The organism is Clostridium sp. USBA 49 (assembly GCF_900167505.1).
GTDB lineage: Bacteria > Bacillota > Clostridia > Clostridiales > Clostridiaceae > Clostridium_AT > Clostridium_AT prolinivorans.
Genome location: NZ_FUYD01000002.1, coordinates 346,029 through 387,446, shown reverse-complemented (window position 1 = coordinate 387,446; position 41,418 = coordinate 346,029). Strand labels below are relative to the sequence as shown.

The 41,418-nt window shown below is 24.5% G+C and carries 53 protein-coding genes (1 of these 53 cut by a window edge); 50 read left to right on the top strand and 3 right to left on the bottom strand.

The features are described 5' to 3' along the window. Positions 1–221, bottom strand: a 221-nt coding sequence (locus tag B5D11_RS03870) for a transposase (RefSeq protein ID WP_180376947.1), incomplete at its 3' end; no start/stop codon positions are given. Between the two features lie 177 nt (positions 222–398). Continuing rightward, complete coding sequence (gene ychF / locus B5D11_RS03865) at positions 399–1,493, bottom strand: redox-regulated ATPase YchF (RefSeq protein ID WP_078681731.1); 1,095 nt, start codon at positions 1,491–1,493, stop codon at positions 399–401. A gap of 454 nt (positions 1,494–1,947) precedes the next feature. Here ychF and mraZ point away from each other — a divergent pair, with 454 nt between their 5' ends. From mraZ to uraA, 23 genes are all read left to right on the top strand, one after another. After that, a complete protein-coding gene (gene mraZ, locus B5D11_RS03860) occupies positions 1,948–2,376 on the top strand; it encodes a division/cell wall cluster transcriptional repressor MraZ (RefSeq protein ID WP_078681730.1) in 429 nt (142 codons plus the stop codon). Between the two features lie 22 nt (positions 2,377–2,398). Then, complete coding sequence (gene rsmH / locus B5D11_RS03855) at positions 2,399–3,331, top strand: 16S rRNA (cytosine(1402)-N(4))-methyltransferase RsmH (protein WP_078681748.1); 933 nt, start codon at positions 2,399–2,401, stop codon at positions 3,329–3,331. Between the two features lie 28 nt (positions 3,332–3,359). Then, positions 3,360–3,860, top strand: a complete 501-nt coding sequence (locus B5D11_RS03850) for a septum formation initiator family protein (RefSeq protein ID WP_078681729.1) — start codon at positions 3,360–3,362, stop codon at positions 3,858–3,860. Positions 3,861–3,874: 14 nt separating this feature from the next. Next, complete coding sequence (locus B5D11_RS03845) at positions 3,875–6,058, top strand: stage V sporulation protein D (RefSeq protein WP_078681728.1); 2,184 nt, start codon at positions 3,875–3,877, stop codon at positions 6,056–6,058. Positions 6,059–6,201: 143 nt separating this feature from the next. Next, entirely contained in the window at positions 6,202–7,653 is a 1,452-nt protein-coding gene (locus tag B5D11_RS03840; RefSeq protein ID WP_078681727.1) for a UDP-N-acetylmuramoyl-L-alanyl-D-glutamate--2,6-diaminopimelate ligase, read from the top strand. After that, positions 7,654–9,039 carry a UDP-N-acetylmuramoyl-tripeptide--D-alanyl-D-alanine ligase gene (gene murF / locus B5D11_RS03835; protein WP_078681726.1) on the top strand — a complete coding sequence of 462 codons (1,386 nt, stop codon included), beginning with the start codon at positions 7,654–7,656 and terminating at the stop codon, positions 9,037–9,039. A 15-nt stretch (positions 9,040–9,054) separates the two neighbouring features. Further along, positions 9,055–10,020 (top strand): phospho-N-acetylmuramoyl-pentapeptide-transferase, encoded by a 966-nt coding sequence (gene mraY / locus B5D11_RS03830; protein ID WP_078681725.1) that lies wholly within the window; start codon positions 9,055–9,057, stop codon positions 10,018–10,020. 49 nt (positions 10,021–10,069) lie between these two features. Next, positions 10,070–11,176, top strand: a complete 1,107-nt coding sequence (gene spoVE / locus B5D11_RS03825; protein WP_078681724.1) for a stage V sporulation protein E — start codon at positions 10,070–10,072, stop codon at positions 11,174–11,176. A gap of 173 nt (positions 11,177–11,349) precedes the next feature. Continuing rightward, on the top strand, positions 11,350–12,120 hold the full coding sequence (locus tag B5D11_RS03820) for a cell division protein FtsQ/DivIB (RefSeq protein ID WP_143327672.1): 771 nt from the start codon (positions 11,350–11,352) through the stop codon (positions 12,118–12,120). A 71-nt stretch (positions 12,121–12,191) separates the two neighbouring features. Then, positions 12,192–12,905: a DUF881 domain-containing protein gene (locus B5D11_RS03815; RefSeq protein WP_078681722.1), complete on the top strand. Its 714-nt coding sequence runs from the start codon at positions 12,192–12,194 to the stop codon at positions 12,903–12,905. Positions 12,906–12,919: 14 nt separating this feature from the next. After that, positions 12,920–13,273, top strand: coding sequence for a small basic family protein (locus B5D11_RS03810; RefSeq protein ID WP_078681721.1), 354 nt, complete (start codon positions 12,920–12,922; stop codon positions 13,271–13,273). Continuing rightward, positions 13,270–14,007 carry a DUF881 domain-containing protein gene (locus B5D11_RS03805; RefSeq protein ID WP_078681720.1) on the top strand — a complete coding sequence of 246 codons (738 nt, stop codon included), beginning with the start codon at positions 13,270–13,272 and terminating at the stop codon, positions 14,005–14,007. Before B5D11_RS03810 ends, B5D11_RS03805 begins: the two co-directional genes overlap by 4 nt. 90 nt (positions 14,008–14,097) lie before the next feature. Beyond that, a complete protein-coding gene (locus B5D11_RS03800) occupies positions 14,098–14,751 on the top strand; it encodes a YggS family pyridoxal phosphate-dependent enzyme (protein ID WP_078681719.1) in 654 nt (217 codons plus the stop codon). Positions 14,752–14,776: 25 nt separating this feature from the next. Next, positions 14,777–15,238 carry a cell division protein SepF gene (locus B5D11_RS03795; protein ID WP_078681718.1) on the top strand — a complete coding sequence of 154 codons (462 nt, stop codon included), beginning with the start codon at positions 14,777–14,779 and terminating at the stop codon, positions 15,236–15,238. Between the two features lie 15 nt (positions 15,239–15,253). Continuing rightward, the gene (locus B5D11_RS03790; protein ID WP_078681717.1) at positions 15,254–15,535 is read left to right on the top strand and encodes a YggT family protein; all 282 of its coding nucleotides are present in this window, start codon (positions 15,254–15,256) and stop codon (positions 15,533–15,535) included. Then, entirely contained in the window at positions 15,528–16,298 is a 771-nt protein-coding gene (locus B5D11_RS03785; RefSeq protein ID WP_078681716.1) for a YlmH family RNA-binding protein, read from the top strand. The genes B5D11_RS03790 and B5D11_RS03785 overlap by 8 nt, the downstream gene beginning before the upstream one ends. 13 nt (positions 16,299–16,311) lie before the next feature. Then, complete coding sequence (locus tag B5D11_RS03780; protein ID WP_078681715.1) at positions 16,312–16,923, top strand: DivIVA domain-containing protein; 612 nt, start codon at positions 16,312–16,314, stop codon at positions 16,921–16,923. A 77-nt stretch (positions 16,924–17,000) separates the two neighbouring features. Next, positions 17,001–17,693 (top strand): 5'-methylthioadenosine/adenosylhomocysteine nucleosidase, encoded by a 693-nt coding sequence (locus tag B5D11_RS03775; RefSeq protein WP_078681714.1) that lies wholly within the window; start codon positions 17,001–17,003, stop codon positions 17,691–17,693. A gap of 108 nt (positions 17,694–17,801) precedes the next feature. Beyond that, entirely contained in the window at positions 17,802–18,428 is a 627-nt protein-coding gene (locus tag B5D11_RS03770) for a TraR/DksA C4-type zinc finger protein (protein WP_078681713.1), read from the top strand. A gap of 26 nt (positions 18,429–18,454) precedes the next feature. Continuing rightward, the gene (gene lspA, locus B5D11_RS03765; protein ID WP_078681712.1) at positions 18,455–18,901 is read left to right on the top strand and encodes a signal peptidase II; all 447 of its coding nucleotides are present in this window, start codon (positions 18,455–18,457) and stop codon (positions 18,899–18,901) included. Then, a complete protein-coding gene (locus B5D11_RS03760; RefSeq protein ID WP_078681711.1) occupies positions 18,901–19,815 on the top strand; it encodes an RluA family pseudouridine synthase in 915 nt (304 codons plus the stop codon). The genes lspA and B5D11_RS03760 overlap by 1 nt, the downstream gene beginning before the upstream one ends. A gap of 162 nt (positions 19,816–19,977) precedes the next feature. Further along, on the top strand, positions 19,978–20,514 hold the full coding sequence (gene pyrR, locus B5D11_RS03755; RefSeq protein WP_078681710.1) for a bifunctional pyr operon transcriptional regulator/uracil phosphoribosyltransferase PyrR: 537 nt from the start codon (positions 19,978–19,980) through the stop codon (positions 20,512–20,514). A 51-nt stretch (positions 20,515–20,565) separates the two neighbouring features. Next, positions 20,566–21,840 carry a uracil permease gene (gene uraA / locus B5D11_RS03750; protein ID WP_078681709.1) on the top strand — a complete coding sequence of 425 codons (1,275 nt, stop codon included), beginning with the start codon at positions 20,566–20,568 and terminating at the stop codon, positions 21,838–21,840. A gap of 59 nt (positions 21,841–21,899) precedes the next feature. Here uraA and B5D11_RS03745 read toward each other — a convergent pair whose 3' ends face one another. Beyond that, positions 21,900–23,630, bottom strand: a complete 1,731-nt coding sequence (locus B5D11_RS03745) for an Rqc2 family fibronectin-binding protein (protein WP_078681708.1) — start codon at positions 23,628–23,630, stop codon at positions 21,900–21,902. A gap of 189 nt (positions 23,631–23,819) precedes the next feature. Between B5D11_RS03745 and dapF the strand changes: the two genes are divergently transcribed. From dapF to B5D11_RS03610, 27 genes are all read left to right on the top strand, one after another. Beyond that, positions 23,820–24,641, top strand: coding sequence for a diaminopimelate epimerase (gene dapF, locus B5D11_RS03740; protein WP_078681707.1), 822 nt, complete (start codon positions 23,820–23,822; stop codon positions 24,639–24,641). A gap of 131 nt (positions 24,642–24,772) precedes the next feature. Continuing rightward, positions 24,773–26,311, top strand: coding sequence for a GspE/PulE family protein (locus B5D11_RS03735; protein ID WP_078681706.1), 1,539 nt, complete (start codon positions 24,773–24,775; stop codon positions 26,309–26,311). 16 nt (positions 26,312–26,327) lie between these two features. Beyond that, on the top strand, positions 26,328–27,524 hold the full coding sequence (locus B5D11_RS03730) for a type II secretion system F family protein (protein ID WP_078681705.1): 1,197 nt from the start codon (positions 26,328–26,330) through the stop codon (positions 27,522–27,524). Between the two features lie 33 nt (positions 27,525–27,557). Further along, complete coding sequence (locus tag B5D11_RS03725) at positions 27,558–27,941, top strand: type II secretion system protein (RefSeq protein ID WP_078681704.1); 384 nt, start codon at positions 27,558–27,560, stop codon at positions 27,939–27,941. A gap of 14 nt (positions 27,942–27,955) precedes the next feature. Further along, positions 27,956–28,390, top strand: coding sequence for a type II secretion system protein (locus B5D11_RS03720; protein WP_078681703.1), 435 nt, complete (start codon positions 27,956–27,958; stop codon positions 28,388–28,390). Further along, on the top strand, positions 28,374–28,817 hold the full coding sequence (locus B5D11_RS03715; protein ID WP_078681702.1) for a prepilin-type N-terminal cleavage/methylation domain-containing protein: 444 nt from the start codon (positions 28,374–28,376) through the stop codon (positions 28,815–28,817). The genes B5D11_RS03720 and B5D11_RS03715 overlap by 17 nt, the downstream gene beginning before the upstream one ends. Continuing rightward, positions 28,814–29,251, top strand: coding sequence for a type II secretion system protein (locus tag B5D11_RS03710; RefSeq protein ID WP_078681701.1), 438 nt, complete (start codon positions 28,814–28,816; stop codon positions 29,249–29,251). The genes B5D11_RS03715 and B5D11_RS03710 overlap by 4 nt, the downstream gene beginning before the upstream one ends. Then, positions 29,230–29,682: a hypothetical protein gene (locus B5D11_RS03705; RefSeq protein WP_078681700.1), complete on the top strand. Its 453-nt coding sequence runs from the start codon at positions 29,230–29,232 to the stop codon at positions 29,680–29,682. Before B5D11_RS03710 ends, B5D11_RS03705 begins: the two co-directional genes overlap by 22 nt. Positions 29,683–29,684: 2 nt before the next feature. Next, the gene (locus tag B5D11_RS03700) at positions 29,685–30,413 is read left to right on the top strand and encodes a hypothetical protein (protein ID WP_078681699.1); all 729 of its coding nucleotides are present in this window, start codon (positions 29,685–29,687) and stop codon (positions 30,411–30,413) included. Positions 30,414–30,418: 5 nt separating this feature from the next. Further along, complete coding sequence (locus B5D11_RS03695) at positions 30,419–30,892, top strand: hypothetical protein (protein WP_078681698.1); 474 nt, start codon at positions 30,419–30,421, stop codon at positions 30,890–30,892. Beyond that, the gene (locus B5D11_RS03690) at positions 30,889–31,314 is read left to right on the top strand and encodes a hypothetical protein (protein WP_078681697.1); all 426 of its coding nucleotides are present in this window, start codon (positions 30,889–30,891) and stop codon (positions 31,312–31,314) included. The genes B5D11_RS03695 and B5D11_RS03690 overlap by 4 nt, the downstream gene beginning before the upstream one ends. Positions 31,315–31,504: 190 nt before the next feature. Continuing rightward, positions 31,505–32,062, top strand: coding sequence for an elongation factor P (gene efp / locus B5D11_RS03685; protein WP_078681696.1), 558 nt, complete (start codon positions 31,505–31,507; stop codon positions 32,060–32,062). A gap of 88 nt (positions 32,063–32,150) precedes the next feature. After that, a complete protein-coding gene (locus B5D11_RS03680) occupies positions 32,151–32,561 on the top strand; it encodes a CD1247 N-terminal domain-containing protein (RefSeq protein ID WP_078681695.1) in 411 nt (136 codons plus the stop codon). A gap of 111 nt (positions 32,562–32,672) precedes the next feature. Beyond that, entirely contained in the window at positions 32,673–33,593 is a 921-nt protein-coding gene (gene spoIIIAA, locus B5D11_RS03675; RefSeq protein ID WP_180376946.1) for a stage III sporulation protein AA, read from the top strand. A 1-nt stretch (position 33,594) separates the two neighbouring features. Continuing rightward, entirely contained in the window at positions 33,595–34,113 is a 519-nt protein-coding gene (spoIIIAB, locus tag B5D11_RS03670) for a stage III sporulation protein SpoIIIAB (RefSeq protein ID WP_078681693.1), read from the top strand. Positions 34,114–34,128: 15 nt separating this feature from the next. Continuing rightward, positions 34,129–34,326, top strand: a complete 198-nt coding sequence (spoIIIAC, locus tag B5D11_RS03665; RefSeq protein ID WP_078681692.1) for a stage III sporulation protein AC — start codon at positions 34,129–34,131, stop codon at positions 34,324–34,326. 15 nt (positions 34,327–34,341) lie between these two features. Continuing rightward, a complete protein-coding gene (gene spoIIIAD / locus B5D11_RS03660; RefSeq protein WP_078681691.1) occupies positions 34,342–34,725 on the top strand; it encodes a stage III sporulation protein AD in 384 nt (127 codons plus the stop codon). A gap of 12 nt (positions 34,726–34,737) precedes the next feature. After that, the gene (spoIIIAE, locus tag B5D11_RS03655; RefSeq protein WP_078681690.1) at positions 34,738–35,886 is read left to right on the top strand and encodes a stage III sporulation protein AE; all 1,149 of its coding nucleotides are present in this window, start codon (positions 34,738–34,740) and stop codon (positions 35,884–35,886) included. A 33-nt stretch (positions 35,887–35,919) separates the two neighbouring features. After that, a complete protein-coding gene (gene spoIIIAF / locus B5D11_RS03650) occupies positions 35,920–36,504 on the top strand; it encodes a stage III sporulation protein AF (RefSeq protein ID WP_078681689.1) in 585 nt (194 codons plus the stop codon). Between the two features lie 13 nt (positions 36,505–36,517). Further along, positions 36,518–37,159: a stage III sporulation protein AG gene (spoIIIAG, locus tag B5D11_RS03645; protein ID WP_078681688.1), complete on the top strand. Its 642-nt coding sequence runs from the start codon at positions 36,518–36,520 to the stop codon at positions 37,157–37,159. 59 nt (positions 37,160–37,218) lie between these two features. Beyond that, positions 37,219–37,713 (top strand): SpoIIIAH-like family protein, encoded by a 495-nt coding sequence (locus B5D11_RS03640; RefSeq protein ID WP_078681687.1) that lies wholly within the window; start codon positions 37,219–37,221, stop codon positions 37,711–37,713. Between the two features lie 82 nt (positions 37,714–37,795). Beyond that, complete coding sequence (locus B5D11_RS03635) at positions 37,796–38,188, top strand: Asp23/Gls24 family envelope stress response protein (RefSeq protein WP_078681686.1); 393 nt, start codon at positions 37,796–37,798, stop codon at positions 38,186–38,188. 444 nt (positions 38,189–38,632) lie between these two features. Continuing rightward, positions 38,633–39,046 (top strand): transcription antitermination factor NusB, encoded by a 414-nt coding sequence (gene nusB / locus B5D11_RS03630; RefSeq protein ID WP_078681685.1) that lies wholly within the window; start codon positions 38,633–38,635, stop codon positions 39,044–39,046. A gap of 14 nt (positions 39,047–39,060) precedes the next feature. Next, positions 39,061–39,909: a bifunctional 5,10-methylenetetrahydrofolate dehydrogenase/5,10-methenyltetrahydrofolate cyclohydrolase gene (locus B5D11_RS03625; RefSeq protein ID WP_078681684.1), complete on the top strand. Its 849-nt coding sequence runs from the start codon at positions 39,061–39,063 to the stop codon at positions 39,907–39,909. Further along, positions 39,899–41,107, top strand: coding sequence for an exodeoxyribonuclease VII large subunit (gene xseA / locus B5D11_RS03620; RefSeq protein ID WP_078681683.1), 1,209 nt, complete (start codon positions 39,899–39,901; stop codon positions 41,105–41,107). Before B5D11_RS03625 ends, xseA begins: the two co-directional genes overlap by 11 nt. A gap of 17 nt (positions 41,108–41,124) precedes the next feature. Further along, positions 41,125–41,346, top strand: coding sequence for an exodeoxyribonuclease VII small subunit (locus tag B5D11_RS03615; protein WP_078681682.1), 222 nt, complete (start codon positions 41,125–41,127; stop codon positions 41,344–41,346). 2 nt (positions 41,347–41,348) lie between these two features. Further along, on the top strand, positions 41,349–41,418 hold the 5' portion of the coding sequence (locus tag B5D11_RS03610; RefSeq protein WP_078681681.1) for a polyprenyl synthetase family protein. It continues 800 nt past the right edge of the window; only the first 70 of its 870 coding nucleotides appear in the window; the start codon lies at positions 41,349–41,351; its stop codon lies beyond the right edge, outside the window.

Below are 41,418 nucleotides of genomic sequence, written 5' to 3'. Positions count from 1 at the left end.
GTTTTTATAGTTTTCTTTGAGTATCCATTTCTACTATTTGAGGTTTGTTTTTCAGTAACATCATACTTGTCATATCCAAGCTGTGTATCCATTTCTGCTTCTAATGCTTCTTGCAGTACCTCTTTAAATAATTCTTTCATAGCAGCTAAAACATCATTAGGACTTTTAAAGTTCTGCTCATTAACATAATTTCTTAAAATTTCTTTAGAAATATTCGACATAAAAAACACTCCTTCTTGTAAATATTTGGTATATTATCTATCCAAATTCTTGCCAAGAAAGAGTGCTTTTTATTCAGTTTACACAAAATTTTTTGCAGGCTCTAAAATTAAATTTAATTACTCTTTAACTACGCTCCCTCTCTTTTGTATAACTTAGTTGGTATTTATTATTTTTATTTATACATTAAATCTAAAATTAACTACATCTCCATCTTGCATTATATAATCTTTTCCTTCCAATCTATAATATCCTTTTTCTTTAGCTGCTGCTTCTGAACCACATTCAACTAACTTATCATAAGATATTATTTCTGCTCGAATAAAACCTCTTTCAATATCAGAATGAATTTTACCAGCTGCTTGAGGTGCTTTAGTACCATTTTTTATAGTCCACGCTCTAACTTCTTGTATTCCTGCGGTTAGAAAACTTATAAGCCCTAAAAGCTTATAACTTGATTGTATTAATTTATTAAGTCCTGTATCTGAAAGCCCATATTCTTTTAATAATTCAAGTTTTTCATCTTCTTCAAGAGAAGATAATTCTTCTTCCAATTTAGCACATATAGTAATTACTTCAGAATTTTCATTAAAAGCAAAATCTTTTACAAGTTTAACAAAATTATTATCCTCACCTGAAGTTAAATCTTCTTCAGAAATATTAGCAGCATATAATACAGGTTTAGATGTTAAAAGAAATAAACCTTTTATAATTTCACTTTCTTCTTCAGAACAATCTAAAGTCCTAACAGGTTTCCCAGATTCTAAATGTGCTTTTATTTTTTCCATTAATTCCAATTCTTCTTTAGCTTTTTTATCTCCAGAACGAGCAAGTTTAACAGTCTTTTCAATTCTTCTCTCTAAAACTTCTAAATCAGAAAGAATTAATTCCAAATTTATTGTTTCAATATCTCTAATTGGATCAACAAATCCATCTACATGAACTACATTAGGATCATTAAAACATCTTACTACATGTACTATAGCAGCAACTTCTCTTATATGAGATAAGAATTTATTTCCTAAACCTTCCCCTTTACTTGCTCCTTTTACAAGTCCTGCAATATCATAAAATTCTATTGTTGCATAAACTTTTTTTCTTGAATTATACATTTTTTCTAAAACATCAAGTCTTTTATCTGGCACGTTTACCACACCTACGTTGGGTTCTATAGTACAAAAAGGATAATTTGCAGATTCTGCACCAGCTTTTGTTATTGCATTAAAAAGAGTGCTTTTTCCAACATTAGGTAAACCTACTATTCCAAGTTTCATCTATTTACATTCCTTTCTTAACTTTATTTATAGATAATTTATATTTTAGTTTATATAAATTTTAAATACTACAAATTTTAACATAAATATAAATTAAGTTTACAGCTTATTGTGGTTTAATAAGTTTATTATTTAAGGCTAATAAAAAATAAATAATTTTAAACTCCTATCCGAAATTATGTAAAATGAATTTAATTCTTAATAAATTATACATTAGGCTAACAAGTATTTCAAGAATAATGATATTTAAACTGCAATTTGCAATTTAAAACTTAATAAAAATGTTATAAACTAATTAATTTAGTTTTCTAATATTTTAAATATTAGAATCTTTTTTATATTTATTATATTTAAAATATATATTTTAGGAGGATTTTTATATTTTACATAGAATAAATACATATAGTGGTGCAAAGTGGTATAAAGTGGAGTAAAATTATTTTGAGGTGGAGAAATGTTTATTGGGGAATATCAACATGCCATTGATAATAAAAATAGAATGATTATTCCCTCTAAATTTAGAGAATTTCTTGGTGAGAGGTTTGTACTTACTAAAGGTCTTGATGGATGTCTTTATGTTTATACCTTAGATGAATGGAAAATATTAGAGGATAAATTAAAAAAACTTCCACTTACTAATAAAGAGGCAAGAGCGTTTGTACGGTTTTTCTTTTCAGGAGCGAATGAAATAGATGTTGATAAGCAAGGGAGAGCTTTAATACCTCAAAATCTTTTAGAATATGCAGGGATAAAAAAGGAAATAGTAAGTATAGGTGTTTCTACTAGAATTGAAATTTGGAGCAAAGAAAAATGGGAAGAATATAATAACCAAAATATAAATTATGATGAAATAGCAGAAAAAATGAATGAGCTTTTTATTTAACATATTAAAAGGAGAATTAAATATGAACTTTAAACATGTATCAGTACTTCTTAATGAAACTATAAATGGATTAAATATAAAAGAAGATGGTGTTTATGTAGACTGTACATTAGGAGGTGCAGGACATTCTGAAAAAATTTTAAAAAAGCTTAGTAAAAGTGGTAAACTGATTGGAATAGATCAAGATCAAGATGCATTGAAAGCTGCACAAAAAAGACTTTCTAATTATGATAATGTTGTTTTTGTACATGATAATTTTTTAAATATTAATTCTATATTAAACGAACTTAATATAGATAAAGTAGATGGAATATTGATGGATTTAGGGGTATCTTCTTATCAATTGGATGAAGCTGAAAGAGGATTTAGTTATATGAAAGATTCTTTTTTAGATATGAGAATGAATAGAGAATCTGAACTTTCTGCTTTTGATGTTGTAAATAGTTACAGTGAAGAAAAGCTTTATAAACTTATAAAAGATTATGGTGAAGAGAAATTTGCAAAAAGAATAGCAAAATTTATTGTTGAAAAGAGAAAAGAAAAAGATATAAACACTACATTTGAATTAGTAGATATTATAAAAAATGCTATTCCAGCTAAAGCTAGAAGAGAAGGCCCACATCCAGCTAAAAGAACATTTCAAGCAATAAGAATTGAGGTTAATAAAGAACTTGAAATTTTAGGGAAAGCTATAGAAGATTCTGTAGAAAGATTAAAAGTTGGTGGAAGAATTTCAATTATAACTTTTCATTCATTAGAAGATAGAATTGTAAAAAATAAATATAAAGAGTTAGAAAATCCTTGTATTTGTCCTAAAAATTTTCCTATATGTGTATGTGGGAAATCTCCTAAATTAAAGATAATTACAAGGAAACCAATTGAGCCTTCAGAAGAAGAAATTTTAAATAATCCTAGAAGCAGAAGCGCTAAATTAAGAGTTGCAGAAAAAATTTAAGTTCTAATTTTAATATGGGGTGAATAAAATGATAATAATGGATGATAAAAATTTAATTAATGGTAACACGGCATTAAATCCTAAAAGAAAATCTTATTATCCTTCAAAAGAAGAGGAATATGAAAAACAAAAAAGAGAAAATGATAAAAGACGTAAGGCTTCAATAGAAAAAAGAGCTGAAAAGAAAGCTAAGATAATTAAATACATATTTGCTACTTTTATAATAGGAGTTATACTAATATGCCGTTATTCTACTGTATATAAGTTACAAAAGAATCTTTTAGATGTAAAATATCAAATACATAACTTAAATATGGAAAATGAAAGTTTAAAGGTTCAGCTAATAAAAGCAAGCGATATGGAAAAAGTAGAAGAAATAGCTAAAACAAAGCTTAATATGGTTACTCCCGATAAAAATAATATAATGTATGTAGAAAACACAAAAGATTATTTTGCAAAAGATACTAAAGAAAATGTAAAAAATAAAAATGAGGATTTAATTATAAAGATAAAGAATATGTTGTTTTAGTGGGGGTATATAAATTGGCTAGAGAAAAATATAGGGACAAGGTTATCATAAAAAAAAGGATGCTAATTTCACTTGGCATACTTTTTCTTTTATTTTTTTTGTTATTTATTAGATTGTCCTATATAATGATAGTTCAATCGGAACATCTGACAAAACTAGCTAAAGAACAATGGACGAGTGACGTTAAAATTGACGCCAAAAGGGGAAAAATTCTTGACAGAAACGGAAAAGAGCTTGCTGTAAGTGCTAATGTTTATAGAGTAGATTTAGATATGAATACTTTAAGACAATATTTGGATGAAAGTGGACTTACAAGAGAAGAAATTGCTCCAAAACTTGCTGATGCTTTGAACAAAAATAATGAAGATGTATTAAAAATTTTATATAAAACACTTCCAGGTGGACTGCCTATGGCATCAGCTAATTTAGCAAGACGAATTGAAAAAGAAGAAGCTGATAAAGTGCAAAACTTAAATATTAGAGGAGTACAAGTTTCAGCAGATACAAAAAGATATTATCCATATGGGAATTTTTTATCTCATGTATTAGGCTTTGTAAGAAGTGATGGTGTAGGACTTACAGGAATTGAATTAACTTATAATGATGTATTGGCTGGTATACCAGGAAGAATAATATCAGAAACAGATAATAAAAGTAAAGGACAGCCATATATTATATCTGAATTTACAAAGCCTGTAGATGGTAAAGATTTAGTTTTAACCATAGATCAAACTATACAGTATTTTTGCGAAAAAGCAGCAGAACAGGCATTAATTGATAATAAAGCTAAAGCTGTTACAATTATAGCTATGGATCCTAATAATGGAGAAATACTTGCAATGACAAATAAACCAGATTTTAATCTTAATGATCCTTGGGTAAAAGGTAAAACTCAAGATGAACTTCAAAAAATGTGGAGGAATAGGGCGGTTAGTGATACATTTGAACCAGGTTCAATATTTAAAGTAATAACTGCTTATGGAGCTATGGCAGAAAATTTAGTAAAAGAAGATGACCATTTTGTTTGCAATGGTAGTGCTAAAGTGTTAAATAGAACAATTCACTGTTGGAAAAGAACAGGGCATGGAGATCAAAATTTTGTTGATATATTAAAAAATTCTTGTAATGTAGGGTTTATGGAACTTGGGAAAAGATTAGGTAAAGAAAATTTAAATAAATACATAAATTTATTTGGTTTCGGGCAAAAAACTGGCATTGATCTTCCAGGAGAAGCTAAAGGTATTATAAGGAAAACTTCCAATATAACCGATGTTGATTTAGCAACTATTTCTTTTGGGCAAAGTAATACAGTAACATCTGTTCAATATATAACTGCACTTAATGCAATTGCAAATGGAGGAAAGCTTATAACTCCTCATATTATGAAAGAAGTAGTACATTATGAAAATGATAAAAAAATAATTGACGAAAAATTTAAAAATTATAATGAAAGAAGTATATTAAAAGAAGATGTTACCAATACTTTAAGAGGATATTTAGAAAAAGTTGTATCTGAAGGAGGAGGGAAAAATGCATTTATTCCAGGATATTATATAGCAGGCAAGACTGGGACAGCTCAGAAGGTAAACAGTGAAACTAAAACATATGGAGCTGGAAAGTATATAGCATCTTTTGCGGGGATGGCTCCCGCAAACAAACCTAGAATAACTTTGTTTGTGTCTATTGATGAGCCGGATCCTTCAAATTATTATGCAGGGCAAATAGCAGCTCCAGTTGCAAAACAAGTTTTTAATGATATTTTTAATTATCTTGCAATAGAAGCAGATGCATCAAAAGAAGAAATATCTCAAAGTATGCTTAAAGATATTATTATTCCTGAAATTAGAGGAATGAAAAAAAGTGATGGTATAAAAATTTTAAAAGAACTTAATCTTGATTATGATATAGATGATAAAGGTGATTATATTATAGATATGAATCCTAAACCTGGATATAGTGTTAAAGAAGGTAAGAAAATTGTGCTTTACACAGGAACATCCTCAAACTATAATAAAGTAGTAACTATGCCTAATCTTATTGGTTATAATAAAGAAAAAGCTACTGAAATACTTAATAAATTAGGTATTAAAGCAAAATTTACCGGAGAAGGTTTAGTTACAAACCAAAGTATAAGTGAAGGTGAAAATATAGAAAAAGGTACTACTTTATTGTTAGAATTAAATATTTTACCAGATTAAATATACATAAGATTTTGGCATGCATATATTATTATATTCACTTAAAAAATTTTGAACTTAAAATTTAGTGAGTAATTATAATATTGCATGCCAATATTATGTATTTACTTAGTTAAAATAAATATAATTAGGAGAGTGTTAGTGTGAATTTACGTGAAGTTTTAAAAGGTATAAGTTATGATGTTATTTACGGTAATTTAGATATTGAAATTAACAAAATTGAATATGATTCCAGAAAAGTTAAAAATAATGATATATTTTTTTGCATATCTGGGTTTAAAGTAGATGGACATGATTTTGTCAATAATGCAATTTTAAATGGTGCTTCAGTTATAATTTGTGAGAAAGACTTAAAAAAACTTAGTAATACTTCTGTTACTATTATTAAAGTTTTAGATTCTAGGAAAGCATTAGCTATTGCGGCATCAAATTTTTATGGAGATTCGTGGAAAAAACTAAAATTAATAGGAGTTACAGGAACAAACGGTAAAACAACATCTACATATATGATAAAAAGTATATTAGAACAAGCTGGTTTTAAAGTTGGATTAATAGGTACAATTGCAAATTATATAGGGAATAAAAAAATACAGTCTAATAGAACAACACCAGAATCTTTAGAACTTCATAAATTATTTAAGGAAATGGCAGATGAAGGGGTAACACATTGTGTTATGGAGGTTTCTTCTCATTCTTTAGAATTAAACAGAGTATATGGATTAGAATTTGCAGAAGGCATGTTTACTAATTTAACTAGAGATCATCTTGATTTTCATAAAACTTTTGAAAATTATTATAATGCAAAGCTTTTACTTTTTAAAAATAGTAAAACATCTATTATTAATATGGATGATGAATATGGTAAAAAAATATATAATGATATAAATACAAGTAAAGTTACATATGGAATTGAAAGTTTTACTGATATTAAAGCCCAAAATATTCATATAAATTCAAAAGGAATAGAGTTTGATATGTGCTATAAAGATAAAAATATTCCTATAGAACTTAATATACCTGGTAAATACAATGTGTATAATGCATTAGGCAGTGCATCTGTTTGTTTAAATGAAGGAATATCAATTGAAAAAATAAAAGAAGGATTAAAAAATGTTTTTGTACCTGGAAGATGCGAAATAGTTACTAAAGGATATAATCTTGAATTTGATATTATTATAGATTATGCACATACTCCTGATGGATTAGAAAATATATTAAAGACTGCAAGAGAGTTTACTAAAGGAAGAATTATTACAGTATTTGGTTGTGGTGGAGATAGAGATAAAACAAAAAGACCATTAATGGGTAAAATTGCTGGAAATTTAAGTGATATTACAATAGTAACTTCTGATAATCCTAGAAGTGAAAATCCAAATGCTATAATAGAAGATATATTAAAAGGAATGGAAAGTGAAAATTATGTAGTTATTGAAAATAGAAGAGAAGCTATAGAAAATGCAATTAAAATAGCTAAAAAAGATGATGTTGTTATTATTGCTGGTAAAGGACATGAAAATTATCAAGAATTAAAAGATACAACTATACATTTTGATGAAAAAGAAATCATTGCAGATATAATAAAGGAGCTGTTTTAAATGGAAACTCTAACTTTTAAAGAAATAATTGAAGCTGTAAATGGAGAATTGATTAAAGAAGGGGAAGAAACAATATATAAATCTATTAGTACTGATACAAGAACAATATCTAAAGACAGCATTTTCATAGCTTTAAAAGGATTTAATTTTAATGGAAATAATTATGCGTTAGAAGCAAGCATTAAAGGGGCTAAAATATGTATAATTGACGAAATTGCATTTAATAACATTTCAGATTTTAACAAAGATACTTTTATAATAAAAGTTAATAATACTAAAGAGGCTTTGCTTAATTTAGCTAAATATTATAGAAATAAATTAAAAGTAAAAATAATTGGAATAACTGGTTCTACAGGTAAGACATCTACTAAGGATTTAGTAGCAGCAGCTTTAAGTAAAAGATATAATGTTTTTAAAACAAAAGGAAATTTTAATAATGAAATAGGGTTGCCTTTAATGATTTTTAATATTGATAATACTTATGACATAGCTGTTTTAGAAATGGGAATGAGTAATTTGGGGGAAATTCATAAATTAGCCGATGTAGCAAGACCAGATATAGGTATTATTACTAATATTGGAGTATCTCATATTGAATATTTAAAAACTAGGGAAAATATTTTAAAAGCTAAGCTAGAAATAACTGATTTTTTTACTAAGAATAATACATTAATAGTAAATGGAGATGATGATTTATTAAGTAAATTAAAATCTAATAGGTATAATTTACTTAAAGTTGGTATAGAAAATTATGATTGTTATTTTAGAGCATGTGATACTATAATTGGCGAAGAAAGCATAGAATTTAAAGTAGAAGAAAATAAAAATTTAATTAATAATATATTTAATATATGTATACCTGGGAAACATAATATTTTAAATTCTATGTTAGCTATAGCTTGTGCTAGAAAACTTAATTTAAGTTTTGAAGACATTATTGAAGGATTTAAAAATCTTGAAGTTACTTCTATGAGGCTTGATATAATAAAAGGAAATAAATTTACAATAATAGACGATTCTTACAATGCTAGTCCTGATTCTATGAAAGCTGCATTAGATGTTCTTTCAAATTTAAAAGGAAATAAAAAAATTGCTGTACTTGGTACTATGAAAGAATTAGGAGATAAATCATTTGAATTTCATAAAGAAGTAGGAAAATATGCAAAGCTAAAAAATATAGATTTATTAATTACAATAGGAGAATATCAAAAGGCTTTTGAAGAAGGATTTAATGATATTAATAAATTTAAAGCATGCTCTAATAGTGAAGAAGCTTTTAATTATATTAAAAGTATTATAAATTATAAAGATGTAATACTTATTAAAGCTTCTAGAACAATGAAATTTGAAACTATAGTTAATAAACTTAAGATGATTAATTGCTAAAGAGGGGATAGTGAAATGTATAAACTTGTTTATTCTGTTTTAATTGCTTTTTTTATATCATTAATATTAGGGCCAATTTTTATACCTATTCTGCATAGACTCAAATTTGGACAGAATATAAGAGAAGAAGGTCCTAAGAGTCATAGAAAAAAAGCAGGAACTCCTACAATGGGAGGATTAATATTTATATTTTCTTCATTCATAACTATGGCAATATTGGTAAGGAAACCTAGTGATGAGGCTATGGTTGCACTTTATGCTTTTATAGCTTTTGGAATTATTGGTGCTATTGATGATATACTAAAAATAATACATAAGAAAAATTTAGGACTTAAATCAGGTCAAAAAATGATTTTACTTATAATAGTTTCAGCCATATTTGGATATTATGCTTCTAAAAATTTTATAGATGGAACAGTAATTATAATACCATTTTTCCAAAAGAGTATAGATTTAGGGAAAGGTTATATACCTTTTATAATTTTATATTATGCAGCTACTACTAATGCAGTTAATTTAACAGATGGATTAGATGGTTTAGCTACATCTGTAACTTTACTTGTTATGACTTTTTTTGCCCTTTTAAGTTTTGGGTTAGGACATTATACACTTTCAATTTTTTGTGGAGTTGTAGCTGGATCTTTACTTGGATTTTTAAGGTACAATGCATTCCCAGCTCAAATTTTTATGGGAGACACAGGCTCTTTAGCTTTAGGAGGAGCAATTGCTACAGTAGCTATGATATTAAAATTACCATTATTGGTTATAATAGTAGGTGGGATTTATGTAATAGAAACTTTTTCAGTAATACTTCAAGTAGCTTCTTTTAAACTTACTGGTAAAAGAATATTTAAAATGAGCCCACTTCATCATCACTTTGAACTTTCAGGATGGCATGAGACTAAAATAGTTTCTGTATTTTCAATAATAACTGTTATATTATGCCTTATTGCATTTTTATCTTTGCCAGCAATAAAATAATATTTAAAAATTGTCTTGTGTATCCTAATATAAGGAGGATATGTCCAATATGAAAAAATCTAATGCAAAAATGGACTCTATTGATTTTATATTATTTACATCAATTTCTTTACTTGTAGCTATTGGAATAGTAATGGTATTTAGTGCTAGTTCTTATAGTGCATTCTTTGATCCTAAAATAAAAGATAGTATGTTTTATTTAAAAAGACAAAGTATTTCAGCAATTATAGGTGCTTGTGCTATGTTTATTATGATAAAATATGACTATCATAAATTAAAAAAATACACTTTATTAATTATGATTATTACATTTGTATTATTAGGACTTGTATATATTTTCCCGCCGATAAATGGAGCTAGAAGATGGATACCTCTTCCAGTGCTTAATCTTCAGCCTTCAGAAATAGCAAAATATGTCATAGTTTTATATATGGCTAAAAGCTTGGAGGTAAAAGGAGAAAAAGTTAGAAGCTTTGTTTATGGGATACTTCCATATCTTATAGTTTCTGGAATTTATGCAATTATAATTCTTTTAGAACCTAATTTAAGTATTGCTACTGTTATTATGTTAGTTACTCTTATAATACTTTTTGTTGCTGGTGTAAAATGGATACATTTTTTTGGATTAATAGGGAGTGTTGGTACTTTAGGAGTAGTAGGAATTCTTATGGAAGATTTTAGAAGAGCCAGAGTTTTAAATTTTTTAGATCCTTGGAAAGATCCTAAAGGTACAGGTTATCAACTTATTCAATCGCTTCTTGCTTTAGGTTCAGGTGGAATAACCGGTGTAACATTAGGTAAATCAAGACAAAAAGCTTATTATATACCAGAGCCTCATACAGACTTTATTTTTTCTATAATAGGAGAAGAACTAGGCTTAGTTGGATGCACGATAATTATAATTTTATTTTTAATTTTAATATGGAGAGGGGTAGTAATAGCAATAAGAGCTAAAGATACATACGGTACTTTACTAGCTGTTGGAATTACTTCTGTAATAGCAGTTCAAGCAATTATTAATATAGCTGTTGTTACAGGTTCTATGCCAGTTACAGGAGTTCCGCTTCCTTTTATTAGTTATGGAGGGTCTGCTCTTTTATTTAATCTAATGGCAATGGGCATACTTCTTAATATTTCAAGACAATGTAATAAGTAAAAAAACACTGATTAAATTCAGTGTTTTTTTATATAAAACTTATTTATATAAAACTTTAAATTCAAATTATTTTATTTAATAAAAAATTAAGTAAAATGTAATGAATTTAAAGGAAATAAATGATATTATATATATGTGTAATTTTTATATAAAATATTAAGGTGTGAATTGTATTGAGCGTAATTTTAAAAAATACTAATAATGAATTAATAATTAAAAGAAGAAGAAAAAAAGCAATAAAAAGAAATATTATCTTTTTTATTTTGCTTATTTCTATAATTATTGTATTATGTTTAAAAATTCCTTATTTCGATGTATCCAATATAGTAGTTTCAAATAATAAAATAATTAATACAAATGAAATTTTAGATATAGCTAAAGTTAGCAAAGGTTCAAATATTTTCTATATGGATTTAAAAAAAATAGAAGGTAATATTTTAAAAAACCCTTATATATTAAAAGCTAATGTAAAAAGAAAACTTCCAAATACCATTTACATAGCCGTAGAAGAAAGAGAGGCAGTTTTTTATATAAAATCTGAATCAAGATATTTAATTATAGATAATAAAGGGATAGTACTTGAAGAAAAAGATGATATTAGCAATATGAATCTTACAAAACTTCTTGGATTTGAAGCTGAAGGGGCTAAAATTGGTGAAGTAATCCCTTGCGATGATAATAGAAAAATTGAATTTATATCTTTAATTACAGATCTTATTATGACTAATAAAAGCAATATAAAAATAACAGCTGTTGATATAAGTGATATATTAGACATTAAAGTATATAGTAATAATATGAGTATTAAATTAGGTAGTAATAATGATGTTAAAAGTAAGCTTAATTTAGCTTTTAATATTATAAATGATAATAATTTAATTAATTTAAAAGGATACGTAGATGTAAGATTTGAAAGCAATCCTTCTGTCTTTGTAGAAAAATGATATTTTTTATTATTATAAAATAAAAATTAATAGTTTTACTATGTGATTAATGCTCCAAGGGGGAATATCGTATGAAAAAATATAGTTCGCAAATTACTGTATCAATAGTATGCTGTATATTGGGATTTATGCTTGCATACCAATTTAGAATATGGAACAATCGTGAAAATATTAACAAAATATCTCAAACAACTACGGATATCACTATAGAACTAGAGCAGTATAAAAAACAAAAGGAAATACTCCAAAATAATATTAATGATTTACAAAACAAATTAAAGCAATATGAAGAAGCTGCAGCAAATAGGAGTGATGAAACTAAAAACTTGCTTGAAGAACTTGAAAATACTAGATTGTTGACTGGAGCTAAAGATGTTAAAGGACCTGGAATAATAGTGTATATAGATCCTAAAACAAAAATTTTAGGAAATTCTATACCAGGTGATCATATAACAGACAAACATTTGGTTTATTTAGTTAACGAACTTGTATCTGCTGGTGCAGAAGCTGTATCTATAAATGATTCAAGAATTACTCCTAGAACAGGAATAAGAACTTCTGGTAATAATATACTTATAAACGATATTAAAATATCACCTTTCGAAAGAATTACTATTAAAGCAATAGGAAACAAAGATAATTTATATAGTGCTTTGGCATTCTATGGAACACTTATAGATTTTGAACCTATTAGTAATATATCTTATAACAGATATGATGACATACTAATAAAAAGATATAATGGTAACTATAAATTTGAATATGCAAAACCTATAGAAAAGTAATGAGGTGATTTTATATGATAGCTATAATTGGTTTGTTAATTGGAATTGTAATAGGATTATTTGGGAATATAAGTATACCAGATAAATTTTCACCATATATGTCCGTAGCAATATTGGCTTGTTTAGATTCAGTGTTTGGAGCTATAAGAGCAAGTCTTTCAAAAAATTTTAGATCAGATATATTTATTTCTGGTTTTTTTGGTAATTCAGTTTTAGCTGCAGTTTTAGCTTATTTAGGAGATAAGCTCAGTGTACCAATATATTTAGCTGCTGTTATAGTTTTTGGAGGAAGAATATTTGATAATTTTGCAATAATAAGAAGACTCATACTTGAAAAAGCCAAATCTCACGATGAGGTGATTAAATGAAAAATAATGAGGCATCATTATTTGTTTTTATAGCTTGCATTATAATTGGAATATTAATATCTTTAAATATAAATTTTAATAATACTTATAATAGAGTTTTTTTAAATACTAAACAATACCAAGATGCTTATAATGAAAGAAATAAATTACGTAATGATATAATTAAAATGCAGGAAGAGTATGAGCAAATGGAAATGAAGCTCAATAAATATGAATATGAACCTGAAAATAAGCAAATAATATTTCAAGAATTATATGATGAACTTAATAATAATAAAATGATTATAGGCAAGGTTGATGTTGAGGGGCAAGGAATAACAATTAAGCTTACAGATGGTAGTAATAATTTTGATAATGAAATAGATGAAAATTTTTTAGAAAAAATAATTCACAATTATGATATTATTTATGTTATAAATGATTTAAAAAATGCTGGGGCTGAAGCCATAGCTATAAATGGTCAAAGAGTTATTGACACTACAGAGGTGTATTGTGATGGACCATTATTAAGGGTAAATGGAGTGAAAATTGCAGCACCATTTTATATAGATGCTATTGGGGATAAAGAAGTTTTAAAAAATTATATGCTTGCAGATGAAAATTATATCAACTTAATTCTGAAAAATAGAGGAATAAATGTTGAAATTGAACAGTTAAGTAATTTAAAAATTCAAGCTTATAATCATTCTATAAAGAAAAAATTTCTAACTTTAGCTGATAATAATAAAAATTAAGCTTAAATTATTATAATAAAATTGAAGGATTTTTGATTTTTATGAAGAATAATAGTATTTGACACAAGAATTTAAAGGAGACGATAATAATTGTCTATTAAGGAAAACATTGATCAAATTAAATCAAAAATATCCAAAGATACAGTTTTAATTGCAGTGTCTAAAACACGTAGTATTGAGGAAATAAAGGAAGCTTATGATTGTGGAATAAGAGATTTTGGAGAGAATAAAGTTCAAGAACTTATAGGAAAAATTGATTCTTTACCAAATGATATTAATTGGCATCTCATTGGACATCTTCAGACAAATAAGGTAAAATATATTGTAGGTAAAGTAAGTTTAATTCATTCTCTTGATAGTATAAAACTTTTATATGAAATTGAAAAACAGTATAAAAATAAAAATTGTATAGCAAATGTTTTAATTCAAGTTAATATTGGAAGAGAAGAAAGTAAAACTGGTATTTTATTGGAAGATTTAGAAGAATTGCTTTTATCTTGTGAAAAATGTAGCAATGTAAAAATTTGGGGACTTATGGCTATAATACCCAAAGGTTCTCAAGAAAGCTGTTCTATGTATTTTAAAAAAATGAAAAAATTATGGGATGATATTAGTCTTAGAAAATTTAAAAATATCAAGATGAAATATTTATCTATGGGAATGACAGGAGATTATGAAATTGCTATTAAAGAAGGCTCTAATATGATAAGAATAGGAACCGGTATATTTGGACCTAGAAAATAAATCATAAACTAAGGGGGAAATAAAAATGTGTGCAAAAATGATTAATAAAATGATGGGATTTTTAGGATTAGAAGAAGATTTAGATATTGAAGAAAATCAAGAACAAGAAGATGAAAAAGAATTAATAGATGATGAAGTTGAAAAAATGTTTATAAATAATAAAAAACAAAATACTAATAAAGTTGTGAATATACATACAGCAGCTTCTGCAAAAGTAGTTATAATAAAGCCAAATGATTATGATGAAGCTGCTAATATATGTGACAATTTAAAAAATAGAAAAATAATTGTGGTAAATACTACTTCACTTGAACCTAAAATTGCTCAAAGACTTCTTGATTTCATTGGAGGAGCTTGCTATGCACTTAATGGAGAACTTCAACAAGTAGAGAAAGGGATATATATACTTTCTCCATCTAATGTAGAAGTAACAAATGAACTAAAAAATGAATTAAGTAGTAAAGGAATACTTAGTTGGAGCAAATAATAATTGGAGGAATTTATGATTAATAATATAAATGCAGCTGTGAATATTCTTTTCTCTCTTTTACAAGATGCAATTGTAATTGAAGCATTATTATCTTGGATATATAGAGGCAGTGGTAATGTTTTTACTGATATTTTACATACAATTACTGAGCCTTTTTTAGTTCCTGCAAGGAAAATAACTTATAAACTTTTTCCTAATATGATGTTGGATTTTTCTCCTATAATAGCTCTCTTTATTATAAGAATTTTACAATTTATAATAAACGCTTTGTTAGGAATGTTTATTAATGGATAAAAAAACTTTTTTAAATTTTATTAATTATGAAGACAAAAATATACTTTCAAATATATATAATAAATTGACATTAGCTGAAAAAGCAAATGTACCTGTTTTTATTAATGAATTTTATCCTCCTAATCTTTGGAAAAATATTTTAAACTTACAAGATAAGTTTAATGTAAAAATATATGCCAATGGAATTTTTGAAGAAGCAGAAAGAAAGATGTTAGCATTTTTTAATGATATAATTTATTCTTATCCAATAAATGTAATTAAAATCAAAAATAAATCGAAATTTCAAAAACTTGAGCATAGAGATTATCTTGGAGCTATAATAGGACTTGGAATTAAAAGAGAGAAGTTTGGAGATCTCATAATAAAAGATGATATTTGTTATGGAACTTTTTGTAAAGATATATCTTATTATGTTATTTCTAATCTTAATTATGTTGGGAAATGTCCTTGTACCGTTGAACTAGTAAATGAAAATGAATATAAAAATATAAAAGCTAATACTGAAAATTTATATATTATAACTACATCTTTAAGATTAGATTCAGTAGTGGGTTCTTTATGCAATATTTCAAGGTCTAAAGCTGTTAGTATTATAAATAACGGAAAAGTATTAGTAGACTATAATGAAATTTATGAAAAAGATAAAAGTATAGAATTAAATACTGTAATAACCATACGTGGTTATGGTAAATTTAAAATTATTAATATAATTGGATCTACACAAAAAGGAAGATTAAAATTACAAATAAGCAAATATGTATAACGAGGTGGTAAAAGTGAAAATAACATCTATGGATATAGTTAATAAAGAATTTAAAAAAGTTATTAGAGGGTATTCTATTGATGAAGTTGATGAATTTTTAGCTAAAATAGCTGAAGATTATGAAAGTCTTTATAAGGAGAATTCATCATTAAAAGAAAAATATGATTTACAGACAGAAAAATTAGAACATTATTCTAAAATGGAAGCAACAATACAAAACACTCTTTTGCTTGCCCAAAATGCAGCAGAACAATCAAAAGAAAATGCTCAAAAGGAAGCTGAGATGATTATAAAGAATGCAAATGAATCTGCTCAGAAAATTCTTGATAAAGCTCATGCTGATGTTATGAAAATAAATGATGATTATGAAAGATTAAAGCAAGAATTCATAAAATTTAGAGCTAAATTTAAAAATTTTATGAATACTCAAATAGAGATGTTTAATACTTTAGAAAAAGATTTAATGAAAAATTACAATATAGGTTCTACATCAGAAGATTCTTTAAAAGAAAAAGATATTGATATGGAAGAAGATTTATATTTTAAAGTGAAAGATATTATGGATGACAATATTATTGAAGAAGATTTAAGCGAGATAAAAAATTTTTTTGTAAAGGGAGACTAAATGTTATCCTGCTCTTTTGAGTGGGATAATTATTTTATGTAAAAATTCTAATTTTTATAAGGAGTGTTAAATTTAAAATGGTTATAGGAATAATTGGAGCTATGGAAGAAGAAATAGAGGTACTTATTAAAGAAATAAAATTAGAAACAAAAAAAATAAAAGCTCAAATGGAATTCAATTGTGGAATTTTATGTGGAAAAAAAGTTGTAATTGTAAAAAGTGGTATTGGCAAAGTTAACGCTGCTATATGTACTCAAATCTTAATAGATGACTTTGGAGTTGATAATATTATTAATGTTGGAATTGCTGGAGGTATAGGAAAAAATATATTCCCTGGAGATGTAGTTATTGCAGATAGTTTAGTACAACATGATATAGATACATCGGTTTTTGGAGATAAAATAGGACAAATTCCAAGATTAGATACTTTTGATTTTAAATGTGATTTGAATTTAGTTAAAAAAGCCAAAGAATGCTGTAAATTTTTAAAAAATGCTAACACTTATATTGGAAGAATTGTAACAGGAGATCAATTTATTGCAGATATAAACAAGATAAAATGGTTAAATGATGAATTTGAAGCTTTAGCTTGTGAAATGGAGGGAGGAAGTATAGCACAAGCATGTTACTTAAATAATGTTCCTTTTGTTGTAATTCGTTCTATTTCAGATAATGCTAATAATGGAGCACGTATGGATTATGATAAATTTAAATATATAGCAGTTGAAAATTCTACTAATATAATAAAAAATATGCTTGAGATTATATAACTATATTTTTTAAAATTTTAATTTCACTATCTTATATGTAATAAAAATTTTTACTTTTGAAAAAATAATAAGAAGATATAATATTACTTATAAGCAGGTGATAATAATATGAATAATGAAAAAATAATGTATTTTAAAGAAAAACTTTTAAATGAAAGAAAAAATGTCTTAAAGTTTTTAAATCAAATGGAAGAAAATGAAGTATTTAATTCTAAAACTGAAATATCTTCAGAAATTTCTGAGTTATCAGCATATGATAATCATCCTTCAGACATGGCAACAGAGCTTTTTGATGCTGAAAAAGGAATGGCTCTAAAAGAACATGAAATAAACATACTAAAAAAAATTGATACCTGTCTTAAAAAAATTGAAAATGGAACTTATGGGAAATGCAGTATGTGTGGCTTAGAAATCGCAGAAAGTAGATTAGAATTTATACCTTATGCTGAGCTTTGTGTAAATTGCCAAGACAAGGCAAGTAAAATTAAGCCTCGCGAAAAAAATAATAGATCTGTTGAAGAAGATGTTTTAGGATATCCTTTTGGATATGGATTTAATGATTTTGATGAAACAAATTATGAATTAGGATATGATGCTGAAGATAGTTATCAAAGTGTTCAAAGATATGATTGGAGAAAAAATGTAGAATATGACTTTTTAGATGAAGATTCAGATTATGTTGAATCTATAGAAAAAATAAGCAATGAACAATATAAAAATCAACTTCCCGATTAACTAAAATTTGCGAAAGGTGATGGGGGATGGAAATTTTAATTATTTTATTAGGTATAATATTAGATAGAGTAACAAAAATTTGGGCTTTAAAAAGTTTATCACATAAAGATGAAATAGTTGTAATAAAAAATATATTCAGCTTTTCATATTTAGAAAATAGAGGAGCTGCTTTTGGAATATTTCAAAATAAGATAATATTTTTATCTATTATAACTATTGTTGTTATAGCAGTTATGATTTATTATCTTTTTAATCATAAATTTTCTTCAAAACTTATTAGAATAAGTTTATCATTAATTATAAGTGGTGCATTAGGAAATTTAATAGATAGAGTAATATATAAATTTGTGGTAGATTTTATTTTACTTCACTATAAAGACATATATTATTATCCAACATTTAATGTAGCAGACATGCTAGTAGTATTTGGAACTATACTTTTAGCTATATGTATTATAAAGGATGAAAAATAATGGAAGTAAAAAAATTTATAATTGATGAATTAAATAAAGAAATGAGATTAGATGTTTTTTTATCTAGTAAAATAACAAATAAATCTAGATCTTTTATTCAAAATTTAATAGAAGATGGAAAAGTTATTGTAAATAATTCTTTTAAAAAAAGTAATTATAAGGTAAAAATTAATGATATTGTTGAAATAACTATTCCAGATCCAAAGGAATTAAATATAAAACCGGAAGATATACCTATTGAAATTATATATGAAGATAGTGATATTATTGTAGTAAATAAACCTCAAGGTATGATTGTTCATCCAGCTCCAGGAGTTTATGAAGGGACCTTAGTTAATGCTCTTTTAAAACACTGTAAAGATCTCTCTGGTATAAATGGAATAAATAGACCTGGGATAGTTCATAGAATTGATAAAGATACATCAGGTGTATTAGTCGTAGCTAAAAATGATTTTGCACATAATAAATTAAGTGAACAGTTTAAAAAACATTCTATTAAAAGAAAATATATAGCATTAGTTGAAGGAGTCATAAAAAAACCTAATGGTACTATAAACGCGCCATTAGGAAGACACAATATAGAGAGAATGAAAATAGCAGTAGTTAAAGACGGAAGAAGTGCAATTACTCATTATAAAGTTTTAGAGCAATATAAAAATAATACTTTAGTAGAATGTTCTTTAGAAACAGGAAGGACTCATCAAATAAGAGTTCACATGTCTTATATTGGCCATCCTTTAGTGGGAGATCATGTATATGGCTATAAAAAACAAAGATTTAAATTAAAAGGACAGATGCTACATGCTAAAGTGTTAGGATTTATTCATCCAACTACTAATGAATATATGGAATTTGAAAGTGATATTCCAGAATATTTTAATAGGATAATAAATATATTAAAAAAAGAATTGTAATTATTATAATCATATGATATAGTTATATTCGATAAATAAATATTCCTTTAATTGATCCAGTGAGATCATAAGGGCAAGAGTTGATAGTTAAAGTACATTTTGCGTCTTGATTTCACGATCAAGGCGTTTTTATTTACATAATTTTTAGGAGGGAGATATGATTTGAAGTTAAAAGCTAAATTGTTAGATGAAAAATCTATAGAAAGAACCTTAATTAGAATTTCTCATGAAATTATTGAGAAAAATAAAGGAATAGATGATGTTGTTTTAATTGGTATAAAAAGAAGAGGATATCCATTAGCTGAAAGAATAGCAAAACAGATAGAGAAAATAGAAGGGCATATGCCTTTAGTTGGAAGTGTCGATATTACTTTATATAGAGATGATCTTACTAAATTAAATGATTTTCCTAAGGTTAATAATAAAGATGTAGGAATAGATATAATTGGGAAAAAAGTCATATTAGTAGATGATGTATTATATACAGGTAGGACTGTTAGAGCTGCTATAGATGCAATTATAGATAATGGAAGACCTAATATGATACAATTAGCAGTTTTAATAGACAGAGGTCATAGAGAGCTTCCTATTAGAGCTGACTACGTAGGTAAGAATATACCTACATCTAAAAATGAATTGATTTGTGTAGAAGTTAAAGAAATTGATGGAAATGATTCTGTAAAGATATATGAAATTTAATTTAAATATATCTTTTAAATTAATCCTGAGAGATTAAAAAGGAGGACAAAAATGAAAAACTATCCAAATAAAAATTTTATTGATGTCGAAGAAAGACTCCCAATATTAAAAACTATTCCACTAAGTTTTCAGCATTTATTTGCTATGGTTGGTGCAACAATATTAGTACCTATTATAACCGGATTAAGCCCTTCAATTGCACTATTTTCAAGTGGAGTAGGTACTTTGCTTTATATATTGTGTACCAAAGCTAAATTACCAGCATATATAGGATCATCTTTTGCTTTTATAGCTCCAATGGGAGTAGCTACAGCTAATTATGGAGTTCAATCTATGTTATCAGGTATAATTGCAGCTGGACTTGTTTATGTTATAGTTGCATGTATAATAAAATTTGCGGGAACATCTTGGTTGGATAAAGCTCTGCCACCAGTTGTAGTTGGTTCAGTTGTTATAGTTATAGGTCTTAGTCTTGCTGGAACAGCTGTAAATTGGGCAGGACTTATTCCAGGAGATAATCCTAATAATAGAGTAATAATAGTATCTTTAATAACTCTTTGTGTTGGAATATTTGGTTCAATGTATTTTAAAGGATTTTTAGGAGTAATTCCAATACTTATAGCTATGATAGTTGGTTATATATCTGCTTTTATATTAGGTGTAATACCTGATGCAGCTATAAATGAAATTAAAAATGCCACTTTTATTCAAATACCTAAGTTTATGTTTCCAAAGTTTAATATAAGTGCTATGATACTTATGGCTCCTGTAGCCTTTGTTACACTAGCTGAACATATTGGACATGTATATGTTACAAATAATGTATGCGGCAGAGATTTTACTAAAGATCCAGGACTTCACAGATCTATATTAGGAGATGGGATTGCAACAATATTTGGTGGATTTGTAGGAGGCCCTCCTAATACCACATATGGTGAAAATATAGGAGTTATGGCAATAACAAAAGTTTACTCTGTATGGGTTATAGGTATGGCTGCTATAATAGCTATAGTAATGTCTTTTATTGGACCTATAGCTGCTATAATAAAAAATACACCTCAGCCAGTAATGGGAGGAATAAGTTTATTATTATTTGGTATAATAGCTTCTTCAGGGTTTAGAATATTTGTAGAAGATAAAATTAATTTTAGTAAAAAAAAGAATTTAATATTATGTTCAGTTATTATAGTATTAGGAATAGGTGGAGCTAGAATTTCTTTTCCTGTATATGGCATAAATGTTGAAGTGGCAGGTGTAGCTCTTGCTACAATAGTAGGAGTAATTTTAAATTTAATACTACCAGAGAATAGCAAAACAGAAGAATAAGGATAATAACATGATAAAAACTCAAAGGATTAATTAAAAATATCCTTTGAGTTTTTAAATTATATTTTTTTTAAACTTAAATTATAAGGTGTTACATAAAGAGTTTTATTTGTATAATAAATTACCATACCAGGTTTGGCACCAGAAGGTTTTTTTATGTTTTTTATAAAAGTATAATCTACAGGAACATTTGAAGAATTTTTTGCACTACTATAATAGGCTGCTAATATAGCTGCTTCTTTTAATGTAGTATCAGGTATATCACCATTATTTTTTACAATAACATGAGCGCCGGGTATATTTTTAGTATGAAACCACAAATCTTTTTTATCAGCAAATTTTAAAGTTAAGTAATCATTCTGTATATTATTTTTACCTACATAAATGTCTATACCATCACTTGATATAAAGTGATATGGTTTTGATGGTTTAATATTTTTTTTATTTTCTTTTTTATATCTTATATAACCAGTATTCATAAGTTCTCGTTTGATTTCTTCTATTTCATCATAAGCATCAATATTTTTTATGTTTACCATAACAGATTGAAGATAATTTATTTCTTCTTCTGTAAATTTCATTTGGATTTTAGCCATTTCTGCTGTTTTCTTTAATTTATTATATTTTTTATAAAAAGATTGAATATTTTCAGAAGGAGTTTTGTTTTCATTTATTTCAATGTTAATATATTCTTCTTTTTCAGAATAATAATTTAATACTTTTACAATTTTATCTCCTTTTTTTATATTATATATATTAGAAGTAAGAAGTTCTCCATAAATCCTATATTGTTCCATATCTTTACATTTTGATAATGTATCTTTTAATATATTTAATTTTTTATAACATCTATCCAAATTGGTATTTACTATTTTCTGCAAATCAGAACTTTTATTATTCAATCTTTCAAATTTATCTTTTTCATAATAAAAAATTTCTAATAATTCTGAAGGAGAATTATACTTTTTTTGTATAAGATTATTAAATTGGTATAAATTAGTACAATAAAAATCTTTTAATATGGATTTATCTATATAAGAAATAAACTCAAATTTGCAATTTTTTAAATATATAAAAATATTATTTATGTATTTATATATGTCATTTAATGATGCCATATCAATTTCAATGTTATTTACTTTTAAGCCTTCATACAAAGATTTTGAAAATTGAGAACTTATTCCAGTAAAAATTTTAGAAAAAACATTTGGCTCAAGTTTAATATTATTATTGAATATAAAATTTTTCATTTCTTCATATGAAAAAGAAAAAGGATCTAACTTTAAGGATTTTGGAGGTAAAATATATATAACTCCAGGATATAAATGACGATAACTGTTAATTTCTGAAGTTATATGTTTTATACTATCGATTATAATATTATCCCTTTTTCTTACTAATGTTATATTGCTATGCCTTCCCATAATTTCAACTATTAAAGAGTAAATGCTATTAAAACCTAGTTCGTCTGAGCTTTCAAAGTCTATAACTATTATTCTATCAGTTGAAACTTGTTCAATATTTAAAATTTTAGAGCCACTTAAATATTTTCTAAGAACCATACAAAACATAGGTGCTTTTAACGGATTTGGTTTAGTTAAATTTGTTAAATGAATTTTAGGATAAGTAGAATTAGAACTTATGAGGAGTTTATAATTAACTTTAGTTCCCCTTAAGTTTATTATTATTTCATCTTTTTCAGGTTGGGATATTTTATCTACTCTACAACCTATAATGCTTTTTTTTAATTCATCTAAAATACTGTATATATAAAGTCCATCTAAAGGCATATAAATTAATCATCCTTTCAAAGTTTTAATACATTTTATAAGTAAGTATAAGTATATCATTATAAGTTTTTAAAATCAAAAAAATATGATAAAATTATATTTAAAACTATAAGATTATATTTTACAGTTTGTTTATATTTTAATATATAATAAATTTAAATATATATGGAATATGAAAGGGAAGATATTATGAAATTTACAAAAATGCATGGTAATGGTAATGATTTTATTGTTTTAGAAGATTTTGACAATAAAATTACAGATGAAGGCAATTTAGCAAAAAAATTATGCAATAGGAATTTTGCAATAGGTGCTGACGGAATTCTTATTGTAAGGAAAAGTGTAAAAGCAGATATACAGATGGTAATAATTAATTCTGATGGTTCTTATGCAGCTATGTGTGGAAATGGTATAAGGTGTTTTGCAAAATATGTATGGGAAAAAAATATAGTAAATAAAAAAGAAATTAAAATTGAAACAGGGGATGGTATAAAAAAGGCTTATCTTGATATTAAAAATGGAGAAGTTGCATCAATTACAATAAATATGGGGAAACCTTCTTTTGATCCAAATTTAATTCCAGCTATATCAAACAGTGAAATTATTAATAAAAAAATAAATGTAAATAATAAAGAATATATAATTAATTCTTTACTTATGGGAGTGCCACATACTGTAATATTTGGATTATTTGATAAATTTTGCATTGAAGATGGTAAATATATAGAAAAATATGATATTTTCCCTATTGGAACAAATGTAAATTTTTGCGAAATAATTAGTAGAGAAAATATAAAAGTAGCAACTTGGGAAAGAGGAGCTGGACCAACACTAGCCTGTGGGACAGGAAGCTGTGCTTGTGTAGTTGCAGCTAATAAGCTTGGTTTAGTTGATAATAAAGTTTTAGTAAATATTCCAGGAGGTAAACTAATAATCGAAATTACTGAAGATGGAGTATTAATGACAGGTCCAGCAGAAGTATCTTATTATGGTGAAATAAAACTTAAATAATATATTCTTAAGTATGTTATAAAAATAAAAATAAAAATAACATACTTTTTTATTTTTTTGGTTCTAAAAAGATTAAAAAAAAATATATGGGATATAATGTAAAATAATGATTAATTAAACAGGTGATGATAATGATTATAAATTCAAAAAATTTAAATAATATAAATTATATTGATTTAGATTATTTAGATATAAACTATAATGCTGTAAAACTAATTCCTAAAGAAATAATGAATAAATATTTTTTAGTACCTTTTAATTTTGATAAAGATACTATTTCAATAGCTAGTATTGACTTTAATAATAAAAAAATTATTGATGATATTAAATTTTTAACTAATAAAGAAGTTAAAATATTTTATTCAGATAAAAATAAAATATTGAAAATATTAGATTTAATTAATGAAAAAGAAAACACAGATATTATATTAGAACAATTAAAAAAAGATTATATTAATAATGCTAATAATAAAAACACAGAAACAGACGGATTTTCTTACTATTCTTCTGAAAATTCTCCTATTGTAAAACTTACAAATTCTATAATAGATGGAGCTATAAAAAGAAGAGCAAGTGATATACACTTTGAACCATTTGAAGATATAACTTTAATAAGGTATAGGATTGATGGTATATTGCAACAATATATTACTATACCTAAAAAAATATATTTTTTTATATGTACTAGAATAAAAATACAATCTGGGATGGATATTGCAGACAAAAGATTACCTCAAGATGGAAAACTACAATATAAAACAAAAGAAAAAATTTATGATTTAAGAGTTTCCTCTATTCCAACCATATATGGTGAAAAAATAGTTTTAAGAATTTTATATAAAAAAGAAGAATTAATGAATTTAAAAGAATTAGGATTTTCTATATTAGATATACAACTAATAGAAAGCTTTTTAAAAAGTCCTCACGGTATTATTTTAGTAACAGGTCCAACTGGAAGTGGTAAAACTACAACTTTATATTCAATGCTTAATATGATGGATAAATATGATAAAAACATAATAACTATTGAAGATCCTGTAGAATATACAATTAAAGGAGTAAATCAAGTTAATGTTAATAATAAAGCTGGACTTACTTTTAGCAGTGGTCTTAGAAGCATTTTAAGGCAAGATCCAGACTCAATTATGATAGGTGAAATTAGAGATGAAGAAACAGCTAAAATAGCAGTTAGAGCAGCTATAACAGGACATTTAATATTTTCTACTCTTCATACAAATGATGCTGCTTCTTCAATAATCAGGCTTGTTGATATGGGGGTACCTAATTATCTTGTTGCAGATTCCTTACATCTTTGCATAGCCCAAAGACTTGTACGAACTATATGTAAAAATTGTAAAAAAGAATATATACCTTCTTTTGAAGAAATTAGAAATCTAAATTTAAATACTAATGAAAAACTTTATAAAGGTAAAGGATGTCATGAATGTAACAATACTGGATATAAACATAGGACTGTGGTATATGAAATTATGCAAATAGATGAAACTTTAAGAAAATTAATTATTGATGAAAAAAATGTAGATAAACTTAGAAATTACAATGAACAAATTGGAATGAATTCAATTAAAAACTATTGCAGAAATTTAGTTATTAAAGGGATAACTACTTATGAAGAATATGTTAAATTATGTAGTGGTTACTTTTATTAAAATGGAGTGTTAACAAATGGTGTTTTATACATATAAGGCTAAAAATATAAATGGAGAAATATTAGAGGGGAAATGTTTGTGCAATGATGAAAATGATTTGATTATAACTTTAAGAGATAAAGGATTTTATACTATAAAATATAATGAAATAAAAAATAGAAAAAATTTTTCTATTTTTTCTAAAGTTTCTTCAAAAGACTTATCTATATTTTGTAATCAATTTGCTTCTTTACTCCAAGCAGGAATAAATATATCCGAAATATTAGATATATTATATAATCAATCTTTAAACAAAAATATAAAAATAAGCATAAATGAAATAAGTGAACTATTAAAACAAGGAGCGGAATTATCTTATTGTATGAAATTATATAAAAATATATATCCTGATTTTTTAATCAATATGATAAAAGTGGGAGAAGAGAGTGGAAAATTAGATGAAATATTTTTGAATTTATCTTATTTTTATAATAATGAAAATAAAATTAAAAATAAAATAACAAAAGCTATGTTTTATCCAACTATTACTTTTTTTATTAGTATTGTTGTTATGGAATTTATGGCTAATAAGATAATTCCTATTTTTATATCTACACTAGAAAGTCTTCAAGCTTCAATTCCTATAATAACAAGAATATTTATAAATACAGTATTATTTATAAATCACAGCATTTTGTATTTAGTTCCATTTTTTACAATTGTTTTTTGGGAAATTAAATATAATAAGATTTTTAAAAATATAAAAATGTTTTTTCATAAATTTTTATTGAATAATAGATTTATAAAAGAAATTAGCGGGAAATTAATAGCAGTAAAATTTTCCAACTGTATGGCTATATTATTGGGAAGTGGTGTCAATGTTATAAAAGCTTTTGAAATAACTTGTGATGTAATAGAAAATAAATATGCAAAAGAAAATATCAAAATATGTATAGATAAAATTAAATGTGGCTCAAATATTTCAGAAAGTTTAAAATATATAAAATTTTTTCCTGATTTCTTATTTTCAATGATAAAAATTGGTGAAGAAACAGGGTTATTAAAAGAAACATTACTAAAAGCTTCAGACATAATGGATATGGAATTAAATAATTCTATAGATAAAATTATAACCTTAATTGAACCTATTGTTATTATATTACTTTCTATAATTATTGGATTTATGCTCATAGCGATGTTTACTCCAATGATTAATGTTATGGATGCAATATAAAATAATAAAAAAGAAAGGAACGAAAAATGTATTATGAAGAAAAAAGGATTTACTTTAATAGAGGTAATTGTTGCAATATCTATAGTTATGATATTAGCTAGTCTTACAGTTCCAAAAGTAACTGCATATATAGATAAAGCAAAAAATACAAAAGTAATAAGCCAAGGAAAACAGATTTATACTGCTGCTATGTGGAGCTATTCAGAAGAAAATGGAACTTTTAATTCTAACAGTATTTCAGAGGCAATTAATACAGTTGCAGGTATAAGTAGTATTAATGAAATTAAAGTTAATAATAAAAATGTAGCTATCTCTTTTACTAGTGATAATGATATTTATTTATTAAATATAAATGGAGATAGTAATGGTTATACAATTTCATTAGATAATAAATTAATATTTGATTCATCTAAATAAATAGGGTTATACAAATGAAAAAAGGATTTACTTTAATTGAAGTTTTAGTAACTATGTCTATTATTACGCTACTTATTCCTTTAACAAATTTTTTTATATCAAATTATAAAAAATTACAAAACGATAACGATATAAAAATGTGCCAAATCATGATAGTAAGTATCATAAACAATAGTAAACAATATTGTAGAGAAAAAAATAAATCAGGCTACATTTTATTTGATATAGCTAAAGATGAAATTATTTTTTATTGTGATGGTAATAAAAAAGATAATTTTTTATTGCCTAAAGGTATAGATTTAAAATCTATAAATACAAATTATTATAAAATTGATATTAATAATTTTGGTATTACAAATGATGCAGGAACTATAAGCATTAAAGACAGATATAATAAAATTTATGAAATAACTATAAATGTTGGAGTAGGGCATGTTGAAATTAAATAAAAAATCAGGCTATTCTATATTGGAAGTTTTATGCGCAATAAGTATTTTATCTATAATGCTATCTGGAATATTAATTTTAGATTTAAATAATTTAAAGTTAAAAAAATATAATAATGAAATTATCAGGTATACATATATCTTAGATACCTTAAAAAAAGAAATATTATTTAATTGTACATATGAGGATATTAAAAATATTACTGAAAACAATAAAAAATATATTTCAGGAGAATATCTAACGATAGAAAATATTAAAAAATTAAAATTAAATCAATTGTTTAATGAGGATGTTAAATTAGATGATACTTATTTAGAGATGAATATTGTTGACGATACTGCTTTTAAGATAGAGTTAAATATTCATTTAATGTTAAAATCAAAAAAAGATATAATTAAATGTGAATTTTACAAAGGTAAATATATATGAAAAAGGGATTTACGCTTTTAGAAATAATAGTAGCTATTGGAATGTCAGGTATAATAATTACTATTTTAACTTCTATGATTTTAAATTATAATTTAAAATTTAAAAAAGAAACTTTAGATATGCAAAATTATTTTTACATACATGAAGCCTTTTTATTTATAGAACAAGAATTTAATAAATCTAAAAACATAAAAACATATGATAATAAAATTGAATTAAATTATATAGATGAATTTAATAAAAAAATTATACAATTTAATGGTAAAAACAAAATTGAAATTATTGATATATATAAAAATAATATAAAAGCTGTTAATATTATTACAAGTAACATTAAAAGTTTATCAATAACTCAAAAAGAAAATATAATTTATATAATTATGATAGATGTTAATGGAGTAAAATATGAAAAATGTTTTGGAATAAAAAAATAAAAAAAGGATATATACTTTTATACACAATTATTATTACTACATTTTGTATGTGTATAGTATTATATTTTTTTACATTAGAATTTAAAAAAATTAAAAGTATTCAAAGTGAAAAGAATTATATACTTATGAATAATAAATATGATGAATATAAAGAAAAATCATTAACAATTTTATATCAAAACATATTAGAAAATGTATTAGAAAAAAATTATGAAAATATAAAAAAATATTTTCAAGATAGTAAAATTAATTTTTATATTGATAATGGAAAATGTAATTTTAAATATAATGAAAAAGACAATAATTTAATACTAGATACCTATATTGATGATTATTTTTTTAAAAGAGATATATATGATTATGATTTTATAGATGATAAATTTAAATTTATATACAAAGAAACTATTTATATAGAAGGTAGGATAAAATAAAAATGTTAAAAATAAATTCCTCTTTAATAGAAATAGGAGAAGATTACTTATCAAAATATAATTATTTTAGTAAGAAGATTTATAATTTTGAAAATATCAATGATTTAATAATTAGTATTAAAAATAAAAAAACAATACTAATTTTAAGTGGCGAAAAAGTAAATGTAAATATATTAAATATTCCTAAAGTTAAATTAAATGAATTACATAATATAGTAACACATGAAGTATATTATAATTTTAGAGATACTAAAAACTTAATGATAGCATATACTTTATTTAAAAAGGATATAAATAATGATCAATTTGCAGTATTATGTATAAATAATAAAAAACTTTCAATGATTTATAATAAATTTTCAAAAAATATAAGTAATATTTATATTGTACAGCTTTGTGTATTAAATTATTTTAATAAAAAAATAAAGGATAAGGATTTTATATTTTTATTCCAATATAAAGATAATTTATATTTTCTATATTGCGTTAATGATATTCTTATATATAATAATATAATTAAAATTATAGATATTCAAGAAGGAATAGAAAAGTTTATTTACAATTTTCTAGAAGAATCTAAAAAATATTATAATACAAATATAAAAACTATATATTATGCTAATATAAATATTGATATATCAAAATTAAAAAGGGAAAATTTTTCTTATCAAAATTTAGGAAATTTTGATAGAGAAAATTTATTTAAAAATATAATTATAAATCGGAGATGAAAACATTGAAAAATTTAAATTTTATGACTATAACTTTTAATGAAAATTTAGCGAAATCTAGTCTTAAGATTAAAAATATAGAAAAATATATACTACTATTGTGGATAGGATGCATTATTATGTTTTTATTATTTATGTATAATAAAAATAAAAATAATAAAACAATGGAAATATATAATGCAAATTATAGAGAAATGTCTAATACTATATTAAATCAATCTAACATATATAAAAACAACAAAACATTAAATAATTTTAAAAATTTTATAATTAATTTTAATGACAACTTAAATTATAAGGATGTAAATATAAAAGAAAATATTATAGATATTAATTTATCTGTTAATAACAAACAAGAGTATATTAATTTTATCGAAAAAATTGAAAAATTTAATATATATAAAATAATTTTCTTATCTCCACTTAATAATGATGGAGAAAAATTTAATTTTACAATTAGTTTAGAGGTTAAGTTATGAAAAAAAATAATTTAATATTTTACAAATTAATATTAGCAACTTTTTTATTCATATTTTTTTTATTAATATATAAAAATTATAAAATAATAAAAAATATAAATTTAAATAGCGTTGCTGTTAGCAAAACTCAGCAATATAAAGATAAAGAAAGTAATATAAAAGAATACGGATATAGTGATATACTAAAAATTTTATTAGAAGATAATAATATAGATATATTAAATATTACTAATTCTTTAGAAGACAACAAATTGGTAATTATAAATATTAAGTATAATGGTGATATAAAATCTTTATATACTAAATTAGAAAGTTTTAATACAAATGAAAATTTCTGTTATGTAGATAATATAAAAATAGAATCAAATTCAGTAAATGAACAAAATTTATACTCAACTATTTGTTTTATAGCAAATAAATAAATTTATATTTATAAAAAATATATAGAATTATGTTTGCAAATAATCATAAGTTTTGGTAAAATATCATTGTTTGGTTAGCTATAATATAATTAACTAAATATGTTATACAAAAATATGAAAATTTTTGGTATTAAATCACCTAAAAAGGTTATAATATAAACGAATTTATAAGTTTTTGGAGGGATATGTAATGATATCAGCAGGAGATATAAGAAAAGGGACTACTTTTGAATTAGATGGACAAGTTTATACAGTAGTCGATTTTTTACATGTAAAACCAGGAAAAGGAGCTGCTTTTGTTAGAACTAAACTAAGAAATGTTCTACAAGGAGGAGTAACTGACAAAACTTTTAACCCTACAGATAAATTGCAAGAAGCAGTTATAGAAAGAAAAGAAATGCAGTATTTATATTCAGATGGAGAATTGTATTATTTTATGGATACAGAAACATTTGAACAAATTCCACTTAATTATGAAAAAGTAGAAGATGCTATAAAATTTTTAAAAGAAAATATGTTAGCTGTAATTAAGTTTTATAAGGGAGAAGCATTTTCTGTAGAACCACCAAATTTTGTTGAACTTCAAGTAACATATACAGAACCTGGAGCTAAAGGTAATACAGCTACTAATACTTTAAAACCAGCTACTGTAGAAACTGGAGCAACTGTTATGGTTCCAATATTTGTAAATGAAGGTGAAATAATAAGGATTGATACTAGAACTGGTGAATATATGGAGAGAGTTTAGTCTATAATATTAAATAGTATAATTTATTAAGAGTATAAAATAATATTTTATACTCTTAATTTTATTTTAAAATAAAGGATGTGATAATATGAAATCTATAATATCTAAAGTAGCTTATTTGAACGGCTTAATTGATGGAATGGATATAGACCAAAATACTAAAGAAGGTAAGGCTATAAACCAAATATCCGAAATATTAAAAGAGGTAGCAGAAGAAATAGAATCATTAAAAGATTCACAGAAATATATAGAAAATTATGTAGATATAATCGATGAAGATTTAAGTCGCTTAGAGGAAGAATGGTATTATGATGAAGAATATGAAGAAGATGATGAATGTTGTAAAGAAGACTTTGAAAATTATATAAATGTAAAATGTCCACATTGCAATGAAATTGTGTATATTGATAATGACATATGTAAATGTAATAAAGGTATCATATGTCCTAATTGCCACGAAGAGATATTGTTAAGTGATGTTTTAAAAGAGAATAAATAATTAGTTTATAAATAGATATATAAAAAATTTTTATATATCTATTTTTTTTTAATAAAATGGAATAATTTTATTAAAATTAAAATACAGATTATATATGAAAGGAGGATAAAAATGAAATACACAAAGGATATTTTAGAAATATTACCAATACATATTAGAGAGACAATTAAAAATTTAAAAAATCTTGATTATATACAAGAAATTAGGTTAAAAGTAAATAAACCACTAATTATTCAAATAGGAAATGATGAAATTATTACACCTACCATAGTATCAAGTCAAGATTTAAAATTAATTCTTCAATATATAAGTAATTATTCTATTTATGCTTATGAAGAAGAAATTAAACAAGGATATATAACTATAAAAGGTGGTCATAGAATAGGGATATGTGGAAGTTGTGTTATTGAAAATAACACAATAAAAACTATAAAAAGCATAGGTTCATTAAATATTAGAATATGTAAAGAAATAATAGGATGTTCAGATAAATTAATTCCTTTTATTTTAAAAGATAAAAGAGTATTAAATACAATAATAATATCTCCACCTAGATGCGGTAAAACTACTTTACTTAGAGATATTACAAGAAATTTATCTGAAGGAATGAAAGATATTAATTTAGAAGGGAAAAAAATTTCTGTTATTGATGAGAGAAGTGAAATATGTGGATGTTATAATGGGGTTCCACAGATGAATGTAGGAATTCATACAGATGTATTTGATAATTGTCCAAAAGCTGATGGAATTATGATGGCAATTAGGAGTATGTCTCCAGAAATAATAGTTTGTGATGAAATAGGTACTTACAAAGATATGGAAAGCATATTAATGGCTCTTAATTCAGGAGTTAATCTTATAACATCTATACACGGATTTGGAATTGAAGATTTGTATAATAGAATTGTTTATAAGGATATAATTGAAAATAATGTTTTTAATATAGCAATAGTGCTAAGTTCTAGAAATGGTGTAGGAACTATAGAATACATTTATGATTTTGAAAAAAAAGATAAACTTTGGAGGAGATAATATGTTTAAAACCATAGGCTGTTTAATGATTTTAGGTTCATCAACTATAGGTGGATTTATATATAGTGAAGGTTTTAAAAAAAGAGTTAAACAATTAAATGAACTTGAAAGAGCTGTAAATCAGCTTCAAAGTGAAATAGAGTATACACATACTCCTCTACCTGAAGCACTTTTAAATGTATCGTTAAAAAGTGAAGCTCCTATAAATAAAATTTTTATGAAAGCATCAAATCTTTTATCTTTAAATAAAGTAGAAACTGTATATGACGCATTTCAGCAATGTTTTTATGAAGGAGATATACATTTAAATTTAGATAAAGAAGACATAAATGTAATTTTAGATTTGTCAAAATCTTTAGGCGAATCTGATGTAGAAGGTCATAAAAAAATCTTTTTATTAGTAAAAAATAATTTAAAAAAAAGAATAAATATTGCTGAAACTATAATGAATAAAAATGTAAAAATGTATAGATATTTAGGATTTAGCATTGGTGCTATGATAGTAATTGTTTTAATATAGGAGGTGAAAATAAAAATGTTAGATGTAAATGTATTATTTAAAATTGCTGGATTAGCAATTATATTAATAATTTTAGATAAGGTATTAAAAGCATCAGGTAAGGATGATATTGCTACAATAACTAATCTTACGGGTATTGTCATAATTTTAACCATGGTTATAAACTTAATAAGCAAATTATTTACCAGTGTGAGAACCATGTTTACATTATAGTCTCGGGAGGAAATTATGGATATAGTTAAGGTAGTAGCTTTTGCATTTATGGCATTAACTATAGTTTTTATTTTAAGAAAAGAAAATGGAACATTAGCTATACAAGTAAGTACAGTAGCTGGAATTATTATATTTTTATTTACAATAAGTAAAATTACAGCGGTACTTCAATTGATTCAACAGTTAGCTTTAAAAGCTAATATAGATTATGTGTATATAAATACAGTTTTTAAAATATTAGCAATAGCATATTTAGCTTCCTTTTGTGCTGAAATTTGTAGAGATGCGGGTGAAAGCAATATAGCTTCAAAGGTAGAATTTGCAGGTAAAATATTTATTTTAGTATTAGCAATACCTATTCTTATGGCAGTACTTCAATCAATTCTAAAGATAATATAAAAGAGGTATATCATGAAAAAATTTATATTTATAATTTTTATTATTATATTATTACCTTTTAATGTACAAGCTGATTCTATACAAAAAAGTATTAATGAAGATGATTTACAAATTCAACATCTATATGATTACATAACAAATATGAAAACTGATTATGAAGTTTTAAAAGATTTAGAGCCAAAAGAATTTGTAGAAGAATTTATAAAAAGCGGTAATAGTAAAATATCATTTAAAAAGGTTTCACAAGCTTTACTTACATATACTTTTAAAGATGTAGTAGCACTTTTTAAATCTATGGCTATATTAATTGTAATAAGTATAGTGTGTGCTTTACTTAATAATCTTCAAAATTCTTTTAGTAAAAATGATATAGGGAATATAGCATATTTTGCCTGCTATGCATTAATGATAGTGATAATATCTAAAAGTTTTTACGGTGCAGCTTCAGTAGCTAAAGATACTATAATAAAAATTACAGATTTTATGGCAGCTATAATACCTGTTCTTATGATGCTTTTAGCTACAGTAGGAGGTTTTACACAGGCGACTATAATGGATCCAATAATTATAACAGTAATTAATATATCTTCAAGAATATACATAAATATTATTATACCAATTATATTTATGAGTTTTGTATTGCAATTTGTAAATAACATTTCTGAAGAATTTAAAATAAATAAATTAACAAAGCTTTTAAGTCAAATAGCACTTTGGGCGCAAGGTATAATAATGACTATTTTTATTGGGGTTTTGACTATAAGAGGAATAACTTCAAAAACTATAGACCAAGTTACAGCTAAAACTGCAAAATATGCTGTAGATAATTTTGTACCTATAGTAGGCAAAGCTTTATCAGATGCTATATCTACAGTAGCTGGGTATTCGCTGCTTTTAAAAAATGCAATTAGTGGGTTAGGCTTAATAATAATATTATTGCTTGTTATATTCCCTGTTTTTAAAATATTGGCAATGTCATTTGTATATAAGTTAACAGCTGCATTTATAGAGCCTGTAAGTGACAGTAGAATTGTAAGTTGTTTAACTTCTGTTGGAGATGCATTAATCCTCCTTATGTCTTGTGTAATAAGTATATCTACTATGTTTTTTATAATGATTACTATAATAGCTTCAGCTGGAAAAATTCCTGTAGGAGGTTGATGTATAGATTTAAAATAAAAAGCAGGTGAACGTATGATTGAAGAATTGAAATCTTGGATAATAACAATATGTACTACAGTTATATTTAGTACAGCAGTAGAAATGATTTTACCTAATAATAATTTTAAAAAATATGTAAAATTTGTTTTAGGACTAATTTTAATAACTGTACTAATTAATCCTATTATTAAAATAGTTGATAAAAATTATAATATTGATAATTATACAAAAGAAGTTTTTGAATATTTTGATGATGGTTCTTATAGTGAAAATATTAAAGAATATAAAGAAGAAGGGATGAAAAAAACATTAAATAATTTTAAATTAAATTTAGAAAATGAATGCCAAAATAAACTTAAAGAAAAATTCCCAAACAATAATTATAAAGTTGAAGTTTTTGTAGATTATGATGAAGAAGTTTCATCAGTTATTGTTAAAAATGTAAAAGTAGATATTATAAATAAAGGTATAAGCAAAGTAAAAAAAGTAGACATAAGTACAAAGAGTAATTTAGATTCTAATAAATCAGAAGATACAAACAGTAAATTAATTAAAGATTATTTATCTAAAGAACTTAAAATTTCTAATAATTTTATAGAAATTTATGAAAAAAATTAACAAGGAGGTAAATATGGATATACACAAAATTATAGAAAAAATTTACAAAGAACTAAGAAAAATATTTGTAGTAAAAGAAAATACGGATAAAAAAAATAGAAAAAATAAATATTCTAATTTTTTAATTGTTTGTTTAAGTTTAGTATTAATAGGTATATTATTTGTAACTGCTGATAATTATTTTAATAATACCAATACTACTAATATAAATACATCAAATACTACTTCTAAAGAGATATCTCAGGAAGAAAGTAAAAATGATTATGAAAAAAAATTAGAAAATAAATTAAAATCTATTTTAGAAGATATGGAAGGAGTTGGTAAAACCAATATTATGATAACTATTGAGGGGAGTGAAGAACAGGTTCCAGCAATAAATATAACTGACTCAAATAGTACAACAAAAGAAAAGGATAATAGTGGAGGAACTAGAGAAACTGTTCAAAATAATAATGGAAGTACAATTGTAATTACTAATGATGGTTCTAAAAGTCAGCCTTTAATTGTACAAACTAAAAAACCAAAAATTATTGGAGTTTGCGTAATAGCTGAAGGCGCAGATGATAAAATTATTCAGATGCAAATAACTCAAGCCGTTACAAAACTTTATAACTTAACACCAGATAAAGTTAGTGTATATCCTATGAAAAAATAGAATAAATTCATAAAAGAATCATATAATTTATTAGAAAGATTAATGGAGGGAATATGAAAATGAATAAAAAACAAGCTTTTATTATTGCCACATTGTTAGTACTTATTGTATGTGCAGGAGTACTTGCTACTAAAGTTAATAGCCCATTATATGTTGATTCTCAGGAAGTTGCACAAGATACTAAAACATCAAGTAAAACAGGTACAAAAGATAATTTTTTTACAGAAATGGCTTTAAATCGTCAACAAACATATGCTAATACAGTTCCTACATATAAAAGCATAATTGATGATCCCAATACTCCTAAAGATACAAGAGAAGCTACAGCAGAAAAATTAAATACTTTTACTATGAATAATTCTAATGAGCAAAAAATTGAAGCTCAATTAAAAGGTAAAGGATATGAAGAATCTTTTTGTCAAATATCTGAAAATAAAGTTACAGTATATGTAAAAGCTGATAAGGAAAAATTTACAGATAAAAATGCAAGGGATATAAAAAATATAGTTTTAGGAATTACAAAAATAAAGGATGTTGAAATAGCACTTAAATAATTATAATTGTAATGATTATATACATTTGATATAATGAACTTAAGATAAAAACTATTGCTATTATTAGCAAGGGGGTACTAATATGGAAGAAAATTTAAAAGATGAAGTTAATATGGGTATAGTAAAAATATCTGATGAAGTGGTTGGAGTTATAGCAGCTCTTGCAGCTACAGAAATAAAAGGAATAGTTGGATTAAGTGCAAATCTTGTTGGTGGTATAACTCAAATTCTTACAGGTAAAAAAAATTTATCTAAAGGAGTTAAAGTTACTGTAGGCGAAAACAGTTCAATTATTGATTTGCATGTTGTCGTTGAATATGGAGTAAATATTCCTGAAATTTGTAACAGCGTACAAGAAAACGTAAAAAAAGTAGTAGAGACTATGACAGGCCTTATAGTTGAAGCTGTAAATGTTCATGTTCAAAATGTTGTAATTCCTAAATTAGAAGAAAAACAAAATGAAAATATAGAATAATTTTTACCCTCTGGATTTTCATTCAGAGGGATTTTATTTTAATTACTTTTATAATTAAAGAAATATTGTCAAAAACACTTATATTGGTATAATTATATTTAACTTGATAATAATTGAAATATGAAATAATATATATAATTGATGCTGTATATAATTAATTATAAATTATATAATTATGCTTATATAAAAATATTTTTGTAAATAACGATATAATATAAAATGATTTATATAGGCCTAAAATTTATTAATAAATTTAAAAATATTGTTTTTATTATTAAAAATATTAAATTTATATGAATAAATTTAAGGCCAATGATGGAGTTAAAGCTAATTTTATAAGGCTGTTTAATAAAGATACAGAAAAAGATATGATAAATATACTTTTATATAAAATATATAAACTTAGTTAATATATTTAGTCGATGTAAATTTGGGAGGTATAAAATGAATAGAAGAAAATCTAGAGAAATAGCTATGAAATTAATTTTTGAAATGTCTATTAACAAAGAAAATTATAAAACTTTAATAGCAAATTTTAAAGAAAACACTGATTTAGATCTAAATGATGTAGATATGGAATATATAACTACAATTGTTAGTGGTGTTGAGAAAAATATTAAAGATATTGATAGTAAAATTGAAAAATATTTAATTAATTGGAAAATTTCAAGATTGTCAAAAATTGATTTAGCAATATTAAGAATGTGTACTTATGAAATATTTTATGAAGAAAAAATACCTAACAAAGTATCTGTAAATGAAGGTATTGAACTTGCAAAAAAATATTCTGAAGAAAAATCATTTCAATTTATCAATGGGATATTGGATAGAATGATTAAAGATAATAATCATCAATAAGGGAGAGGTTATTTTTGGGTAAAATAATAGATGGGAAACTTATTTCTCAAAAATTAAGAATGGAAATAAAAGATTTAATAGAAGAAAGAATTAAATTAGGTTTTAGAAGACCTTGTCTTGCTAGTATATTAGTAGGAGAAGACGGGGGATCTTTATATTATATGAATAACCAGAAAAATATATGTGATAAATTAAATGTACAATATAAAAAAGTTTTATTAAATAAAAATATAGATGAAGTTCAATTAATTGAAGTTATAAATAATTTAAATAATGATAAAGAAATAGATGGTATTATTATACAAATGCCTTTGCCTAAACATATTAATGAAAAAAAGATAACTTCTAATTTAAATTATCTTAAGGATGTTGATGGATTAACCGACGTTAATTTAGGGAAATTTTACAAAGGCGATGATTGTTTTGAACCTTGTACTCCTCAAAGTATTATCCATCTTATAAAAAGCACTGGTTTTAATATAGAAGGTAAACATGCTGTAATTATTGGAAGAAGTAATATTGTAGGAAAACCTGTTTGGGAACTTTTATTAAGAGAAAACGCTACAGTTACTATGTGTCATTCCAAAACAAAAAATCTAAAAAATATTTGCAATCAGGCTGATATATTAATTTGTGCTATAGGAAAACCAGAATTTATAAATGCAGAATATATAAAAGAAGGGGCTATTGTAATAGATGTAGGAACAACAAAGGTTAATGACGAAATAAAAGGTGATGTACTATTTAATGAAGTGATATCTAAAGCATCTTACATAACACCAGTACCAGGTGGAGTTGGGGCTATGACCACAACAATGTTAATAAAAAATACTTATAAAGCGTGGTTAAAAAATGTATATTAAAACTTTATCAGTTTCAGAAGTAAACAATTATATAAAAAAAATAATAGATTTTGATTTTATACTTAATAATATAAATATAAAAGGTGAAATTTCAAATTTTAAAGCACATTCTAGTGGACACTTTTATTTTTCATTAAAAGATCAAAATAGTAAAATTAATTGTATTATGTTTAAAAATTATGCTAATAGCTTAAAATTTATTCCTCAAAATGGAGAATCTGTAATTGTTAAAGGAAAGATATCTGTATATGAAAAAGAAGGAACATATCAAATTTATTGTCATGAAATAATAAAACAAGGAATAGGAGAGCTTTTTATTGAATTTGATAAACTTAAAAATAAACTTGAAAAAGAAGGTTTGTTTGATGAGTTACATAAAAAACCTATACCTAAGTATCCTAGAAAAGTTGGCATAATAACATCTCCAACTGGAGCTGCTATTAAAGATATAATTAATGTTTCTAAAAGACGAAATAAATACATTGAATTACTTTTATATCCAGCATTAGTGCAAGGAGAAAATGCAAGTGAAGACTTAATTAACGGCATAAAAGTATTAAATTCTAGAGATGATATAGATGTTATTATATTAGCTAGAGGTGGAGGCTCTATTGAAGAATTATGGGCATTTAATAATGAAGAACTTGCTAGAGCTGTATATAATTCTAAAAAACCTATTATAACTGGCGTTGGACATGAAACAGACTTTACATTAGTAGATTTTACAAGTGATAAAAGAGCTCCAACTCCTTCAGCTGCTGCAGAAATAGCTATTCCTAGTCTTGCGGATTTGGAATTAAATATAGAGCATTTAAAAACTCAATTAGATATAAATATTAAAAGAATTATTGAAAAAAATTATAACAAAATAAATGTTTTAAGTAGAACTTTAGAAATGTATAATCCATTGAATTATATAATTAATCAATATGATTACATTTCACAATTACAAGATAAATTAGAATTAATAGTAAAATCATCTATAGCTGTAAAAAAACAAGAAATAAACAAAATTTATGCTTTGATTTGTGCACATAATCCTATTAAAATTTTAAGTAAAGGATATGCTATAATAGAAGATATGGATAATAGGATAATAAGTGAAAAAGAAATACTTAAAAATACTGATATTATTAAAATTACTTTAAATGATGGAACTATTAAAGCAAAAATAACATATATGGATGAATATAATTAATATTATGGAGGTTTATAATGGCAAAAAAAAATGAGTCTTTTGAAATTATGATAAAAAAACTTGAGGATATTGTAGAAGTTATGAATAAAGGACAATTAAATTTAGAAGACTCTATTAAAAATTATGAAGAAGGAATTAAACTTTGCAATAAGCTTTTTAAAACATTAAACGAATATGAAGGCAAAATAAAAATTTTATCTGAAGGTAAAGAAAAGGACTTTGTAGATAGCGAGGAGTGAGTATGAAAATAGAAAATTTAACAAATATTATAGAAAATTATTTAAAAAATTGTTTTAAGGATAAAAAATCTT

What these genes read in the sequence shown, in the direction of transcription:
- ychF (WP_078681731.1), bottom strand. Translation starts at nt 1,493, where the DNA reads ATGAAACTTGGAATAGTAGGTTTACCTAATGTTGGAAAAAGCACTCTT.
- mraZ (WP_078681730.1), top strand. Translation starts at nt 1,948, where the DNA reads ATGTTTATTGGGGAATATCAACATGCCATTGATAATAAAAATAGAATG.
- rsmH (WP_078681748.1), top strand. Translation starts at nt 2,399, where the DNA reads ATGAACTTTAAACATGTATCAGTACTTCTTAATGAAACTATAAATGGA.
- B5D11_RS03850 (WP_078681729.1), top strand. Translation starts at nt 3,360, where the DNA reads ATGATAATAATGGATGATAAAAATTTAATTAATGGTAACACGGCATTA.
- murF (WP_078681726.1), top strand. Translation starts at nt 7,654, where the DNA reads ATGGAAACTCTAACTTTTAAAGAAATAATTGAAGCTGTAAATGGAGAA.
- mraY (WP_078681725.1), top strand. Translation starts at nt 9,055, where the DNA reads ATGTATAAACTTGTTTATTCTGTTTTAATTGCTTTTTTTATATCATTA.
- spoVE (WP_078681724.1), top strand. Translation starts at nt 10,070, where the DNA reads ATGAAAAAATCTAATGCAAAAATGGACTCTATTGATTTTATATTATTT.
- B5D11_RS03815 (WP_078681722.1), top strand. Translation starts at nt 12,192, where the DNA reads ATGAAAAAATATAGTTCGCAAATTACTGTATCAATAGTATGCTGTATA.
- B5D11_RS03810 (WP_078681721.1), top strand. Translation starts at nt 12,920, where the DNA reads ATGATAGCTATAATTGGTTTGTTAATTGGAATTGTAATAGGATTATTT.
- B5D11_RS03805 (WP_078681720.1), top strand. Translation starts at nt 13,270, where the DNA reads ATGAAAAATAATGAGGCATCATTATTTGTTTTTATAGCTTGCATTATA.
- B5D11_RS03795 (WP_078681718.1), top strand. Translation starts at nt 14,777, where the DNA reads ATGTGTGCAAAAATGATTAATAAAATGATGGGATTTTTAGGATTAGAA.
- B5D11_RS03790 (WP_078681717.1), top strand. Translation starts at nt 15,254, where the DNA reads ATGATTAATAATATAAATGCAGCTGTGAATATTCTTTTCTCTCTTTTA.
- B5D11_RS03785 (WP_078681716.1), top strand. Translation starts at nt 15,528, where the DNA reads ATGGATAAAAAAACTTTTTTAAATTTTATTAATTATGAAGACAAAAAT.
- B5D11_RS03775 (WP_078681714.1), top strand. Translation starts at nt 17,001, where the DNA reads ATGGTTATAGGAATAATTGGAGCTATGGAAGAAGAAATAGAGGTACTT.
- B5D11_RS03770 (WP_078681713.1), top strand. Translation starts at nt 17,802, where the DNA reads ATGAATAATGAAAAAATAATGTATTTTAAAGAAAAACTTTTAAATGAA.
- lspA (WP_078681712.1), top strand. Translation starts at nt 18,455, where the DNA reads ATGGAAATTTTAATTATTTTATTAGGTATAATATTAGATAGAGTAACA.
- B5D11_RS03760 (WP_078681711.1), top strand. Translation starts at nt 18,901, where the DNA reads ATGGAAGTAAAAAAATTTATAATTGATGAATTAAATAAAGAAATGAGA.
- uraA (WP_078681709.1), top strand. Translation starts at nt 20,566, where the DNA reads ATGAAAAACTATCCAAATAAAAATTTTATTGATGTCGAAGAAAGACTC.
- B5D11_RS03745 (WP_078681708.1), bottom strand. Translation starts at nt 23,630, where the DNA reads ATGCCTTTAGATGGACTTTATATATACAGTATTTTAGATGAATTAAAA.
- dapF (WP_078681707.1), top strand. Translation starts at nt 23,820, where the DNA reads ATGAAATTTACAAAAATGCATGGTAATGGTAATGATTTTATTGTTTTA.
- B5D11_RS03735 (WP_078681706.1), top strand. Translation starts at nt 24,773, where the DNA reads ATGATTATAAATTCAAAAAATTTAAATAATATAAATTATATTGATTTA.
- B5D11_RS03730 (WP_078681705.1), top strand. Translation starts at nt 26,328, where the DNA reads ATGGTGTTTTATACATATAAGGCTAAAAATATAAATGGAGAAATATTA.
- B5D11_RS03725 (WP_078681704.1), top strand. Translation starts at nt 27,558, where the DNA reads ATGAAGAAAAAAGGATTTACTTTAATAGAGGTAATTGTTGCAATATCT.
- B5D11_RS03720 (WP_078681703.1), top strand. Translation starts at nt 27,956, where the DNA reads ATGAAAAAAGGATTTACTTTAATTGAAGTTTTAGTAACTATGTCTATT.
- B5D11_RS03715 (WP_078681702.1), top strand. Translation starts at nt 28,374, where the DNA reads ATGTTGAAATTAAATAAAAAATCAGGCTATTCTATATTGGAAGTTTTA.
- B5D11_RS03710 (WP_078681701.1), top strand. Translation starts at nt 28,814, where the DNA reads ATGAAAAAGGGATTTACGCTTTTAGAAATAATAGTAGCTATTGGAATG.
- B5D11_RS03705 (WP_078681700.1), top strand. Translation starts at nt 29,230, where the DNA reads ATGTTTTGGAATAAAAAAATAAAAAAAGGATATATACTTTTATACACA.
- B5D11_RS03700 (WP_078681699.1), top strand. Translation starts at nt 29,685, where the DNA reads ATGTTAAAAATAAATTCCTCTTTAATAGAAATAGGAGAAGATTACTTA.
- B5D11_RS03690 (WP_078681697.1), top strand. Translation starts at nt 30,889, where the DNA reads ATGAAAAAAAATAATTTAATATTTTACAAATTAATATTAGCAACTTTT.
- efp (WP_078681696.1), top strand. Translation starts at nt 31,505, where the DNA reads ATGATATCAGCAGGAGATATAAGAAAAGGGACTACTTTTGAATTAGAT.
- B5D11_RS03680 (WP_078681695.1), top strand. Translation starts at nt 32,151, where the DNA reads ATGAAATCTATAATATCTAAAGTAGCTTATTTGAACGGCTTAATTGAT.
- spoIIIAA (WP_180376946.1), top strand. Translation starts at nt 32,673, where the DNA reads ATGAAATACACAAAGGATATTTTAGAAATATTACCAATACATATTAGA.
- spoIIIAB (WP_078681693.1), top strand. Translation starts at nt 33,595, where the DNA reads ATGTTTAAAACCATAGGCTGTTTAATGATTTTAGGTTCATCAACTATA.
- spoIIIAC (WP_078681692.1), top strand. Translation starts at nt 34,129, where the DNA reads ATGTTAGATGTAAATGTATTATTTAAAATTGCTGGATTAGCAATTATA.
- spoIIIAD (WP_078681691.1), top strand. Translation starts at nt 34,342, where the DNA reads ATGGATATAGTTAAGGTAGTAGCTTTTGCATTTATGGCATTAACTATA.
- spoIIIAE (WP_078681690.1), top strand. Translation starts at nt 34,738, where the DNA reads ATGAAAAAATTTATATTTATAATTTTTATTATTATATTATTACCTTTT.
- spoIIIAF (WP_078681689.1), top strand. Translation starts at nt 35,920, where the DNA reads ATGATTGAAGAATTGAAATCTTGGATAATAACAATATGTACTACAGTT.
- spoIIIAG (WP_078681688.1), top strand. Translation starts at nt 36,518, where the DNA reads ATGGATATACACAAAATTATAGAAAAAATTTACAAAGAACTAAGAAAA.
- B5D11_RS03640 (WP_078681687.1), top strand. Translation starts at nt 37,219, where the DNA reads ATGAATAAAAAACAAGCTTTTATTATTGCCACATTGTTAGTACTTATT.
- B5D11_RS03635 (WP_078681686.1), top strand. Translation starts at nt 37,796, where the DNA reads ATGGAAGAAAATTTAAAAGATGAAGTTAATATGGGTATAGTAAAAATA.
- nusB (WP_078681685.1), top strand. Translation starts at nt 38,633, where the DNA reads ATGAATAGAAGAAAATCTAGAGAAATAGCTATGAAATTAATTTTTGAA.
- xseA (WP_078681683.1), top strand. Translation starts at nt 39,899, where the DNA reads ATGTATATTAAAACTTTATCAGTTTCAGAAGTAAACAATTATATAAAA.
- B5D11_RS03615 (WP_078681682.1), top strand. Translation starts at nt 41,125, where the DNA reads ATGGCAAAAAAAAATGAGTCTTTTGAAATTATGATAAAAAAACTTGAG.